At 62.0% G+C, this 57,058-nt stretch carries 48 protein-coding genes and 1 pseudogene (1 of these 49 cut by a window edge); 20 read left to right on the top strand and 29 right to left on the bottom strand.

The window, feature by feature from the left end:
• The 3 genes in view from atuC to EIY71_RS07340 are tightly spaced (at most 12 nt apart) and all read right to left on the bottom strand, a layout consistent with a single transcriptional unit that may run on beyond the window.
• A protein-coding gene (gene atuC / locus EIY71_RS07350) for a geranyl-CoA carboxylase subunit beta (protein WP_085744942.1) crosses the window boundary here: on the bottom strand, nt 1-1,167 show its 5' portion. It extends 450 nt beyond the left edge of the window; 1,167 of the gene's 1,617 nt are visible here — the first part of the coding sequence; it begins with the start codon at nt 1,165-1,167; its stop codon lies beyond the left edge, outside the window.
• 3 nt (nt 1,168-1,170) lie between these two features.
• Nucleotides 1,171-2,040 carry an SDR family oxidoreductase gene (locus EIY71_RS07345; protein ID WP_085744941.1) on the bottom strand — a complete coding sequence of 290 codons (870 nt, stop codon included), beginning with the start codon at nt 2,038-2,040 and terminating at the stop codon, nt 1,171-1,173.
• A gap of 12 nt (nt 2,041-2,052) precedes the next feature.
• A complete protein-coding gene (locus EIY71_RS07340; RefSeq protein WP_134021164.1) occupies nt 2,053-3,843 on the bottom strand; it encodes an acyclic terpene utilization AtuA family protein in 1,791 nt (596 codons plus the stop codon).
• Between the two features lie 193 nt (nt 3,844-4,036).
• On the opposite strand from EIY71_RS07340, the gene EIY71_RS07335 reads away from it, so the two are divergent.
• The 3 genes from EIY71_RS07335 (at nt 4,037) to EIY71_RS07325 (ending at nt 6,650) form a co-directional block, all read left to right on the top strand.
• Nucleotides 4,037-4,660: a TetR/AcrR family transcriptional regulator gene (locus EIY71_RS07335; RefSeq protein ID WP_007955773.1), complete on the top strand. Its 624-nt coding sequence runs from the start codon at nt 4,037-4,039 to the stop codon at nt 4,658-4,660.
• A gap of 91 nt (nt 4,661-4,751) precedes the next feature.
• On the top strand, nt 4,752-5,549 hold the full coding sequence (locus EIY71_RS07330) for an ABC transporter substrate-binding protein (RefSeq protein ID WP_134021161.1): 798 nt from the start codon (nt 4,752-4,754) through the stop codon (nt 5,547-5,549).
• An 87-nt stretch (nt 5,550-5,636) separates the two neighbouring features.
• Complete coding sequence (locus EIY71_RS07325) at nt 5,637-6,650, top strand: GNAT family N-acetyltransferase (protein ID WP_102686439.1); 1,014 nt, start codon at nt 5,637-5,639, stop codon at nt 6,648-6,650.
• A gap of 73 nt (nt 6,651-6,723) precedes the next feature.
• On the opposite strand, the gene EIY71_RS07320 is transcribed toward EIY71_RS07325, so the two are convergent.
• Nucleotides 6,724-7,278 carry an RNA polymerase factor sigma-70 gene (locus EIY71_RS07320; protein ID WP_007955779.1) on the bottom strand — a complete coding sequence of 185 codons (555 nt, stop codon included), beginning with the start codon at nt 7,276-7,278 and terminating at the stop codon, nt 6,724-6,726.
• 380 nt (nt 7,279-7,658) lie between these two features.
• Between EIY71_RS07320 and EIY71_RS07315 the strand changes: the two genes are divergently transcribed.
• Together EIY71_RS07315 and EIY71_RS07310 are read left to right on the top strand one after the other, a co-directional pair.
• The gene (locus tag EIY71_RS07315; RefSeq protein ID WP_134021158.1) at nt 7,659-20,660 is read left to right on the top strand and encodes a non-ribosomal peptide synthetase; all 13,002 of its coding nucleotides are present in this window, start codon (nt 7,659-7,661) and stop codon (nt 20,658-20,660) included.
• A gap of 120 nt (nt 20,661-20,780) precedes the next feature.
• Nucleotides 20,781-21,593, top strand: a complete 813-nt coding sequence (locus EIY71_RS07310; RefSeq protein ID WP_134021155.1) for an alpha/beta fold hydrolase — start codon at nt 20,781-20,783, stop codon at nt 21,591-21,593.
• Nucleotides 21,594-21,625: 32 nt separating this feature from the next.
• On the opposite strand, the gene dsbG is transcribed toward EIY71_RS07310, so the two are convergent.
• From dsbG to EIY71_RS07290, 4 genes are all read right to left on the bottom strand, one after another.
• Entirely contained in the window at nt 21,626-22,396 is a 771-nt protein-coding gene (gene dsbG, locus EIY71_RS07305) for a thiol:disulfide interchange protein DsbG (RefSeq protein WP_007955786.1), read from the bottom strand.
• The gene (locus EIY71_RS07300; protein ID WP_064378572.1) at nt 22,372-23,244 is read right to left on the bottom strand and encodes a TlpA disulfide reductase family protein; all 873 of its coding nucleotides are present in this window, start codon (nt 23,242-23,244) and stop codon (nt 22,372-22,374) included. Before EIY71_RS07300 ends, dsbG begins: the two co-directional genes overlap by 25 nt.
• Nucleotides 23,244-24,974 carry a protein-disulfide reductase DsbD gene (gene dsbD, locus EIY71_RS07295; RefSeq protein ID WP_085744933.1) on the bottom strand — a complete coding sequence of 577 codons (1,731 nt, stop codon included), beginning with the start codon at nt 24,972-24,974 and terminating at the stop codon, nt 23,244-23,246. Before dsbD ends, EIY71_RS07300 begins: the two co-directional genes overlap by 1 nt.
• A 124-nt stretch (nt 24,975-25,098) precedes the next feature.
• The gene (locus tag EIY71_RS07290) at nt 25,099-25,770 is read right to left on the bottom strand and encodes a hypothetical protein (RefSeq protein WP_085744932.1); all 672 of its coding nucleotides are present in this window, start codon (nt 25,768-25,770) and stop codon (nt 25,099-25,101) included.
• 312 nt (nt 25,771-26,082) lie between these two features.
• Here EIY71_RS07290 and EIY71_RS07285 point away from each other — a divergent pair, with 312 nt between their 5' ends.
• The 5 genes from EIY71_RS07285 to EIY71_RS07265 all read left to right on the top strand — a co-directional run bounded on the left by EIY71_RS07285 (nt 26,083) and on the right by EIY71_RS07265 (nt 30,541).
• A complete protein-coding gene (locus EIY71_RS07285; protein WP_064378569.1) occupies nt 26,083-26,763 on the top strand; it encodes a response regulator in 681 nt (226 codons plus the stop codon).
• Nucleotides 26,763-28,085 carry an ATP-binding protein gene (locus EIY71_RS07280; RefSeq protein ID WP_085744931.1) on the top strand — a complete coding sequence of 441 codons (1,323 nt, stop codon included), beginning with the start codon at nt 26,763-26,765 and terminating at the stop codon, nt 28,083-28,085. The genes EIY71_RS07285 and EIY71_RS07280 overlap by 1 nt, the downstream gene beginning before the upstream one ends.
• 107 nt (nt 28,086-28,192) lie before the next feature.
• Complete coding sequence (locus tag EIY71_RS07275; RefSeq protein ID WP_102686434.1) at nt 28,193-28,678, top strand: GNAT family N-acetyltransferase; 486 nt, start codon at nt 28,193-28,195, stop codon at nt 28,676-28,678.
• Nucleotides 28,679-28,820: 142 nt separating this feature from the next.
• Nucleotides 28,821-30,233: an aspartate aminotransferase family protein gene (locus tag EIY71_RS07270; RefSeq protein WP_085744929.1), complete on the top strand. Its 1,413-nt coding sequence runs from the start codon at nt 28,821-28,823 to the stop codon at nt 30,231-30,233.
• An 83-nt stretch (nt 30,234-30,316) separates the two neighbouring features.
• Nucleotides 30,317-30,541, top strand: a complete 225-nt coding sequence (locus EIY71_RS07265; RefSeq protein WP_007917715.1) for an MbtH family protein — start codon at nt 30,317-30,319, stop codon at nt 30,539-30,541.
• A gap of 208 nt (nt 30,542-30,749) precedes the next feature.
• Here EIY71_RS07265 and EIY71_RS07260 read toward each other — a convergent pair whose 3' ends face one another.
• The 10 genes from EIY71_RS07260 to EIY71_RS07215 all read right to left on the bottom strand — a co-directional run bounded on the left by EIY71_RS07260 (nt 30,750) and on the right by EIY71_RS07215 (nt 38,634).
• On the bottom strand, nt 30,750-31,649 hold the full coding sequence (locus tag EIY71_RS07260; RefSeq protein ID WP_134021152.1) for a metal ABC transporter solute-binding protein, Zn/Mn family: 900 nt from the start codon (nt 31,647-31,649) through the stop codon (nt 30,750-30,752).
• Nucleotides 31,650-32,549, bottom strand: a complete 900-nt coding sequence (locus tag EIY71_RS07255) for a metal ABC transporter permease (RefSeq protein ID WP_033059198.1) — start codon at nt 32,547-32,549, stop codon at nt 31,650-31,652. It abuts the gene before it with no gap.
• A complete protein-coding gene (locus EIY71_RS07250; RefSeq protein ID WP_134021149.1) occupies nt 32,549-33,292 on the bottom strand; it encodes a metal ABC transporter ATP-binding protein in 744 nt (247 codons plus the stop codon). The genes EIY71_RS07255 and EIY71_RS07250 overlap by 1 nt, the downstream gene beginning before the upstream one ends.
• A complete protein-coding gene (locus EIY71_RS07245) occupies nt 33,289-34,218 on the bottom strand; it encodes a metal ABC transporter substrate-binding protein (protein ID WP_134021147.1) in 930 nt (309 codons plus the stop codon). Before EIY71_RS07245 ends, EIY71_RS07250 begins: the two co-directional genes overlap by 4 nt.
• Before the next feature lie 35 nt (nt 34,219-34,253).
• Nucleotides 34,254-34,829 carry a DUF6162 family protein gene (locus EIY71_RS07240; RefSeq protein WP_085744925.1) on the bottom strand — a complete coding sequence of 192 codons (576 nt, stop codon included), beginning with the start codon at nt 34,827-34,829 and terminating at the stop codon, nt 34,254-34,256.
• Nucleotides 34,826-35,167 (bottom strand): hypothetical protein, encoded by a 342-nt coding sequence (locus EIY71_RS07235; protein ID WP_102686429.1) that lies wholly within the window; start codon nt 35,165-35,167, stop codon nt 34,826-34,828. Before EIY71_RS07235 ends, EIY71_RS07240 begins: the two co-directional genes overlap by 4 nt.
• Nucleotides 35,164-35,703, bottom strand: coding sequence for a thiamine pyrophosphate-binding protein (locus tag EIY71_RS07230; protein WP_102686428.1), 540 nt, complete (start codon nt 35,701-35,703; stop codon nt 35,164-35,166). The genes EIY71_RS07235 and EIY71_RS07230 overlap by 4 nt, the downstream gene beginning before the upstream one ends.
• Complete coding sequence (locus tag EIY71_RS07225; RefSeq protein WP_134021144.1) at nt 35,700-36,902, bottom strand: PepSY domain-containing protein; 1,203 nt, start codon at nt 36,900-36,902, stop codon at nt 35,700-35,702. The genes EIY71_RS07230 and EIY71_RS07225 overlap by 4 nt, the downstream gene beginning before the upstream one ends.
• Before the next feature lie 255 nt (nt 36,903-37,157).
• Entirely contained in the window at nt 37,158-38,033 is an 876-nt protein-coding gene (locus EIY71_RS07220; protein WP_134021141.1) for an alpha/beta fold hydrolase, read from the bottom strand.
• Between the two features lie 142 nt (nt 38,034-38,175).
• Entirely contained in the window at nt 38,176-38,634 is a 459-nt protein-coding gene (locus tag EIY71_RS07215; protein WP_085744920.1) for a VOC family protein, read from the bottom strand.
• Nucleotides 38,635-38,917: 283 nt separating this feature from the next.
• Between EIY71_RS07215 and EIY71_RS07210 the strand changes: the two genes are divergently transcribed.
• The 3 genes from EIY71_RS07210 (at nt 38,918) to EIY71_RS07200 (ending at nt 41,643) form a co-directional block, all read left to right on the top strand.
• Nucleotides 38,918-40,132: an SfnB family sulfur acquisition oxidoreductase gene (locus EIY71_RS07210; RefSeq protein ID WP_134021138.1), complete on the top strand. Its 1,215-nt coding sequence runs from the start codon at nt 38,918-38,920 to the stop codon at nt 40,130-40,132.
• 2 nt (nt 40,133-40,134) lie between these two features.
• Complete coding sequence (locus EIY71_RS07205; RefSeq protein WP_134021135.1) at nt 40,135-40,800, top strand: methionine ABC transporter permease; 666 nt, start codon at nt 40,135-40,137, stop codon at nt 40,798-40,800.
• A gap of 72 nt (nt 40,801-40,872) precedes the next feature.
• The gene (locus EIY71_RS07200) at nt 40,873-41,643 is read left to right on the top strand and encodes a MetQ/NlpA family ABC transporter substrate-binding protein (protein WP_085744917.1); all 771 of its coding nucleotides are present in this window, start codon (nt 40,873-40,875) and stop codon (nt 41,641-41,643) included.
• Between the two features lie 36 nt (nt 41,644-41,679).
• On the opposite strand, the gene soxR is transcribed toward EIY71_RS07200, so the two are convergent.
• Nucleotides 41,680-42,138 carry a redox-sensitive transcriptional activator SoxR gene (gene soxR, locus EIY71_RS07195; RefSeq protein WP_102686424.1) on the bottom strand — a complete coding sequence of 153 codons (459 nt, stop codon included), beginning with the start codon at nt 42,136-42,138 and terminating at the stop codon, nt 41,680-41,682.
• Nucleotides 42,139-42,228: 90 nt separating this feature from the next.
• Between soxR and EIY71_RS07190 the strand changes: the two genes are divergently transcribed.
• Nucleotides 42,229-42,594, top strand: coding sequence for an antibiotic biosynthesis monooxygenase (locus tag EIY71_RS07190; RefSeq protein ID WP_007955823.1), 366 nt, complete (start codon nt 42,229-42,231; stop codon nt 42,592-42,594).
• Here the strand turns inward: EIY71_RS07190 and EIY71_RS07185 are convergent.
• From EIY71_RS07185 to msuE, 4 genes are read right to left on the bottom strand one after another with little or no spacing between them, the layout of a single operon-like run.
• Nucleotides 42,591-43,694: a sigma-54-dependent Fis family transcriptional regulator gene (locus tag EIY71_RS07185; RefSeq protein WP_134021132.1), complete on the bottom strand. Its 1,104-nt coding sequence runs from the start codon at nt 43,692-43,694 to the stop codon at nt 42,591-42,593. The two genes, EIY71_RS07190 and EIY71_RS07185, sit on opposite strands and share 4 nt — an antisense overlap.
• Before the next feature lie 23 nt (nt 43,695-43,717).
• Nucleotides 43,718-44,905 carry an acyl-CoA dehydrogenase family protein gene (locus tag EIY71_RS07180; protein WP_007955826.1) on the bottom strand — a complete coding sequence of 396 codons (1,188 nt, stop codon included), beginning with the start codon at nt 44,903-44,905 and terminating at the stop codon, nt 43,718-43,720.
• Between the two features lie 10 nt (nt 44,906-44,915).
• The gene (gene ssuD, locus EIY71_RS07175) at nt 44,916-46,061 is read right to left on the bottom strand and encodes an FMNH2-dependent alkanesulfonate monooxygenase (RefSeq protein WP_007955828.1); all 1,146 of its coding nucleotides are present in this window, start codon (nt 46,059-46,061) and stop codon (nt 44,916-44,918) included.
• 10 nt (nt 46,062-46,071) lie between these two features.
• Nucleotides 46,072-46,635, bottom strand: a complete 564-nt coding sequence (msuE, locus tag EIY71_RS07170; protein WP_134021129.1) for an FMN reductase — start codon at nt 46,633-46,635, stop codon at nt 46,072-46,074.
• Between the two features lie 387 nt (nt 46,636-47,022).
• Here msuE and EIY71_RS07165 point away from each other — a divergent pair, with 387 nt between their 5' ends.
• From EIY71_RS07165 to EIY71_RS07150, 4 genes are all read left to right on the top strand, one after another.
• The gene (locus EIY71_RS07165; protein ID WP_085744911.1) at nt 47,023-47,292 is read left to right on the top strand and encodes a hypothetical protein; all 270 of its coding nucleotides are present in this window, start codon (nt 47,023-47,025) and stop codon (nt 47,290-47,292) included.
• A 101-nt stretch (nt 47,293-47,393) separates the two neighbouring features.
• Nucleotides 47,394-48,008 (top strand): LysE family translocator, encoded by a 615-nt coding sequence (locus EIY71_RS07160; protein WP_007955835.1) that lies wholly within the window; start codon nt 47,394-47,396, stop codon nt 48,006-48,008.
• A gap of 206 nt (nt 48,009-48,214) precedes the next feature.
• On the top strand, nt 48,215-49,381 hold the full coding sequence (locus EIY71_RS07155) for an aminotransferase class V-fold PLP-dependent enzyme (protein ID WP_134021126.1): 1,167 nt from the start codon (nt 48,215-48,217) through the stop codon (nt 49,379-49,381).
• A 57-nt stretch (nt 49,382-49,438) separates the two neighbouring features.
• Complete coding sequence (locus EIY71_RS07150; RefSeq protein WP_134021123.1) at nt 49,439-51,247, top strand: aminopeptidase P family protein; 1,809 nt, start codon at nt 49,439-49,441, stop codon at nt 51,245-51,247.
• On the opposite strand, the gene EIY71_RS07145 is transcribed toward EIY71_RS07150, so the two are convergent.
• Nucleotides 51,240-52,148 (bottom strand): LysR family transcriptional regulator, encoded by a 909-nt coding sequence (locus tag EIY71_RS07145; RefSeq protein ID WP_134021120.1) that lies wholly within the window; start codon nt 52,146-52,148, stop codon nt 51,240-51,242. The genes EIY71_RS07150 and EIY71_RS07145 overlap by 8 nt on opposite strands.
• A gap of 112 nt (nt 52,149-52,260) precedes the next feature.
• On the opposite strand from EIY71_RS07145, the gene EIY71_RS07140 reads away from it, so the two are divergent.
• Nucleotides 52,261-53,259, top strand: coding sequence for a zinc-dependent alcohol dehydrogenase family protein (locus tag EIY71_RS07140; protein ID WP_134021117.1), 999 nt, complete (start codon nt 52,261-52,263; stop codon nt 53,257-53,259).
• On the opposite strand, the gene EIY71_RS07135 is transcribed toward EIY71_RS07140, so the two are convergent.
• Both EIY71_RS07135 and EIY71_RS07130 read right to left on the bottom strand, forming a co-directional pair.
• Nucleotides 53,256-53,846, bottom strand: a complete 591-nt coding sequence (locus EIY71_RS07135) for a 2-hydroxychromene-2-carboxylate isomerase (RefSeq protein WP_102686416.1) — start codon at nt 53,844-53,846, stop codon at nt 53,256-53,258. The two genes, EIY71_RS07140 and EIY71_RS07135, sit on opposite strands and share 4 nt — an antisense overlap.
• A 33-nt stretch (nt 53,847-53,879) precedes the next feature.
• A complete protein-coding gene (locus EIY71_RS07130) occupies nt 53,880-54,608 on the bottom strand; it encodes an SDR family oxidoreductase (RefSeq protein WP_129973797.1) in 729 nt (242 codons plus the stop codon).
• A gap of 91 nt (nt 54,609-54,699) precedes the next feature.
• Here EIY71_RS07130 and EIY71_RS07125 point away from each other — a divergent pair, with 91 nt between their 5' ends.
• Nucleotides 54,700-55,269 carry a TetR/AcrR family transcriptional regulator gene (locus EIY71_RS07125; RefSeq protein ID WP_134021114.1) on the top strand — a complete coding sequence of 190 codons (570 nt, stop codon included), beginning with the start codon at nt 54,700-54,702 and terminating at the stop codon, nt 55,267-55,269.
• 10 nt (nt 55,270-55,279) lie between these two features.
• Here EIY71_RS07125 and EIY71_RS07120 read toward each other — a convergent pair whose 3' ends face one another.
• The 3 genes and pseudogenes from EIY71_RS07120 to EIY71_RS28675 form a co-directional block, all read right to left on the bottom strand.
• Nucleotides 55,280-55,561, bottom strand: coding sequence for a hypothetical protein (locus EIY71_RS07120; RefSeq protein WP_007955851.1), 282 nt, complete (start codon nt 55,559-55,561; stop codon nt 55,280-55,282).
• A gap of 168 nt (nt 55,562-55,729) precedes the next feature.
• Nucleotides 55,730-56,617, bottom strand: coding sequence for a threonine/homoserine exporter RhtA (gene rhtA / locus EIY71_RS07115; protein ID WP_085744902.1), 888 nt, complete (start codon nt 56,615-56,617; stop codon nt 55,730-55,732).
• A gap of 227 nt (nt 56,618-56,844) precedes the next feature.
• Nucleotides 56,845-57,058, bottom strand: a pseudogene (locus EIY71_RS28675) (hypothetical protein); the annotation flags it as partial.

Here is a 57,058-nt window from a genome sequence, read left to right as displayed (position 1 = left end):
GCCGTGCTGTTCCGATTCGGTGCCGACCATGAACCCGGTGGTGTTGTGGAAAAACAGCAGCGGTGTCTGGCTCTGATCGCAGAGTTGAATGAATTGCGCCGCTTTGCTCGCGCCGTTGGGCGTGATCGGGCCGTTGTTGCCGATGAAACCGCAGGCGCGCCCCTGGATTTTCAGGTGCCCGCAAACGGTCTGCTGATCGAACTCGCCCTTGAACTCCAGGAAGCGCGATTCGTCGGCGATCCGAGCGATGATTTCGCGCACGTCGTAGGGCTTTTTCGGGTCGTCCGGGATCAGGCCGAGCAGTTCGTCGATGGGGTACAGCGGCTCTTTGAATTGCGGCTCGGGCAGCCACGGTATTTGCTCGTTCCAGTTCAGCAGGCTGACGATTTCCCGCACCTGACGCACGCCGTCGGCATCGTTTTCGGCCAGGTATTCTGCGGTGCCGGCGACTTGCGCGTGCATCTCGGCGCCGCCCAGTTCTTCGTCGGTGGCGACTTCACCGGTCGCTGCTTTAAGCAACGGCGGGCCGGCAAGAAACAGCTTGGCCTTGCCGCGCACCACCACCACGTAATCCGACAGCCCCGGCTGATACGCGCCACCGGCGGTGGCCGAACCGTGCACCACGGTGATCTGCGGCAGCCCCATGGCCGACATCCGCGCCTGATTGGCAAAGCTGCGTGCGCCTTCGACGAAAATCTCCGCCGCGTAATTGAGGTTGGCGCCGCCGCTTTCGGCGAGGGTGATGACCGGCAGTTTGTTTTCCTGGGCGATCTGTTGCAGGCGCAGGGATTTTTTCAGACCCGACGGGGAAATCGTCCCGCCCTTGATCGCGCTGTTGTTCGCCACGATCAAGGCGCGCACGCCGGACACGTAACCGATGCCGGCGATCAAGCCGCCACCGGCCGAGCTGCCGTCCTTGTCGTCGTGGAGTTTGTAGCCGGCCAGGCTCGCCAGTTCGAGGAACGGCGCGCCGGGGTCGAGCAACAGATTCAGACGTTCACGGGGCAACAGTTGTCCACGTTTGTCGAATTTCGGCTTAGCCTCGGCCGCCTTGTTCAGCAGGTTCTGTTCGAGCTGCTGGACTTGCTCGATGGCGGCGAGCATGGCTGCGCGGTTGCGGGCGAAGGCTTCGCTGTGCGGGTCGAGTTGGGACTGGATCTGCGGCATGGCTTACTCCTTGTCCTTCAAAACGTCCGGCATATAGGCCCGGTGAAAACCGTTGAAGGATTCGCTGTGGGTCGCCTTGTGCAGCGGCCAGGCGCGACTGCCCAGGCTGGCCGCGCCGTCTATGCGCAAGGTGCTGCCGCTGATGAACGCGGCAGCCGGGCTGAGCAGAAACACGATCGCTGCGCTGACCTCCGATTCGGTGCCGATGCGCTTGAGCGGCACGTGTTCGCGCAAGGTCGGGATCACGGCCTTGAACGCGCCTTCGTAAGTGTCCATGCCGCTGGACGCGATCCAGCCCGGCGCCACCGCATTCACCCGAACGCCGGCATAACCCCATTCGAACGCCGCCGTTTTGGTGAAGTTGTCCATGCCCGAACGCGCAGCGCCGGAGTGGCCCATGCCGGGCATGCCGCCCCACATGTCGGCGAGCATGTTGACGATGTTGCCGCCGTGTTTGCTCATCGATTGATTGAACACTTCCCGGGCCATCAGGAAGCCGCCGACCAGATTGGTCCGCAGTACGGTTTCGAAACCTTTCTGATTGATCGAGGCCAGGGGCGACGGGTACTGGCCGCCGGCATTGTTGACCAGCCCGTGGATCGGCCCGTGTTCGCGGATCAGTTCGCTGACCAGCGCCTTCACCGCCTCTTCGTCACGGATATCGCAGGCCCTCCAGCTCGCCCGACCGCCGTCCTCGGCAATTTCGGCGGCGACGCTTTGCAGCTTTTCCGGCTTGCGCCCGACCAGCACCACGTTGGCCCCGAGCGCCGCCAGTTCATGGGCGGTGCAACGCCCGATGCCACTGCCGCCCCCGGTGACGATGACGGTCTGGCCGCTGAACAGATCAGCCCGGAAAATCGATTCGAACGCCATGGTGCCAATCCTCTAGTCGAACTGTTCGGCGATGCTCTGCGGCACCGGGATCTGGATTTCCAGCAATTGCTGGGCGAAGGCCTTGCCTTGCGGGTCGATGCGCAGGCTCGCCACGCCGCCGCCACCAAGGGCGTTTTCCAGCAGGAAGTTGAGGCTGTGGGTGCCCGGCAGATACCAGCGCTCGACCCGGCCGTGAATCGGGTCGAGGACATGGCTCATCCAGTCGACAATCACGGCCGGGGTCAGCGCTTCGGCGATCCACGGCAGGTATTCGGGACGGCGCGGCAGGACGCCGATGTTGCTGTGATTGCCCTTGTCGCCGGAGCGCGCCACGGCCAGTTTCACCAATGGCACGCTCGCGTCGGCGCGGCCCTGGGGTTTGGGCGTTTCGTGGGGCAGGGGCAGATCCTGACTGTCGAGTGTTGCAGGGGCGGGCAGGGTGAACGGGTGAGATTCGCCGGCGATGTCGATCTGCAATGTGCAGGCGCTTTTGTCGATCAGGAACGAGAACAGCCGGATCAACGGATATACCGTCGGCCGTCCGCCAACGATCCCGGTCAGCCCTGGCGCCATGCCGGTGGCGGCCTGGGCGATCTCCCGGGAGAACAGGATCAACGCTTGTTTGTTCGGGTGGCGTACGGCGAGTTTGATCACCACTTCGCGGCTGTCCCGGCGCTGGCCGTGAGGGCCGTAGGTGGCTTCGCTGCCGAGCAGTTCGACGTGGGTTTCGGTGTAGAGCCCGAGACCTTTCTGGTCGAGCATCTCCGAGGTTTTTTCGAGAATCGCCTGGCTGACGCGCCGGGCTTTCTCCACGGCATCGATGCCGGCGATCAGGCAACTGGCGGTGCAACGGAAACCGTCCGGATACGTTGCGCTGACCTTGTATTGGTCGCTGGGCGGCAAGCCTTTGGCGCCGTGGACCCGGACCGCGTTTTTGCCTTGTTGCTGGAGTTTGACCTGGCTGAAATCGCAGACCACATCGGGCAACAGATAGGCCTGCGGATCACCGATTTCGTAGAGCATCTGCTCGCCGACGGTCAGTGGCGTAACCAGTCCGCCGGAGCCTTCGGGTTTGCTGACGATGAACTGGCCGTCGGCGCTGACTTCGACGATCGGGAAACCGATGTGTTCGTAGTCCGGCACGTCGCGCCAGTCGGTGAAGTTGCCGCCGGTGCACTGCGCGCCGCATTCGATGATGTGCCCGGCCAAGGCGCCTTGCGCGAGTTTGTCGTAGTCGTGCCACGACCAGCTGAATTCGTGCACCAGCGCGGCACTGACCACTGCGCTGTCGACCACCCGGCCGGTGATCACGATGTCGGCGCCAAGGCGCAGGGCTTCGACGATGCCCGGCGCGCCGAGGTAGGCGTTGGTCGACACGCACATCGGCGGCAGCGGGGCGCCGCTGAACATTTCCGTGATGCCTTGGGTGGCCAGTTGTTTGAACTGGGGTTGCAGGTCATCGCCCGACAGCACGGCGATCTTCAGCGCCACGCCAGCCTTGTCGCAGGCCGCTTGCAGCGCGGCGGCGCAGGCCTTGGGATTGACCCCGCCGGCATTGCTGATGACGCGAATGTTCTGTTCGGCCAGTTGCGGCAACAGAGGCGCGAGGACTTCGATGAAATCGCCGGCGAACCCGGCCTGCGGATCCTTCATGCGTGCGCCGGCCATGATCGACATGGTGATTTCGGCGAGGTAGTCGAAGACCAGATAATCCAGCTGTCCTGCGGCCACAAGCTGCGCGGCGGCGGTCGAGGTGTCTCCCCAGAATGCGCTGGCGCATCCGATGCGAACCGTGGTGGGCATTTTGATCTCCGACTCAGCAACCTGTGACAGAAGTGCATCGAGACTACCAAGCAAGCGCTTGGTTTGTAAACGCTTGAAATTATCTTCAGCCCAAGCGCTTGCTTGGTCACCGCCGGCGGCTTAAATTGCCCGCGCAACCCCGCCGTTTCTGAGGCGTACGGCGCATTTGACTGACGACTGTAGGAGAGAACGGGTGGACGAGCAAAAAGCCCTGAGGGTCATGCGTGAACTGGTCGATGCCGGCCAGTTGACCGATCCGGACAGCGCTCGCGGCAAACTGCTGCAAGTGGCGGCCCACCTGTTCCGCAACAAAGGCTACGAGCGCACCACGGTGCGCGATCTGGCCGGCGCCGTGGGGATTCAGTCCGGCAGCATCTTTCATCACTTCAAGAGCAAGGATGAAATCCTGCGGGCGGTGATGGAAGAAACCATCCGCTACAACACTGCGCTGATGCGCGCAGCCCTGGCCGATGCCGCCGATGTGCGCGAGCGGGTGCTGGCGCTGATCCGCTGCGAATTGCAGTCGATCATGGGTGGCAGCGGCGAAGCGATGGCGGTGCTGGTGTATGAATGGCGCTCGCTGTCCGAAGACGGCCAGGCCAAAGTGCTGGCGCTGCGCGACATCTACGAAGACCTCTGGCTGCAAGTACTGGGCGAGGCCAAGGAGGCGGGGTTTATCCGTGGCGACGTGTTCATTACCCGACGTTTTCTCACGGGCGCGCTGTCCTGGACCACCACCTGGTTCCGTGCCGGCGGCAGCCTGAGCCTGGATCAACTGGCCGAAGAGGCGCTGATTCTGGTGCTCGAAGAGCGCTAGGCGCTTTCTATCAGGTCGGGAAACTGGCTAACTGGGCGAAACCGCCTAGCTTGAATGCAATGATCGGTACTTTTTCGGGGAGTGGGGTGTTTTGAAGTCTTCGCCAATTCGGACGGCCGCCGGGCTGATGCTCGCAGCGCTGGCTGCTTTATGGGTATTGCCTGCTCCGGCGGCGCAGGTGGTTCGGGTGGGCGCAGCGCATTTTCCGCCCTACACCATTCGCCCGGAAAATGGCGCCGACACCGGCCTGCTGCCCGAGTTGGTCGCGGCTTTGAACAGCGCTCAGAGCGACTATCGCTTCGAACTGGTGCCCACCTCGATTCCTCGCCGGTTCGGCGATTTCAAGGACAGCCGCACTGACATGGCGATCTTCGAAAACCCTGAGTGGGGCTGGAAAGACATTCCCCACATCACCGTCGACATGGGGCTTGAGGACGCAGAGATTTTCGTCGCGCAGAACAAGCCCGGTCGCCAACAGAACTACTTCGCGGATCTCAAGGGCAAAAGGCTGGCGCTGTACAGCGGCTATCACTACGAATTCGCCAACTTCAACGCCGATCCCAAGTACCTCGCCGAAACCTACAACGCCACGCTGACCTATTCCCACGACAGCAACCTGCTGATGGTCTTGCGCGGGCGCGCGGACATTGCGTTGGTGACCCGCTCGTACCTGTTCGATTACCTGCTGCGCAACGAAAAGGTGCGCGACGAGTTGCTGGTGTCCCAGCGCATCGACCAGATCTACCACCACTACGCGATTCTCAGTCCGAAGGCGCCGATCACCGGCGAAGCGTTCGGCAAGCTGCTGCAGGGCCTGCGCGACAACGGGCAGATGCTGAAGATCTTCGATCCGTACAAGATTGCGGTGGTGCCGGTACCGCATCAGTGACCGGCGGTTTTTGCCGAACGGCCTAAATTTCCCGCCCCGGCTCACGTCCCATCGTTGAACTGTCGACGATTATCGTGAGCCCGACCCATGTCCAATCTGAATGACCTGACTGCCCTGGCCCTGCCTTCGGGCAGCCAACTGGTAGCCGATGCCACCGAAAGCCGTCTGAGCCTGAGCCTGGACGGGCAACCGCTGATTCGCCTGCGTCTTGATCGTGAAGGCCAGGGGCCGATCCAGATCGATGAGCGCTATGCACTGCCGCCGGGCCAGGCGCTGTGGGCGGCCTGTTATTGGCTGTTTGCCCGGGATCCGGCGCGTCAGCAATTGATCTGGCAACTCGATCAGGCGCCGACCGAAGCCTTGCTCAGCGGTTTGCTGGTGGGCACTGAAGTGGCGGGTGAATACCGCTGCGAGCGCACGCTGTTCTGGCAACTGCCGCAACCGTGGCTCGGCACATCGCTGACCGGCAGCTATCCGCAGCAGATGGTCATCAGCAACGGCAAGCGTCATCCGCTGCGCCCGGTGAAACCGCGTGGGGAAGTCTATCGGCGTTTCGATGCGCGTCTCGGTGCCTGGATTTCCCTGCGAACGGTGGAGATCGAGCAGGATCTGGCGCGTTTCAATCGCTGGCAGAACAGCCCTCGAGTCGCCAGTTTCTGGCAGGAAGAGGGCAGCCTCGAACAGCACCGCGAGTACCTGAGCAAACTCGACGCCGATCCGCACACGCTGACCCTGATCGGTTGTTTCGATGATCAGCCGTTTGCCTATTTCGAAGCTTACTGGGCCAAGGAAGATCGCATCGCGCCGTTCTACGATGCCGACAATTACGATCGCGGCATTCACATGCTGGTCGGGGAAGAAGACCATCGCGGCCCGCACAAGGTGGCGAGCTGGCTGTCGGCGCTGGTGCATTATCTGTTCCTGGATGATCCGCGCACGCAGCGCGTCGTTGCCGAACCGCGTGCCGACAACGCGAAGATGATCGGCCACATGCACAACCAGTGCTTCCACTGCGAGAAAGAATTCGATTTCCCGCACAAGCGCGCGGCGCTGATGATCCTTGGGCGCGAGCGGTTCTTCGACCGGTGCACGCTGGTGTGACATTGCGCTGAAAACAAAAAAGATCGCAGCCCTTCAACGAAGGCTGCGATCTTTTTTTTGGCTCTGTTTCAGGTCAGCGACGGTTCGCGGACACCGCATCGGCGCGGCTGCCGGATACCTTGCGGCAGTGCACCAGCGCATCGCGAATCATGAAGTTGACCAGCGTTGGCGAAACGCCGAGTTCCTTGGCAATGTCCTTCTGCGGCACGCCGTGCAGACGGTACATCTCGAACGCATAGCGGGTGCGGACCGGCAGCTCGGTCAACGCGTCGGCGATGTGTTCAAGGGTCGAGAAGTTGATGTGCGAGGTTTCCGGCGAAGCGCCCTGAATGACCACGTTCAACCCTTCCTCCTCGGGGCCGGCGTACTTCTGCTCCAGCGCCTGTTTGCGGTAGTGATCGATCGCCAGATTACGCACGATCTGGAACAGATAACTCAGCTGGGCCTTGATCGACGACGTGATCGGCGGCGCCGACTGCAGTCGGAAGAACGCATCCTGGACCACATCTTCGGCGCGTGACCGGCAGCCGGTAATGCGGGCTGCAATCTTGACCAGAATCAGTCGATTGTCGACGAATGCCTGAAGTAGCGGTGAATCGCACCTGCTTGTGGATACTTGTTCCGTCATGGAAATCACCTTGCTGCCAATAGGTTAGTGGGACGCCTGGGGGACGGGGCCGTCCTACACATCGAGCGACAAATTATGTTGAATGATAATGATTGTCAATTGAGAAAGAGAACTAATGATCCATAACAGTGCGATCTGAGAACTGCGACACGCCGCCGCACTCGCCCAAGCGCCCAGCCCCGTTGGCGATCCAGCCTGCCGACTAATTATTTCAAGACGTCATCCGTTCTCATTGGTGAATGGATCCGGGTACGCAGCCCCGGACCTACCGCATTCCAATGCCTTGCACGGTCGGCAAAGACCGTGTCCCGCATGCCTTGCACGGGCATGCCGCAGCCAACCCGATTCCACCAGCAAGCCGAATTCAGGCAGGAAACCTCATGACCGACGCGTTCGAACTCCCCAGCACCCTGGTCCAAGCCCTCCAGCGCCGCGCGGCTCTGACGCCGGATCGGCTGGCCTTGCGCTTTCTCGCTGAAACCGAGGCGCAGGCTGTGGTGCTCAGTTATCGCGAACTCGATCAGCGTGCGCGCACCATCGCCGCGGCGTTGCAGGCCGAGGCCGGATTCGGTGATCGCGCGGTATTACTGTTCCCGAGCGGCCCGGATTACGTCGCGGCGTTCTTCGGTTGCCTGTACGCGGGCGTGATCGCGGTGCCGGCTTATCCGCCGGAATCGGCCAAGCGTCATCATCAGGAGCGCCTGCTGTCGATCATTGCCGACGCCGAGCCGCGTCTGCTGCTGACCAGCGCCGACCTGCGCGACGCCCTGCAGCAAATCGAAGGCGCGCCGCCGCTGCTGTGCGTCGACACCCTCGACGCTGCGCTGGCCGAGCGCTGGGTCGAACCGACCTTGCCGCAAGACCACATCGCTTTCCTGCAATACACCTCCGGTTCCACCGCGCTGCCCAAGGGGGTGCAGGTCAGCCACGGCAACCTGGTGGCCAACGAACTGCTGATCCGCCACGGCTTCGGCATCGACGTGAACCCGGACGACGTGATCGTCAGCTGGCTGCCGCTGTATCACGACATGGGCCTGATCGGCGGTCTGCTGCAACCGATCTTCAGCGGTGTGCCGTGCATCCTGATGTCGCCGGCGTACTTCCTCGGCCGGCCGTTGCGCTGGCTTGAAGCGATCAGCCAGTACGGCGGCACCATCAGCGGTGGGCCTGACTTCGCTTATCGTCTGTGCAGCGAGCGGGTCAGCGAATCGGCGCTGGAACGTCTCGACCTGAGCCGCTGGCGTGTGGCCTATTCCGGCTCCGAACCGATCCGTCTCGACACCCTTGAGCGTTTCGCCGAGAAGTTCACTGCGTGTGGTTTCAGCGAAAACAGCTTCATGGCGTCCTACGGTCTGGCGGAAGCGACCCTGTTCGTCGCCGGCACACCGCGGGGCACAGGGATTCCGGCGTTGCGCGTCGACGATCAAGCCTTGGCACAAAACCGCGCCGAGCCGGGCGAGGGCAGCCCGATCATGAGCTGCGGCATCAGTCAGCCCGATCATGCGGTGCTGATCGTCGAACCGAACACCCTTGAAGAGCTGGCCGACAATGCCGTCGGTGAAGTCTGGGCCGCCGGCCCGAGCATTGCCCCCGGTTACTGGCGCAACGCCGAGGCCAGCGCCAAGACTTTCGTCCAGCACGCCGGCCAGACCTGGCTGCGCACCGGAGACCTGGGTTTCATCCGCGAAGGTGAACTGTTCATCACCGGCCGCCTGAAAGACATGCTGATCGTGCGCGGCCACAACCTCTACCCGCAGGATCTCGAGAAAACGGTAGAGAACGAAGTCGAGGTGGTGCGCAAGGGTCGCGTCGCCGCGTTCGCGGTCAATCAGAATGGCGAAGAAGGCATCGGCATTGCGGCGGAAATCAGCCGCAGCGTGCAGAAAATCCTCCCGCCTGAAGCACTGATCAAAGCCATCCGTCAGGCCGTGGCCGAGGCGTATCAGGAAGCACCGAGCGTGGTGGTGCTGCTCAATCCGGGCGCGTTGCCGAAAACTTCCAGCGGCAAGTTGCAGCGTTCGGCCTGCCGCAATCGTCTGGCCGACGGCAGCCTCGACAGCTACGCGGTGTTCCCGTCGGCCACCGCTGAAACCGCTCATGAGTCGACCGCGTCCGCCTCCGAACTGGAAGCCCTGATCGGCAAGATCTGGGCCGAGCAACTCAACGTCAAACAGGTCAACGCCGACGATCACTTCTTCCTGCTCGGCGGCAACTCGATCGCCGCCGCCCAAGTGATTGCCAAGGTTCGCGAAGAGCTGAGCCTGGAGCTGAACCTGCGCCTGCTGTTCGAAGCCCCGACCCTGTCCGCATTCGCCGCCGCCGTGGCGCAACAGCAGCAGGACGGCGGCAGCGCCCAAGGCGAAATCACCGCACTGTCGCGCAACGAAGCGCTGCCGCAATCGCTGGCGCAAAACCGACTGTGGATCACCTGGCAGCTCGATCCGCAGAGCAGCGCCTACAACATTCCCGGCGCCCTGCGCTTGCGTGGCGAACTGGACGAGGACGCTCTGCGCATCAGTTTCCAGCATCTGATCGAACGCCACGAATCCCTGCGTACGCGCTTCTTCGAGCGCGATGGCGTGGCCCTGCAACAGGTCGAAGCGGCGGGCGAATTCAATCTGCAACTGATCGACATCAGCGACCTGCCGGCCAGCGAACGTGAAGCCCGCGCACAACGGATCCGCGAAGACGAAGCCCGCACCCAGTTCGATCTGGAGAAAGGTCCGCTGCTGTGGGTAACGCTGGTTCGCCTTGACGACGAAGATCACCAACTGCTGGTGACCCTGCACCACATCATCGCCGACGGCTGGTCGCTGAACGTGTTGATCGACGAGTTCTCGCGCCTGTACGCCGGCGCTTCCCAAGGCCAGCGCGCCGAACTCGCGCCGCTGCCCACCCAATACGCCGACTACGGCAGCTGGCAGCGCCAATGGCTGGCGCAAGGCGAGGGCGAACGGCAACTGGCGTACTGGAAGGCGCAGTTGGGTGACGAGCATCCGACCCTGGAACTGGCGACCGACCATCCGCGTTCTGCCAAACAAATTCACAGCGCCGCACGCCATAGCGTTCGTCTGGGGATCAGCCTCAGCGATGCCATTCGCCAGACGGCCCAAGCCTATCAATCCACGCCGTTCATGCTGCTGCTCTCGGCGTTCCAGAGCCTGTTGCATCGCTACAGCGGCCAGCGCGACATCCGCATCGGCGTACCCAACGCCAACCGTCCGCGCCTGGAAACCCAGGGCCTGATCGGCTTCTTCATCAACACTCAGGTGCTGCGCGCCGACGTCGATTCGCGTCTGCCGTTCACCGAACTGCTGGCGCAAACCCGACAAGCTGCACTCGGCGCCCAGGCGAATCAGGATCTGCCATTCGAACAACTGCTGGAAGCCTTCCCACAGGCGCGCGAGCAGGGCATGTTCCAGGTCATGTTCAACCACCAGCAGCGCGACCTGAGTGCGCTCAAACGCCTGCCGGGTCTGCTCGCCGAAGAACTGCCGTGGCACAGCCGCGAGGCCAAGTTCGATCTGCAACTGCACAGCGAAGAAGACCGAAACGGTCGCCTGACGCTGTCGTTCGACTACGCCGATGAACTGTTCGACGCCGCGACCATCGAGCGCCTTGCCGAGCATTTCAGCAACCTGCTGCGAGCGGTTTGCGAACGTCCGGAGCAAACCATCGGCGATCTGCAATTGCTGACCGCCGCCGAAAATACTCAGCAAAGCGAATGGAGCATTGCCCCGTGCACCCCGGCGCAACAATGGCTGCTGGAACTGCTCAACGAACAAGCGCGGCAAACCCCTGATCGCACCGCACTGGTGTGGGACGGCGGCAGCCTCGACTTCGCTGAACTGCACACCCAGGCCAACCGTCTGGCCCATTACCTGCGCGACAAGGGCGTCGGCCCGGACGTGTGCGTAGCCATCGCCGCCGAGCGTTCGCCGCAACTGCTGATCGGCCTGCTGGCGATCATCAAGGCCGGTGGCGCCTACGTGCCGCTGGACCCGGATTACCCGGCCGATCGTCTGGCCTACATGCTCAGCGACAGCGGCGTCGAACTGCTGCTGACCCAGACGTCATTGCTCGACCGCTTGCCGGCCAGCGAAGGCGTCAGCGTGATCGCCATGGACACCCTGCACCTGGAGAACTGGCCGAGCCAGGCACCGGGCCTGCAGCTGCACGGCGACAACCTCGCCTACGTGATTTACACCTCCGGCTCCACCGGCCAGCCGAAAGGCGTGGGCAACACTCACGCGGCGTTGGCTGAACGCCTGCAATGGATGCAGAACACCTATCGCCTGAACGACACCGACGTGCTGATGCAAAAGGCGACGATCAGTTTCGACGTGTCGGTGTGGGAGTGCTTCTGGCCGCTGATCACTGGCGCGCGCCTGCTGATCGCCGGCCCCGGTGAACACCGCGATCCGCATCGCATTGCGCAGCTGGTTCAGCAGTACGGTGTGACCACGCTGCACTTCGTACCGCCGCTGCTTTCGCTGTTCATCGACGAACCGTTGAGTGCCGAATGCACCAGCCTGCGCCGCGTATTCTCCGGCGGTGAAGCGCTGCCGGCAGAGCTGCGCAACCGCGTGCTGGCGCAACTGCCGGCGGTGCAACTGCACAACCGTTATGGCCCGACCGAAACCGCGATCAACGTCACTCACTGGCATTGCACCGTGGCGGATGGCGAGCGTTCGCCGATTGGCCGCCCGCTGGGCAACGTGGTCTGCCGGGTACTCGACAGCGATCTCAATCCAGTGCCGGCGGGTGTGCCGGGTGAACTGTGCATCAGCGGCATCGGCCTGGCCCGTGGTTACCTCGGCCGTCCGGCGCTGACCGCCGAACGTTTCGTGGTCGATCCGCTGGGCGAGCAGGGCGCGCGTCTGTACCGCACCGGTGACCGCGCACGCTGGACAAATGATGGCGTGATCGAATACCTCGGCCGTCTCGATCAGCAGGTCAAACTGCGTGGCTTCCGCGTCGAACCGGAAGAAATCGAAGCCCGTCTGCTGGCTCAGGACGGCGTGGCGCAGGCCGCCGTGCTGGTGCGTGAAACCGTCGCCGGCCCGCAACTGATCGGCTACTTCACCGCCACCGACACCAGTGAAAATCAGGATGGGCAAATCGCTCGCCTGAAAACCGCACTGGCTGCCGAGCTGCCGGAATACATGGTCCCGGCGCAACTGATGCGCCTGGACGCCATGCCCCTGAGCCCGAGCGGCAAACTCGACCGCCGCGCCTTGCCCGAGCCGCAATGGCAGGTGCGCGAACACGTCGAGCCGGTCACCGAGCTGGAACAGCAGATCGCTGCGATCTGGCGCGAAGTGCTGGGCCTGAAACAGATCGGCCTACGCGACGACTTCTTCGCCCTCGGCGGTCACTCGCTGCTGGCCACGCAAATCATCTCCCGCACCCGCCAGGCCTGCGACGTCGAGCTGCCGCTGCGTGCCTTGTTCGAGCACAGCGAACTGGGTGATTTCGCCGAGCAGATCCGCCAGATCCAGGCCAGCGGCCGCACCAACAAACAGCCGCCGATCGACAAGGTTGATCGCAGCAAACCGGTGCCGCTGTCCTATTCCCAGCAGCGCATGTGGTTCCTCTGGCAGATGGAACCGGACAGCCCGGCGTACAACGTCGGCGGCATGGCGCGCCTGCGTGGCGTGCTGGATGTCGGGCGTTTCGAGGCCGCGCTGCAAGCGCTGATCCTGCGTCACGAAACCCTGCGCACCACGTTCCCGAGCATCGACGGCGTGGCCCGTCAGCAGGTGCATGCCGAAACCGGCGTGCGCATGGACTGGAAGGATTTCTCGAAACTCGCCGCCGATGTGCGCGAGCAGAAAGTCCAGCAACTGGCCGACGACGAAGCACACCTGCCGTTTGATCTGGAAACCGGCCCGCTGCTGCGCGCCTGCCTGGTCAAGACCGCCGAGCAGGAGCATTACTTCGTTCTGACCCTGCACCACATCGTCACCGAAGGCTGGGCGATGGACATCTTCGCCCGTGAGCTCAGCGCACTGTACGAAGCGTTCGTCGATGACCGCGAATCGCCGCTGCAACCGCTGCCGGTGCAGTATCTCGACTACAGCGTGTGGCAGCGCAACTGGCTGGAGTCCGGCGAGCGTCAGCGTCAGCTCGACTACTGGACTGCGCAACTGGGCCGCGAACACCCGCTGTTGGAACTGCCGGGCGACCGTCCGCGTCCGCCGGTGCAAAGTCACCAGGGTGAACTGTTCCGTTTCGACCTCAGCGACGATCTGGCCGCGCGGGTTCGCGCGTTCAATGCGCAGAACGGTCTGACCCTGTTCATGACCATGACCGCCGCCCTTGCGACCTTGCTTTACCGCTACAGCGGCCAGACCGATCTGCGGATCGGCGCGCCGGTGGCCAACCGTATCCGCCCGGAAAGCGAAGGCCTGATCGGTGCGTTCCTCAACACCCAGGTGCTGCGTTGCCAGCTCGACGGCCAGATGTCGGTCGGCGAGTTGTTGGAGCAAGTGCGCCACACCGTGATCGAAGGTCAATCCCATCAGGATCTGCCGTTCGATCATCTGGTTGAAGCGCTGCAACCACCGCGCAGTGCCGCCTACAACCCGTTGTTCCAGGTGATGTGCAACGTGCAGCGCTGGGAATTCCAGCAGAGCCGCATGCTCGCCGGCATGACCGTCGAGTACCTGGCCAACGATGCGCGGGCGACCAAGTTCGACCTCAACCTGGAAGTCACCGACCTCGACCATCGCCTCGGTTGCTGCCTGACCTACAGCACCGACTTGTTCGATGAACCGACCATCGCGCGCATGGCCAGACATTGGCGCAACCTGCTGGAAGCGTTGATCGCCAACCCGCAGCAACGCCTCAGCGAGCTGCCGCTGCTCGATGCACCTGAGCAACAGCAATTGCTCGACAGCCTTGGCGTCGAGCCGGGCGAGCGTCGTCTCGACCAGTGCATTCATCACCTGTTCGCCGAGCAGGCACTGGCGCGCAAAGATGCGCCGGCCCTGACCTTCGCCGGGCAGACCCTGAGCTACGCCGAACTCGACGCCCGCGCCAACCGTCTGGCCTGGGCCCTGCGTGAACGCGGTGTCGGCCCGCAAGTGCGGGTCGGTCTGGCGCTGGAGCGTTCGCTGGAAATGGTCGTCGGCCTGCTGGCGATCCTCAAGGCCGGCGGCGCCTATGTGCCGCTGGACCCGGAATACCCGCTCGACCGCCTGCATTACATGATCGAAGACAGCGGCGTCGGCCTGCTGCTCAGCGACCGCGCGATGTTCAAGGCCCTCGGCGAGCTGCCGTCGAACGTGGCGCGCTGGTGCCTGGAAGACGACAGCGCGGCGCTGGCCGATTACCCGGCTACCGAGCTCCCATTTATCAGCCTGCCGCAGCATCAGGCGTACCTGATTTACACCTCGGGTTCCACCGGCAAGCCGAAAGGCGTGGTGGTGTCCCACGGTGAAATCGCCATGCACTGCCAGGCGGTGATCGAGCGCTTCGGCATGCGTGCGGACGACTGCGAACTGCATTTCTATTCGATCAACTTCGACGCCGCCACCGAACGTCTGCTGGTGCCGCTGCTCAGCGGCGCGCAGGTGGTGCTGCGTGCGCAGGGTCAGTGGGACGCGGAAGAAATCTGTGGCCTGATCCGTGAACATCGGATCAATATCCTTGGTTTCACCCCGAGCTACGGCAGCCAGTTGGCGCAGTTCCTTGCGACGCAAAACGACACTCTGCCGGTACGCATGATCATCACCGGTGGCGAGGCGCTGACCGGCGAGCACCTGCAGCGAATTCGCGCGGCGTTCAAACCGAGCCTGTTCTTCAACGCCTACGGCCCGACCGAAACCGTGGTCATGCCGCTGGCCAGTCTTGCGCCGGAAGTGCTGGAAGAGGGCGCCGGCAGTGTGCCGATCGGCAGCGTGATCGGTGATCGCGTGGCCTACATTCTCGACGCCGATCTGGCGCTGGTGCCGCAAGGTGCGACGGGTGAGTTGTTCGTCGGCGGTGCCGGTCTGGCGATGGGGTATCACGAGCGTGCGGGCATCACTGCCGAACGTTTCGTCGCCGACCCGTTTGCCGCCGATGGCGGGCGCATGTACCGCACCGGCGACCTGGTGCGCCAGCGCGCCGATGGCTTGGTGGAGTATCTGGGGCGGATCGACCATCAGGTGAAGATCCGTGGTTTCCGCATCGAGCTGGGCGAGATCGAAACCCGCCTGCTCGATCACGATTCGATCCGCGAAGCGGTGGTGCTGGCGCTGGATGCGCCGAGCGGCAAGCAACTGGTCGGCTATCTCGTGACCGAGGTCGCTTCGCGAAGCGAAGCCGAGCAGGCCGAACTGCGCGATGCGCTGAAGGCGCACCTCAAGACGCAACTGCCGGACTACATGGTGCCGACCCATCTGATCCTGCTGGCGAGCATGCCGCTGACCGCCAACGGCAAACTCGATCGCCGCGCGTTGCCGGCACCGGACCCGGAGCTCAATCGTCAGGATTACGTGGCGCCGAGCAACGAGCTGGAGCAGACCCTGGCGCAGATCTGGTGCGAGGTGCTCAACGTCGAGCAGGTGGGTCTGAACGACAACTTCTTCGAACTGGGCGGCGACTCGATCCTGTCGATTCAAGTGGTCAGCCGCGCGCGTCAGCAGGGCATTCACTTCAGCCCGCGTGATCTGTTCCAGCATCAGACTGTGCAGACCTTGGCCGCCGTTGCCAGCCGCAGTGAAACCGTGACCGCCGAGCAAGGTCTGGTGACGGGCGAATCGCGTCTGACACCGATCCAGCACTGGTTCTTCCACACCGAGATTCCCGAGCGTCAGCACTGGAACCAGGCGCTTCTGCTGGAACCGACGGTTGCGCTGGAACAGCACCGTCTGGAGCAAGCGCTGTTGGCGGTGATCGAGCAGCACGATGCCCTGCGTCTGCGCTTCACCGGGGTCAACGGCGCATGGCAAGCGACCCATCAACCGGTCACCGATGCCGCCGTGCTGTGGCAGGTTCGCGTGCCGTCGATGGACAAGTGCGCTGCACTGTTCGCCGACGCCCAGCGCAGTCTCGACCTTGCCCAGGGTCCGCTACTGCGCGCCGTGCTGGTCGATGGGCCGGAAGGTCAGCAACGGCTGTTCGTTGCGATCCATCACTTGGTGGTCGACGGTGTGTCGTGGCGGGTTCTGCTCGACGATCTGCAAACCGTGTATCGCCAGCTCGACGCCGATCAGTCGGTGAAACTGCCGTCGAAAACCAGCGCCTTCAAGGACTGGGCGGCGCGTTTGCAGGCTTACGCCGGCAGCGAATCCCTGCGTGAAGAACTGAGCTGGTGGCAAGCGCAACTGGCCGGTCCGACTGCCGATTTGCCGTGCGAACGTCCTGAGGGCGGTCGCGAGAATCGTCATGCGCAAACCGTCAGCGTGCGTCTGGATGCCGAACGCACCAGGCAACTGCTGCAACAGGCACCGAGCGCCTATCGCACGCAGGTCAACGATCTGCTGCTGACTGCGCTGGCCCGCGTGCTGTGCCGCTGGAGTGGTCAGCCCTCGGCGCTGATTCAACTGGAAGGCCACGGCCGCGAGACCCTGTTCGACGAGATCGACCTGACCCGCACCGTCGGCTGGTTCACCAGCGCCTATCCGCTGCGCCTGACCCCACACAACATCGAAGAGGCTGCCGGGCAGGGCGCTTCGATCAAGGCGATCAAGGAACAACTGCGCGCCGTGCCGCACAAAGGTCTGGGCTATGGCGTGCTGCGTTATCTCGCCGATGATGCCAGCCGTCAGAGCATGACGGCGTTGCCGAACGCACCGATCACCTTCAACTACCTCGGCCAGTTCGACCAGAGCTTCGGCAGCGATGCGCTGTTCCGTCCGCTGGATGAGTCGGTCGGCGCTGCCCACGATCCGCACGCACCGCTGCCGAACGAGTTGAGCGTCGACAGTCAGGTGTACGGCAGTGAGTTGCTGCTGCGCTGGACCTTCAGCGCCGAACGCTACGACGCGCAGACCATCAACGAGCTGGCCGATGCCTACGTCGGCGAGTTGCAGAGCCTGATCGAACATTGCCTGCAGGACGAGGCCGGTGGCCTGACGCCGTCGGACTTCCCGCTGGCAAAATTGACCCAGGCCCAACTCGACGCACTGCCGGTACCGGCGGCGCACATCGAAGACGTGTACCCGCTGACGCCGATGCAAGAAGGCATGCTGTTGCACACCTTGCTCGAACCGGGCACCGGTCTGTACTACATGCAGGATCGCTACCGCATCAACAGCGAACTTGACCCCGAACGTTTCGCCCAGGCGTGGCAAGCAGTAGTCGCCCGTCATGAAGCGTTGCGTGCGTCGTTCTGCTGGAACGTCGGCGAAGACATGCTGCAAGTGATCCACACACCGGGGCGCACGCCGATCGAGTATCTGGACTGGAGCGCCATCGCTGACGCCGAGCAAGAGCCGAAACTGCAAGCGCTGCTCAAGGCCGAGCGCGAAGCCGGGTTCGATCTGCTCAATCAGGCACCGTTCCACCTGCGCCTGATCAAGGTCGGCGCGGCGCGTTACTGGTTCATGATGAGCAACCACCACATCCTGATCGATGCATGGTGCCGTTCGCTGCTGATGAACGATTTCTTCGAGATCTACACCGCCCTCGGCGAAGGTCGCGAAGCGCAACTGGCAATGCCGCCGCGCTACCGCGATTACATCGGCTGGCTGCAACGCCAGAGCCTGGCCGAAGCGCGTCAGTGGTGGCAGCAGAACCTGCAAGGCTTCGAGCGCACCACGCCGATCCCGAGCGACCGTCCGTTTCTGCGTGAACACGCCGGCGAAAGCGGCGGCATGATCGTCGGCGACCGCTACACGCGACTGAATGTCGAGGACGGCGCCCGTCTGCGTGAACTGGCCCAGGCCCATCAACTGACCATCAACACCTTCGCCCAGGCGGCGTGGGCACTGGTGCTGCGCCGCATGAGCGGTGATCGCGACGTGCTGTTCGGCGTGACCGTGGCCGGGCGCCCGGTGGAGATGCCGGAGATGCAGCGCACCGTCGGCCTGTTCATCAACAGCATCGCGCTGCGGGTGCAGATCCCGGCGGACGATCAGCGCGCCAGCGTGCGTCAGTGGCTGAGCGGTCTGCTCGACAGCAACATGCAACTGCGCGAGTACGAATACCTGCCGCTGGTGAACATCCAGGAACAGAGCGAATTGCCGAAAGGCCAGCCGCTGTTCGACAGCCTGTTCGTGTTCGAAAACGCCCCGGTGGAAGTCTCGGTGCTGGACCGCGCGCAGAGCCTCAACGCGACCTCGGACTCGGGCCGTACCCACACCAACTTCCCGCTGACGGCGGTTTGCTATCCGGGCGACGACCTCGGTCTGCACCTGTCTTACGACCAGCGTTACTTCGACGAATCGACCATCGAGCGCATGCTCGGCGAGTTCAAGCGTCTGTTGCTGGCACTGGTCGACGGCTTCCATGGCGATATGGCCGACCTGCCGCTGTTGGGCCTCGAGGAACAGGACTTCTTGCTCCACGGCTGCAACCAGAGTGAGCACGACTATCCGCTGGAACAGAGCTACGTCGAGCTGTTCGAAGCCCAGGTCGCGCAACATCCGCAACGCATTGCCGCCAGTTGCCTTGATCAGCAACTGAGCTATGCCGAGTTGAACCAGAACGCCAACCGTCTCGGCCACGCACTGGTCGCAGCCGGGGTGCAGAGGGATCAACCGGTGGCGCTGCTGGCTGAACGGAATCTGGATCTGCTGGGCATGATCATCGGCAGCTTCAAGGCCGGTGCCGGTTACCTGCCGCTGGATCCGGGCCTGCCGAGCCAGCGTCTGCAACGCATCATTGAACTCAGCCGCACGCCGGTGCTTGTGTGCACCAAGGCTTGCCGTGAACAGGCGACGACCTTGCTGGATGAATTCAGCTGCGCCAACCGTCCACGCTTGCTGGTGTGGGAAGAGGTTCAGGCCGGCGCGGTGTCGTCGGCGAATCCGGGCATCTTCAGTGGCCCGGACAATCTGGCCTACGTGATCTACACCTCGGGCTCCACCGGGTTGCCGAAAGGCGTGATGGTCGAGCAGCGCGGCATGCTCAACAACCAGTTGAGCAAGGTGCCGTATCTGAACCTGAGTGACGCCGATGTGATCGCCCAGACCGCTTCGCAAAGCTTCGACATTTCGGTCTGGCAATTCCTCGCCGCGCCGTTGTTCGGTGCGCGGGTGGACATCGTGCCGAACACCATCGCCCACGATCCGCAAGGCTTGCTGGTGCATGTGCAACAGCAGGGCATCACCGTGCTGGAAAGCGTGCCGTCGCTGATCCAGGGCATGCTCGCTTCGGATCGCCTGAGCCTCGACGGTCTGCGCTGGATGCTGCCAACCGGTGAAGCGATGCCGCCGGAACTGGCGCACCAATGGCTTCTGCGTTACCCAGAGATCGGTCTGGTCAACGCCTATGGCCCGGCGGAGTGCTCGGACGACGTGGCGTTCTTCCGCGTCGACCTGGCCTCGACTCGCGGCAGTTACTTGCCGATCGGTACGCCGACTGACAACAATTTGTTGTACCTGCTCGATGGTGCGCTGGATCTGGTGCCGTTGGGTGCGGTGGGTGAGTTGTGCGTCGCCGGCACCGGTGTCGGTCGCGGTTATGTCAGCGATCCGCTGCGCACCGCGCCGGTGTTTGTGCCGAATCCATTCGGTGCGCCGGGCGAGCGGCTGTATCGCACCGGTGACCTGGCGCGCCGTCGCAGTGACGGTGTGCTGGAGTACGTCGGCCGGGTCGACCATCAGGTGAAAATTCGCGGTTACCGGATCGAGCTGGGTGAAATCGAGGCGCGTCTGCATGAGCAACCGGAAGTTCGCGATGGCGCGGTCGGCGTGCAGGAAGGCGTCAACGGCAAGCATCTGGTGGGCTACCTGGTGGCCGCAGATTCCGCACTGAATCAGAGCGAACGGCTGGAGCGGATCAAGCAGCGCCTGCGCGCCGAACTGCCGGAATACATGGTGCCGCTGCACTGGTTGTGGCTCGACCGGTTGCCGCTCAACGCCAACGGCAAACTCGACCGCAAGGCTTTGCCGGTGCTGGAGATCGGCCAGTTGCAAAGCCAGGATTACCTGGCGCCGCGCAGCGTGCTGGAACAGACTCTGGCCGATATCTGGGCCGAGGTGCTGAAGGTCGAGAAGGTCGGGCTACGCGACAACTTCTTCGAACTCGGCGGCCATTCGCTGCTCGCCACGCAGATCGCCTCGCGGGTGCAGAAAGCCCTGCAACGGGACGTTCCGCTGCGGGCGATGTTCGAATGCAGCACGGTGGAGGAACTGGCCGGGTACATCGAAGGGCTGGCGGCCAGCGACATTACCGAGGAGAAGGTTGATCGGTTGAATGACCTGATGGCGGAGCTGGAGGGGTTGTAGTCTTCAGCGTCTGTGAACTCAACATCGATCAACCGGAACATGGATGTACGTTTGTATAGTTGACGATCCCGAACCGGCAGCCCAGTCTGCCGGTTCTCTTTTTTGTCGCGGGGGTGATCGATGGCTTTCTTCGAAGTTGACGGACAGGCGCTTCACTACATTGATCAAGGCACAGGCCCGGCGGTGTTGCTGGCCGGCAGTTACCTGTGGGACCAGGCCATGTGGGCGCCGCAGATCGCTGCGCTGTCGCCGCACTATCGGGTGATTGCACTGGATCTGTGGGGGCACGGCGAATCCGGTCGCTTGCCTGAAGGCACCGCTTCGCTGGACGACATCGCCCGTCAGGCACTGGCGTTGCTCGATCATCTGGACATCGATCGGGTGACACTGGTCGGGCTGTCGGTCGGCGGCATGTGGGGCGTGCGTCTGGCGTTGTCGGCGCCGCAGCGGCTCAACGGTCTGGTGCTGATGGACACTTACGTAGGCGTCGAGCCGGAGCCGACTCGCCAGTACTATTTCTCGCTGTTCAAACAGATCGAGGAAAGCGGCGGGATCTCCGAGCAACTGCTGGATATCGTGGTGCCGATCTTTTTCCGCCCGGACATCGATCGAGAGTCGGCGCTGTATCAGGATTTCCGCGCCAAACTCGCCGGCTATTGCGCCGAACGCCTGCGCGAGAGCATCGTGCCGATGGGGCGCATCACTTTTGGCCGTGACGATCTGTTGCCGCGTCTGGGCGAGCTGAATGCGGCCACCACGCTGGTGGTCTGTGGCGATCAGGACAAGCCACGCCCGCCGTCGGAAGCACGGGAAATGGCTGAGCTGATTGGCTGTCCGTGTGTGCTGGTGCCGGAGGCAGGGCATATCTCCAATCTGGAGAATCCGGAGTTTGTGACCGACACGCTGCTGAAGTTTCTGGCTGAGCGGAAGTAACGAAAACGCCCACGCATTGCGTGGGCGTTTTTTTATTTCGGGCCGAGAATCTTCGCCAGTTTGTCCGGCGTCGGCGCGCCTTGCTGTTGTTGCAGCTCGCCCTTGTCGTCCATGTAGAAGATCGCCGGGGTGGCCTGCAAGTCCAGGTCTTCCATCAACTGCATGTTCGCCGCGAGTTTGGTCTGCACGGCGACCGGAATGTCCTTCAAGGCCTTGAGGGTGCTGGCCTTGCCGGCCTTCTCATGATCCTCCAGGGCCTTGCTCGGGTCTTTGGCGGCGAGCAGGGCGGCGGATTTGGCCGGGCTGTCTTCGCGGATGATGCCGACCATGATGTGCCGCAACTGCACCTTGCCGGCCTTGACCCATGGACGGGCCTGTTCCCAGAACATGTTGCAGTACGGGCAGTTCGGGTCGCTGAACAGATACACCGTGCGCGGCGCATCCTTGTTGCCGTCCTGAATCCAGTTGCTTGCTTCGAACTTGGCCCAGACTTCCTTGGCCATCGGCGCGTAGACCAGTTTTTGCAGCGGCGCGCTGCTCAGGTCATTGCCGTCGGCGTCGTACAGGTTGCCCAGCAGCACATGCTTGCCGTCCGGCGTCAGGTACAGCGCCATGCCGCGGTTCTGGTATTGCGCGGCGTAACCGCGCAAGCCGTCCGGCGCGTCGAACTGGCCGACGATTTTCGCGCCCTTGGCTTCGATCTTCTTGATCGCTTCAGGCAGTTCTTCGGCGGCCTGGACCGACGGCAAGTGCAGCAGGGCTGCGCTCATGGTCAGTGTCAGCAGGTGGCGGAGGCGGGGCATGGCAGTTTCCTTGAAGAAGAGGTGGCCGGGTTCGGACTGGAAGCCGGGGTATCGAAGTTTTCCAGGGCGCGGGCCAGGCTGGCGTTCGACAACTCGCCCAGATGGCTGCCCAGCAGGCGACCGTCCGGGCTATAGAACAGGGTAGTCGGCAGGGCCATGGAGCCCACGGCCTGGCCGAGACGTCCGCTGCGGTCGAACAGCACGTTGTTCAGGCTCAGGCCCTGGGTTTCGAGAAAAGTCGCAACGCTTTGCATGCTTTCGGCCTGGTTGACGAACAGGAACGTCAGGTCCGGGCGTTGTTGCTGGGCGTTTTCCAGCACCGGCATTTCCCGTCGGCACGGCGGGCACCAGGTGGCCCACAGATTGATCACCAGCGGCCCGCCCTGATAGTCGGTGAGTTTCACGGTTTCCCCGGCGGCGTTGCGCAGGGTGATGTCCGGCAGGCGTGTGCCTTGCTCGTAGATGTTCAGCGACAGGGTCGCCAGCACCCAGAACGCCACGCCGCTGACCACGCCGAAGCCCAGCGGTCGACGCAAACCCGGCCGGCGCCAGCCGCGATACAGCGCCGCCAGCAACAGCACGATCACCCCCGGCCAGGCGAGAAAACCGCCGTCGCGCAAGTCGATGATCTGCCAGAGATCGTTGCGATAGTGCCCCCAGTACATGGCGACAAACGCCATGCGCGCCGCCAGCATGCCGAGCAGAAACAGGCTGAACAGCGCCGACTCGGGGTTATCGCCACCGCGCTTGGCCACCCGCCAGCCGACGAAGGTTGCCAGCGCCAGAGCGCTGATCAGCAGCAGGTGATTGAGTGCAATGGCAAAGGTGCCGAGGGTGAAGGTCAGCATTAACGGGCGTCTCGGGTGGTGGTCCAGCGTTGCAGGAAAGTATCGGCATCGACCTCGCCGGTGATGCGCTGGCTGCGGCGCTCTTCGCCGTCGGCGCCGATCCACACGAAACTCGGTGGCCCCGGCACTTTATAACGGCCGAGCAGTTCGCGGCTGGCGGCATTGTCGGCGGTGACGTCGAGTCGGAGCAAGCGCACATCGCTCAGGGCCTGCATCACCCGTGCCTGGCCGAACACCTGTTTCTCCATGACTTTGCACGACGTGCACCAGTCGGCGTAGTAATCGAGCAGCACCCACTGGCCCTGCGCTTTGGCGGTGTCGAGCTCGCGTTGCAGGGCAGCGGGATCCTTGATCGTCGTGAAGGCTTCGTGGCCGCTGGGCGCCGCAGATCCGACACGGCCGGCGCTGTACACCTGCAACGGCTGATACGGATCGTCACTGCCACCCGCCGCACCGACCACCAGCAGACTGCCCCACAGACCCAGCAACAGCGAACCGGCACCGAACAACTGCGCCACGCGACCGAAGCCTTCTGACTGTTTCCAGGCACTGTAAGCGGCGATCAACAGCAGCGCGCCGCACAGACCCAGCCACAGCGACGGATCCAGCACCGGACGCAGCATCAGCAGCGCGGTGGCGAGGAACAGGAAACCGAACACGCCCTTGAGCAGGTTCATCCACGCGCCGGGTTTGGGCAGGAAGCGATTGCCGACGGTTACCAGCAACAATAGCGGTACGCCGATGCCGATCCCGAGGGCAAACAGAATCAGACCGCCGTGCAGCGCGTTGCCACTTTGCGCGATGTAAAGCAGGGCGCCCGCCAGCGGTGCGGTCATGCATGGGCCGACCAGCAGACCGGACAACGCGCCCAGTACGCCCGCGCCGACCAGACTGCCACCGCGTTGACTGCGCGAGGCATGTTCCAGTCGATCCCGCAGGGCCACCGGCAATTGCAGCTCGAAGAAGCCGAACATCGGCAGCGCCAGAACCACAAATACGGCCGCAAAAGTCCCGAGCAACCAAGGGTTCTGCAACCACGCCTGCAGGTTCGCCCCCAGCAGCGCAGCGATGACGCCCATCGCCGCATACACCAGCGCCATGCAAACCACATAACTGCCGGCCAGCGCGAAACCGCGACGCGGCGTGGCGCCGCTGCCGACTACCATGCCGGCCAGAATCGGCAGCATCGGCAATGAGCATGGAGCAAAGGCCAGCAGCAGACCGAGGCCGAAGAACACCAGCAGACTCCAGCCCAGCGAGTGCTGTTGCAGACCGCTGGCCAGTGCCTGATCCGGCGCTTCATCTGTCGTTGCTGCGGCTTTGCCGCCGAGGTCGATCACTCGGGTTTGTGGCGGATAGCAAAGGCCGGCGTCGGCGCAGCCCTGATAGCTGACCTTTATCTGGCCCGTGGCGGCTGCGGGAATCTTCAGTTCCAGACCCTGACGATAAACCGGCTGTTCGCCGAAATACTCGTCGCTGTGGGACTCGCCCTCCGGCAGGGCCGGGACGTTTTGTGTCGCCAGCCCATCGAACTTCAGACGCTTCTGGTACAGGTAATAACCGTCGGCGATTTGCCAGAACAGCTGGGTCTCACCGGAATCCAGACGCTCAGAGGTCAGTACGAATGCCTTGTCGACCGGCAGGAACTCCGGTTTTGACGCAAAGGGATCATTCCCTGCCTGAGCCAGACTCGAAATCAACAGTGCAAACAATAGAAAAAAATGACGCATGGAGGAGCCTTGTCCCTGTGCAATTGAGGGGCACAATGGGCGGCGGCGATTAACCGGTGATTAACCGGGTATATCCATGCGTCAAACCTGCGAGACGCTGCAGTATTGCAAACGAATGATGGAGTCAGAGACCCCGTGTCAGCCCGGCGAATGTACCGCTCACGTTGTGCACACCACCCTCGACTCGGCCTTTCTGCATGTTGTAAACCACGAACTGGTCATTGGTCAGGAAGATATACCAGAGGTTGTCGCTAAAGGTCGGATCAATCTGAGCCGCGGTAACAAGGCGATCTTTATAAAGTTCAAGTCCGGGCAGTACTGCTGTTGGATGGTGATTTACTTTTCGCGTTACAGTATCCAGCGTCAAGTGGGTCCCGTCATTCAACAAGAAGCGAAACAGATTTTTGTACCCGATGGCTTCCAGCCAAGTACCGGCAACGATTCTGTCGAAGTAGGGCAGGATCGGCGTCCACAGGGAGTTGGAAAGATTGTAAAAGGCATCAGCCTTTCCGGTGTCCTGGTTATAGGCGCAAACCATCGGGCGATCACCATTGTAAAAGAATAACCAGACAATATCCTTGTCGCCCGCCTGGGTCTGGGTGAAGCCGAACCGCAGATGCTTGGCATAGGCATCGAACCCTTCCCAGTGCCCCTTGATCGGTTTTGGATATTCGCCGGGTACTTCTTCGTCGCCATTGTTGTAGCAGGAAAAGGTTTCAGTATCTTTGAAGAAAAAGTAAATCCGGTCAGGGCCGGAGCGCCAGTCGATAGCAACAAAGTTGTTGAGTTTGGACATTTGATAGTTCCTTGGAATAGATAATTGGTTGTTCGGTGTTGTAGTAAGTGTGGTGTTTGTATGTTCTGCAGTTGAAGGTTAACGTGATAAATAACTTTTGCGCACTGATTATGTGATTGCCATTTGTGTCGCTTTGAACTTGATAAGTTATTGTCTGTTGGTTTTTAGTTGTCATCGCGATAATCGCTATTGAGAAAACCATTGCCCGCAGTCGTATACATCGGGATCATGCTTTTCCTTGGCGCGGGCAGTGTCCATAATTGCCGCTTAATCCTCTCCTGCTTGAATCGCGTTTTTTCTCATGGAGCTCCCATGCACGTACTGGTTTGCGAAGACGATGAGTTGATCGCCAGCGGGATCGTCGCCGGGCTGACGGCGCAAGGCCTGACGGTCGAGCACGTCAACACCGCCTCCAAGGCGCGGGCGATTCTCAAGGTTGCCGAGTTCGACGTGATGGTGCTCGATCTCGGCCTGCCGGACGAAGATGGCCTCAAACTGCTGCAGCAACTGCGCCAGCAGGGCCTGGAGATTCCGGTACTGATCCTTACCGCGCGGGACTCGGTCACCGACCGTGTCGACGGTTTGCAGTCCGGTGCCGATGACTATCTGCTTAAGCCTTTCGATCTGCGCGAATTGTTCGCGCGTCTGCAAACCCTGCTGCGCCGGGTAGCCGGGCGCAGTGTCAACCTGATCGAACACGGTGCGCTGACCTACGACCCGAGCAGTCGTGAAACCACGCTGGCGGGCCGTCCGGTGGACCTGTCCCGTCGTGAACAATCCCTGCTGCAAGCCTTGCTGCACAACCGTGGCCGGGTGCTGTCCACCGAGCAGTTGAAGGACAGCGTCTACGGTTTCAACGATGAACTGGAGAGCAATGCGCTCAACGTGCACATCCATCACCTGCGCAGCAAACTGGGCAAGGGCATCGTCGAAACCGTGCGCGGTCTGGGTTATCGCCTGGGCCCGGCCGATGGCGGAGAAACTGACAAGTGATGAGTCTGCGCCTGCGTCTGAGCCTGACTCTCGGCGCTGCGTTCGCGCTGATCTGGGCCCTGGCGGCCGCCTGGATGCTCAGCGACCTGCGCAACCAGATGATGTTTTCCCTCGACCAGCGCCTGGTGGCGTCGGCGCGGATGGTCGCCGGATTGCTGGAACAATTGCCGGCCATCCCGAGCAAAGGCGAAGGCACTCACTTCAGCGCCGAGCAACTGAACATTCCCGGCGGCATGGCCTGTCAGGTCAGCTCGTTGCGCGGGGAAATTCTTGCCCGCAGCCACAACAATCCGGAACAGGCGCTGGAAGCGCAGAAAATGGGTTTCCACGATCAGATGATCGATGGCGCGCCTTGGCGCAGCTTCACCCTGGCTCGGGGCGATGTGCGAATTACCACTGCCGACCGGGTCATCGAGCGCGAAGCCCTGAACATGTCGATCCTGCTGGCGGCCTCGGTGCCGGTGGGCGTGGCGCTGCTCGGCTGCCTGTGCCTGTTGTGGCTGGGGATCGGTCAGGGCCTGGCGCCGCTCAATCGCTTGCGTGAAGCCTTGATGCGTCGCAACGCGGATTCGCTCGAACCTTTGCAGTTGCAGTCATTCCCCAGCGAATTGAAACCGCTGCTCGAAACCCAGAATCAGTTGTTCCAGCGCATCGGCAAGACCATCGAACGCGAACGTCGCCTGACCGGCGATGCCGCCCATGAACTGCGCAGCCCGCTGACGGCGATCAAGACCCACCTGCAAGTGGCGCGCATGACCGAAGGCAGTGCCCGCGATCAGTCCCTGGCCCGGGCCGAGGAGGGCGCCGACCGCCTGCACCGGACCCTTGAGCAATTGCTGTTGCTGGCGCGGGTCGAGGGCAGTCTGTCGTTCGACGACGGTGTGCAGTGCAGCGCCGAACAGGTGGCGAAACTGGCGATTCAGGATTCGGCCAGTGACCAGCGCCAGCGCATCAAGCTGCACCTGCCTGAGCGATTGTCCGATGCGCCCCTGCAAATGCCGGCGGTGCTGTCGATCGCGGCTCTGCGTAATCTGTTGGACAACGCCCTGCGCCACACGCCGACCGACGGCGCGGTGGAGTTGAGCCTGGAAACCATCGCCAATCGTGTGCGTTTCGTGGTGCGCGATCATGGGCCGGGCATTGCCCCGGACGATCTGCAACACTTGACCCAGCGCTTCTGGCGCAACGGCCAGAGCACCGGCTGCGGACTGGGGCTGGCGATTGTCCAGGCCATCGTTCAGCGCTGCGCCTGCACCCTGCATTTCGACAGCCGCCCGGATGGTTTGCGGGTCGAGCTGACGATGCCGCTGCAACCGGTCTGAAAGGTTGCCAGGCACATCAAATGTAACCTCTCTCCATTAGTCATCCGCCGGCCGCGACGTTATTGTCGCCCCTGCCTTTGACTCAATGGATTGAGGGAAACAGCGCCATGGAAGCACCCATCCACATCTGTCCCGCCACATCCGCCGACGCCGGCATCATCAGCCGGATTCTCGAGCGCTCGATCCGTGTCGGTTGCGCGCTCGATCATCGCAACGATCCCCAACTGGTCGACCGCTGGGTTCGCCGACAATCGGCGGAACACATCAGCGGCTGGCTCGCCGATCCGCATCTCTATCTGAATATCGCGCTTCTTCACGATAAGCCGGTCGGGGTCGGCATGGCCGCCGCCAATGGCGAGATCACGTTTTGTCATGTGCAGCCGGAGTGGTTTCGTCGGGGCGCGGGCCGCGCGCTGGTGGGCGATCTCGAGGGTTGGCTGAGGATTCGCGGCCGGCCTTGCGTCACGCTCGCCAGCACGCGAACCGGCGAGGCGTTCTACCGGCGCCTGGGGTATCGCGAAGCGGCGTCTGCCTTCACGCATCACGGCGTTTTGAGCCTGCCGATGCACAAGCCGCTGGCATTGTCGGCCTGACATTCGATCAAGGGTGTAAATCCTCGACACGCTGGTGCGTTTCCAGAACAGGAAAACCTGCATGTGCGCCCCGCGACCGGAACGCGCACCTGCCCGGTGTGCAGTTTTGGTCACTATCCATAGCGTATTGAGGGGTCGAGAGATGTCAGTCGCCACCAGTCTTATTGAAGAGTCGTCGGCCCGGATCGCCTCCGCGCCGGCTGAAACGCTGTATCAGTTCAATGAATCACCGTTGCTGGCCCGGCAGAGCCAGCAGGAATCCAATGCCCGCAGCTACCCGCGCCGAATTCCGCTGGCACTGAAGCGCGCCAAGGGCCTGTACGTCGAAGACGTCGAAGGCCGTACCTTCATCGATTGCCTGGCCGGTGCCGGCACTCTGGCGCTGGGGCATAACCACCCGGTGGTGATCGAGGCGATCCAGCAGGTGCTGGCCGATGAGCTGCCGCTGCACACCCTGGACCTGACCACGCCGGTGAAAGACCAATTCGTTCAGGACCTGTTCGGCCTGCTGCCTCCAGCATTGGCCAAGGAAGCGAAAATCCAGTTCTGCGGCCCGACCGGCACCGACGCCGTGGAAGCTGCGCTGAAACTGGTGCGCACCGCCACCGGGCGCAGCACCGTACTGTCGTTTTCCGGCGGTTATCACGGCATGAGCCAGGGCGCCTTGAGTCTGATGGGCAGCCTCGGTCCGAAGAAACCGTTGGGCGCATTGCTCAGCACCGGCGTGCAATTCATGCCGTTCCCGTACGACTACCGCTGCCCGTTCGGCCTCGGTGGCGCGGCGGGTGTGAAGGCCAACCTGAGTTACCTGGAAAACCTGCTCAATGATCCCGAGGCCGGCGTGCAATTGCCGGCCGCAGTCATCGTTGAAGCGGTGCAGGGCGAGGGCGGTGTGATCCCGGCTGACATCGAGTGGCTGCGCGGTCTGCGCCGCATCACCGAGAAGGCCGGCGTCGCATTGATCATCGACGAAATCCAGAGCGGTTTCGCCCGTACCGGCAAGATGTTTGCCTTCGAGCACGCCGGCATCACCCCGGACGTGGTGGTGCTGTCCAAAGCCATCGGCGGCAGCCTGCCGCTGGCCGTGGTGGTTTATCGCGACTGGCTCGACACCTGGCAGCCGGGCGCCCACGCCGGTACGTTCCGTGGCAATCAGATGGCGATGGCCGCCGGCTCTGCCGTGATGCGTTACCTGGTCGAGCACAAGGTCTGCGAACACGCCGCCGCCATGGGCGAACGCCTGAGCGAGCATCTGCACATCCTGCAGCGTGACTTCCCGCAGCTGGGCGACATTCGCGGTCGTGGCCTGATGCTCGGTGTCGAACTGGTCGATCCGAACGGCACGCCGGACGCACTGGGCCATCCACCGGCGTTTGCGCGTCTGGCGCCGCTGGTTCAGCGCGAATGCCTCAAGCGCGGGCTGATTCTGGAGCTGGGCGGTCGGCATGGTGCGGTGGTGCGATTCCTGCCGCCGCTGGTGATCACCGCCGCGGAAATCGACCGCGTCGCCGAGATCTTCGGCCGTGCGTTGAGCGCCGCGACCGCCGGCCTGTAAATTTTTCGCCGCGTCGAACGTTCTTTCTACATACCCGGCTGCACCCGTCGTGCAGCCCACCCTTACAGCGATGGAGACACAGCATGACGTCAGTATTCGACCGCGAGGACATCCTCTTTCAAGTCGTGGTCAACCACGAAGAGCAGTATTCGATCTGGCCGGACTACAAGGCCGTGCCGGAAGGCTGGCGCACCGTCGGCAAGAGTGGCCTGAAAAAGGAATGCCTGGCCTACATCGAAGAAGTCTGGACCGACATGCGTCCGCTGAGCCTGCGCCAGAAGATGGAAGCGCAAGCGGCTGCACAGTAAGTCTTCAGGCAAAAAGAAACCCGCTGAACCGGGAACGGTCAGCGGGTTTTTTCATGTCGATCGTTCCCACCCAGACGGTGATCGTTCCCACGCTCTGCGTGGGAATGCCTCATTGGACGCTCCGCGTCCGCTTCGCAAGGGACGCGGAGCGTCCCGGGCTGCATTCCCACGCGGAGCGTGGGAACGATCAACGGGGGGGCAACTGGCCTTAGGCGCCGCTCAGGCCCTTGAGCAGGACATCCACATTGCCTTCCAGCTCTGCCACCGGATCCGCTGCATCGGTGCTCAGCACCAGCAGATGACTGCCCGATTCGGCAATCGCCGCTTTCACCGCGTCTGACGGCTGCCGATGGTGCAGCACCACTGCCACGTCATTGTCTTTCAGGGTGGCGGTGAGTTTTTTCAGATCCTCCGGCGTCCATTCGGCATCCGCGCGGGCATCCTGTCCGATCAATTCCAGATTGAGGCTGCCGATCAGGTAACCGAAGTGATCGCTCAGGCTCATCACGCTCAGGTTGTCGGCACTGGCCAGACGCGCCTCGCTGTCGGCACTGAGTTTCAGCAGGCGCTGTTTCAGTGCCGCCAGATTGGCCTCGATCTTCGGTTTGTCCTTCGGTGCCAGGCGCACCAGGTCCGCCGCCATCACGTCGGCCATGCGCCCCATGTTGTTGCTCGCCAGCCACGGCTGGCTGTTCAAACCGTCGACCTTGAGCCCCGGTTGCACGGCAATGCCGGGCAGGGCGCCGTCCACCGGGCGGGCAGCGTCGACTTCGACGATGCGGATGTTGCTGCGGCGGGCGATCGGATACAGCGGGTCATCGGCCCACAGCGAGCGCACGCCGATCACGGCATCGGCGCCAGTGGCCAGTTTGCTCAGCGCCGGGGCGCCGCGACCGGTGAAATAGGCGGTCTGGCGGCTGCCCGGCAGATTCGCTGGCGCCGCACGTTCGAGGCTGATGTCGGTGCCCTTGAGCAGGACTTCACCCAGACCATAAGTGATGGGCAACGAGGCCAGCACTCGCAACGGTTTCTCGGCAGCCAGCAGAGGGCTTGAAACTGCACCGCTGAGGGCGATGGCCAGAGTCAGTTTTCGTAATGAAAAAGCCATTTATCCAAGGTTCCCTTTCAGACTGGGGACGACGCCCCGGGCAATCGCGGCGAGGGCGAAGGCGATACCGGCGACCAGGATGATCGCGGCGCCGGACGGAATCGGCAGGTCGAACACGATCGGCGCGAGAATCCCGCACAGCGTGCTGATCGTGGCAATCAGCACCGAACACCAGAAAAAGCCTTTGAGCGACTGGCTGAGCAGACGTGCTGCCGCCGCCGGAATCACCAGCAGCGCACCGACCAGAATCGCACCGATGACTTTCACTGCAGCAACCGTAATCAGCGTCACCAGAATCACGAACAGGTAATCCAGGGTCTTCACCGCGACGCCGCGCACCGCCGCCAGTTGCGGATTGAAGCTGGCCAGCATGATCCGGTTGTACAGCGGCAGGGCCAGCGCCATGACCAGCGAGCCGACAATCGCCAGCACCAGCAGGTCGTTGCCGTTGACGGTCAGCACCGAGCCGAACAGCACGTTTTCCAGAATGTGCACGTTGATCTTGCCCGCCAGAATCAGCAGCAGGCTGGCGCCTAAAGCGAGAGACACGGATAGGAACACGCCAATCAATGTGTCGGGTGCCAGACCGGTGCGGTTGCGCAGGTAGTTGAGCAAAATGCCGAACAGCAGGCAGTAACCGAACAGGCTGCCGTACGGCCCGGTGTAGGGCTCGCCGAGCAGGATGCCGATGGCCACGCCGGTCAACGCCGCGTGACCCACCGCCTCTGAGAAAAACGCGAAGCGCTTGACCACCACCAGCGTGCCGAGGCCACCGAGCACCGGGCCGATCAGCAGACCGGCAAGCAAGGCGTTGACCACAAACCCATAGGCCAGGGCTTCCGGCAGGTAACCGGAAGAGGCCCAGCCTTGCACCATCAAACGAAAGGCTTCGTAACTCATCAGGCAGCGCTCCGTGGATGGGTCGAGAACAGGGTCAGCAGGCGTTCCGGGGTCAGGGCCTGTTGCGGTGTGGCGTCGAACAGCACGCGGCGGTTGAGGCCGGTGACGCGATTGGCCAGACGCCCGACCGCTTCCAGATCGTGCTCGATCCACAGCACCGTGATGCCTGCCGCACGCCAGTCGCCGAGCAGGCGTTCGAACACCTGGATCCCGGCTTCGTCGAGGGCTGACATCGGCTCATCCAGCACCAGCAATTGCGGTGTCGGAATCAGGCCCTGAGCAAGCAGTACCCGCTGGCGTTCGCCACCGGACAGCGCACCCATCCGGCGCTTGCGCTTGTCCTTCATGCCGACCCGCTCCAGCGCATCACCGATAGCGCCGGCGTAGCGTTTGCTCAAACCGAGAAAGGCCGGGCGACGCTGACACATGGCGGCCATAAAATCATCGACGGTCATCGGCAGACCCCGATCGAATTCCAGCGCCTGCGGCACGTAACCGATGGTGCCGGGTTCGCCGGGCCATTGCAGACTGAGCCGGCCGTGATGGGGCATCTGCCCGAGCAGGGTCTTGATCAGCGAACTCTTGCCACCGCCGTTGGGGCCGACCAGCGCATGCACGCTGCCGGGCTGCACCTGGAAGGTGACTTTGTCGAGGATCGTCGTGCGGCCGAGGGTCAGGCTGACGTCGGCGAAATCCAGGGTCGGGCCGCTGCTGGCTATCGACAGGTTTTCCTGAGCCGTCATGCGCCGGACTCCTGAATCGCCCGCACCACGGTGTTGAGGTTGCCGGTCATTTCCTTTTCGTACTTGTCGGCGGTGTATTCGCCATAGGAAATGTGCGACAGCGGGTACAGCCTCACACCGGATTCGCGCTGGATGGTTTCGACGTAGGTGGACGGGAAATCCATCTCGGAGAAGATCACCTTCACGTCCAGCTCGCGCAGTTGGTCGATGGTTTTCTTCAACTGGCTCGGGCTCGGCTCGATGCCGTGGGCCGGCTCGACCACGGCGGTGACTTCCAGACCGAATTCGCGCAGCAGGTAGTCATAAGCGGCGTGCACCGTGGCTACTCGCAGTTCGGCGTTCGGCGCCTGGGTCAGTTTGGCCAGGGCGTCGGCGCGCATCTGCCGCAGGCGTTTGCCGTAGGCGCGGGCGTTCTGGGTGTAGGTCTTGGCGTTATCCGGGTCGAGCTTGCCCAGTTCCCGGGCGATGTTGTTGACCTGGGCAATCGAGGCACTGATCGACAGGAACGTGTGCGGGTTCACCACTTTGCCGGCGCCGCGCGCAGCAACCCCGGTGGCGGCCAGCAACGGCACGTTTTCGTTGGCTTCGATGGTCTTGATGTTCGGCGTTTCGCTGGCGGCGATCATGCGGTCGGCGAAGTCGTCATGGCCGACGCCGTTGAGCACGATCACGTCCAGCCCGCTGATGCGCTTGATGTCTTCGGCGCGCGGCTCGTAGGCGTGCGGGTTGAAACCGGCGGGAATCAGTGGCACGACCTCGGCCTTGTCGCCGACGATGTTCGCCACATAGCTGTAATACGGATGCAGGGTGATGCCGATGCGCAGGCGCTTGGCCTGATCGGCGCTGGCCAGCGGGCTCAGCAGGCAGGCGCACAGACCGATCAGCAGCAGGCGCAGGAAAGGACGGCGTTGAGATGAACTAGGCATGGGCAAGCGGTCTTCTCTCGAATGAAGGCGAGGGTTCAATGACGATGTTCGCGGGTCACCCCGGCATCGAATTGCGCGACGATCTGTTTCCAGCCGGCGGCGGACAGCGCTGCGTCGGACAGGTCTGCTGGCGCTTGCAGGTCGGTGGCGCGGTTGAGCCAGATGTCCGGCGCAGCGTCGTCGGCTACGTTGAGGCGCATCAGAAACGAACCGGCCACGGCTGGTGCCTGGCTGTGGCCGAAGTAGGCGCGGTCGGCCAGCAACTGCCAGGCATGACCACCACGACTGACCGAACTGGCGTCCTGGGCAAACGGGGCGAAACCTTCGTCCGCCAGGTTCTGCGGGGTCGGCAGTGTTTGCTGTTCTTCGCGCAACAGGTGGATCTCGTCGAGGGTCACCCGCAGATCCGCATAGATGCCTTGCTCGCTGGCGCCTAGGTCGCGGCGGGCGTCCAGTTGATGGCTGGAAACCGGCTCCGGTTCGTGGGAAACGCCGCGCCATGCGACTACCGATCCGGCGACGGTGAGGATCAACAGACACATCAGCAGCACATTGAGGGTTTCGTGCCCGGCACCGGCCGGGCGTACAACCTGGGTGGTCGGCGTGGTCATGGGGCTTCGATATCCGCTTGGTCGATTTCGACCACGTGGCCGGGACCTGCGTCGAACAGCACGTAGAACTCGGCGCCGGGTTTCTTGAAGGTCAGGGTCGAGTCGGCGCCGAGCTTGCCCGGCACCAGAATGGTTTCGTCATAGCCGATCACGTCGAGGGTTACCCCCGGCGCGCCGCTGCCGTCGGAGAAGCCGCCGGTGCATTTGATCTGCTCGGCGTCGATGGCCTTGCACTCGCACATCGGGTTGTGGGCCAGGGCGCCTGTGCTGAAACCGGCAGACAGCACCACCAAGGCAGCGCTCAGCTGCAGGCGGAAGGGGCGTTGGGCATGACTCATGGTTTGGCTCCTTGTTTGTTCAGCCAGGCGAGGGTGGCAGGCGAGGCCTGGCGCAGCGGAATCGAGGCCTGGTGCATGCTGCCGTCCCAGCCTTCCATGGTGATCCACAGTTCGGCGTCGGCAGCGGTTTTTTCCGGCACCGGCAACTGGGTGCCCATGCGGTACGGCGTGCCGAAGAAAATCACCCCGGCCGCGCGCAGGCTGCGAGGTTTGCCGATGCGCAGGTACGTCGCCTTGACGTGGTCGACACAGGCGTCGCAGAGGGCGGCGCTGAAATCTTTCATGTAGCCGGCGGGGCCGGTCAGGATCGGGGCCTGATTGCGCAGTTCGGCCAGTCGCAGGCTCCAGGGGCCGACCTGGATTTCGCCGATCTCCCGTTCACCCAGTCCGCTGTCACCACGAAACAGCGAAGCATCGGCGAAGTATTTGGGCATGAAACCGAGCGGGATCAGCAGCAACAGGACGTTGAGGTGGAAACGCCATTTGTGCCAGAACCGGTTCAGGCGCGACGGTGGTGTTATTCCAATGTGGCTCACGGACGCACCTCCGAAGGTTCATGTCGGGACGTCGATCGCGGCGCGACCTTGCGGTTTCTCTTGTCTTCGCGTTTGAGTGCGTTGAGCGTGGCCAGGGCGGTGCGCTTGGTCCAGATCAGCAGGCCGCTGAGAACCATCATGCTCAGCAGCAGGCCGAAGAAGAACCAGATCAGCTTGATCCAGATTCCGCCGAAATCGCCGGTGTGCAGCGGACGCATCGATTCGGTGACGAACTCCAGGGCGGAGCGGTCGGACAGCAGGCGCGAGGCGGCAATGTCACCGTTGTAAGGATTGAGCGTGGCGGTCTGGAACATCAGTGGATACCAGCCACGACCACCGACACTCATGTGGCTGTAGGCGTTGCCGGGCAGGCTGACGAAACTGGCTTCCAGCCCCGGGATCTTTTGTTGAGCGATCTCGATGGCCGAGTCGAGACTGATCCGCGGTGGCGGTGTGCCGTCGGCGGAGATCGGCACACTTTCCCTGGACATCGCCGGGATGATCGGTTCGCTGGAAATGGAAATCTGGAAGTCGAACAGCAGGGCGCGGATCAGGAACCACACGCCGGTAATGGAAATCACCGCGATGAACCAGATCGACCAGATGCCGCTGAGGCGGTGAAAGTCGCCCCAGAAAATCCGCGCACCGTGGCGAATGCGCAGGGTCGGGCGGAAAAAGCCTTTCCAGAAGCGCTTGTACACCACCAGCCCGGTTACCAGCGAAGCGAGCATCGGCAGGCCGAGGAACGACACCAGATACCAGCCCCAGCTGAAGCCGTTGGTGAACGGCACCAGCCACCAGCCATGCAGTGCGCGGGTGAACGCCTTGAAGTTGAAGGTTGGCGCGGGGCCCTGGATGACCCCGGTGTACGGGTTGACGTAGACCGTCAGCGAACGCCCGTCGGGGTAGCTGACCTCGACGTCGAGGGCAAAGTGCGATTCGTCCGGACGACTGATGCTTTGCACCACGGTCTGCGGTTCGGCCTTCTTGATCGCGGCCAGGACCTGATCGTAGCTGAGCAACGGTGCTTCGTCCGATGGGGCACTGGCGCGCATTTGCGGGTTGGCCAGCCAGACGATTTCCTGGCTGACCACTGCCAGGGTGCCGGTGACGCAGACGATCAGAACGAAAAACCAGATCGGCAACGCTAGCCAGCTGTGTACCAGGAACCACAGTTTCGAGCGGGATTTCTTCGACATGATGACGGGTCTTGTTTCAGTGAGAGGGAGCGGTACTACGGGCTTCGCAGCACGGGAGTCCCCTGAAAGGCCGGTCGTGGCTTTTGCCTACGCGACCAGCCCGCATTTCTATAAGACGGATGACCGAAGCAAATCCCGATAAAACATATGAAAGTAAATGTTTCGCGATTGCAGGTGGCTGTCGCGTGGGCGGATTTTTTGCGGGGGAGGCGAAGCAGTCCGGCTGCGCATGCCGCCGGATTGAAGGAGGGGGAATCAGCGGAGAAATTCGAGTGCTTCGGCCAGCAACAATTCGGGCACTTCTTCGGCGAGGTAATGCCCGGCTGGCAGCGCGTTGCCCCGTACGTCGGTGGCAACCTGTTGCCATTCCTTGAGCGGATCGAAGCAGCGACCGACGGTGCCCCCGGCGCCCCACAGCACGAGTAACGGCAGGTTCAGATGACGGCCGACAGCAAGGTCGGCGCGGTCATGTTCCAGGTCGATGCCGGCACTGGCGCGGTAATCCTCGCAGATCCCCCGAGCACTGCCGGGACGTTCCAGGCAACGCCGGTATTCGCTGAATGCCTCGTCGGTAAAGGGTGCAAGCCCGGCGCTGCGGCTGCCCATGACACTGCGCAGATAACCTTCGGGATCGGCTTCGATCAAAGTTTCCGGCAACGGCGCCGGGCGGATCAGGAAGAACCAGTGCCAGTAGGCCCGGGCAAAGGCTTCGTTGGTCTGGCTGTACATTGCCAGGGTCGGCGCGATGTCGAGCAGGACCATGCGCTGTACAACCTCGGGATGATCGAGCGCCAGGCGATGGGCAACCCGCGCACCACGGTCATGGGCAAGGATCGAGAACTGCTCGAAGCCCAACGCCTTCATCAATTCCACGCCGTCGCGAGCCATCTCGCGTTTGGAATAGTTGAGGTGAGCCTCATCGGCCGGCGGGCGACTGCTGTCGCCATAACCGCGCAGGTCGGCGGCGATCACCGTGAAGTGCTCCGCCAGTTGCTCGGCGATCTTGTGCCAGATGACGTGGGTCTGCGGGTGCCCGTGCAACAGCAGCAGGCCCGGGCCGCTGCCTTTGAGGCGGTAGCTGATGTCCACACCGTTGACGTGGCGCTGGTCTTTGACGAATCCGGCAAACATCGGGTGATCCTTTATTCAGGCGAGTGGCCTGCATCCTGAAATCGCCGGGCGTTCATGACAAGAGGTGAAGCGTGGTTCGACGGTTCATGAATCGTGTTCGCCCATCCCCGCGCGCTGCGCGGGAATGGACAACCTGGCTTTGCTAACCCTGCTGGAACATCTCCTTCGCCCGCTGCTCGATTTGCGCCTGGGTCAGGTCTTCCTTGCGCGTGGCCAGGAACCACAGATGCCCGTACGGATCTTTCAACGTCCCGCTGCGGTCGCCGTAGAACTGATCCTTGACCTCGGACACCGAGGTGGCGCCGGCCTCCAGCGCACGCTGAAAGGATTTGTCGACATCGGTCACGTACAGATGCAGACCGACCGACACCGCTGTGTCCGGATTGCTCAACGGACCTTGATCGCATGGCGAGCCGAGCATGATCGCGCTGTCGCCGATGCGCAGTTCGGCGTGGCCGATGCCGCCGTCGGGCATGCTCAGGCGCATGACTTCGGTGGCACCGAACGCCTTTTTATAGAAGTCGATGGCTTCGGCAGCTTTGTGAATGCCGAGGTACGGGGTAATGCTGTGATACCCCTCGGGAATGGGTTTGACGCTCATGGCGGTACTCCCTGTTATTTGTTGCCTGGTTTTTATTAGAGGTTGAAGGTGTGCCTTCGCCGGGGTTGCCGGTCGCTCAACTATAGATCCGTGCCGCCGTCGTGACCGAGTAGCCGACGAGCAGGCCTCGCACTGTTCAGCCATCGACAGCGAAGCAACAGAATGCGCAAGTTTTCATCGCCAAACGCCCTGAAGTTCCGTTGCAGCCCCCGTAAAACAAGGCCTTTTCGTCAGGCACAGAAGCTGCAATGACCCGGTACAACACCGATACCGAGAGTCATCCATGTCTGAATCTGCCGTTTATCCGATCAACCCGCCGGCCGCCTACCGGATCGCCGACGACGCCGAAGCCTTGCGCGTGGCTGCACAGGTCGCCGCCGTCTTGCAGGAACACGCCGCCGAGCGTGACCGCAACCGCGAAGTGCCCGCCGAGATCGTCGATCTGTATTCCAACAGTGGCCTGTGGGGCATCACCGTGCCGAAGGAATACGGCGGCGCGCAGGTGTCCTGTGCGGTGCTGGCGCAGGTGATCGCGATCATTTCCGCCGCCGATCCGTCCCTCGGGCAGATCCCGCAAAACCATTACTGCCTGCTCGAAGACATCCGCCTGCAAGGCACCCTGGCGCAGCAGGCGCATTTCTTTGAGCTGGCGCTGCAAGGTCATCGTTTCGCCAACGCGTTGTCGGAAACCGGCGGCAAGAATGTGCAGGATATTCAGGCGACCCTCCGTCGTTATGGCGACGGCTTCGTGATCAACGGCCGCAAGGGCTACTGCACCGGTTCGCTCTACGCCCACTGGCTGGCGGTGCTGGCGCTGGATGAAGAACAGAAGGGCCAGTTGGCCTTCGTCGAGCGCGGCACGAAAGGGCTGGTGATCGTCGATGACTGGGACAGCATCGGCCAGCGCACTACCTCCAGCGGCACGGTGCTGGCGCAGGATTTACAAGTGGCACCGTTCAATCTGTTTCCGACGTACCGTTCCTACGAGAACCCGACCCTGGCCGGGCCGTTCGCCCAGTTGACCACCGCTGCCATCGACGCCGGCATTGCCCGTGCGGCGCTGCGCGATACGGTCGAATTTGTTCGCCAGTTCGCCCGGCCATGGATCGATGCGGGTGTGGACAAGGCCAGCGAAGATCCGCTGACCATCATTCAGATCGGCGCACTGGAAATCCGTCTGGAAGCCGCCGAGGCGTTGCTGGAACGCGCCGGTTGGGCGCTCGACGCCGCACGTCCGGCACCCGATGAAGACAACGTCGCACTGGCGTCACTCGCGGTAGCCAAGGCCAAAGTGCTGACCACCGAAATCGCCATCGAGGCCAGCAACAAGTTGTTCGAACTCGGTGGCACCCGTTCGACCTTGAAGAAGCACAACTTCGACCGCCACTGGCGCAACGCCCGGGTTCACACGCTGCATGATCCGGTGCGCTGGAAGTACCACGTGGTCGGCAACTGGCTGCTCAACGGCGTCAAACCGCCGCGCCACGACTGGTCCTGATCATGGCCGAGTGGTTCAAACACCTTTACTGGGCCGACATCGCCCAGGCCTGTCTCGACACCCTGAGCATGCTCGGCGCGGCGTTGCTGTTCACGGTGTTGCTGGGCTTGCCGCTGGGGCTGCTGTTGTTTCTCACCGGCAAGCGCCAGTTGCATGAAATGGTCGGCCTGTACCGGGTGCTGTCGGTGATCGTGAACATGCTGCGTTCGCTGCCTTTCATCATTTTGCTGATCGTGCTGATTCCACTCACCACGCTGCTGGTGGGTACGTCGCTGGGCGTGCCCGGGACCATTCCGCCGCTGGTGGTCGGCTGCACGCCGTTCTTTGCGCGGCTGGTGGAAACCGCGTTGCGCGAAGTCGATCGCGGCGTGGTCGAGGCGACCCAGGCGATGGGCGCCAACACCTGGCAAATCATTCGCCACACCTTGCTGCCGGAAGCCCGCGGCGGGTTGCTGGCGGCGGTGACGGTCACCGCCATCGTGCTGGTGGATTACACGGCGATGGCCGGCGTGATCGGTGGCGGCGGGCTCGGCGATCTGGCGATCCGCTACGGATATCAGCGCTTTCAGACTGACGTGATGGTAGTCACCGTGGTGTTGCTGCTGATTCTGGTGCAGGCCCTGCAAATGACCGGCGACCGCTTGGTGGCGCACTACAGCCGACGCTGAAAAAACAAGTTCACCCATAAAGGCCCCACGTTCACCCCACGACGGCCACTTAAATCTGCCTTGGAGCACAGCATGAAAAAGACCCTGGCCGTACTGGCTGCCGTTCTGTCGTTTGGCGCCCATGCCAACGAAAAACTGATCGTCGGTGCCACCCCGGTGCCGCACGCGGAAATCCTCGAATTCGTCAAACCGACCCTGGCCAAGGAAGGCGTGGATCTGGACATCAAGGTCTTCACCGACTTCATCCAGCCCAACCAGCAACTGGCGCTGAAAAACCTTGACGCCAACTACTACCAGTACCGGCCGTTTCTCGATGATTTCAACAAGACTCGCCACACCGATCTGGTGCCGGTGGTCGGGGTGCACATCGAACCGTTCGGTGCTTACTCGACCAAGATCAAGAACATCTCGGAGCTGAAGGACGGCGCCAGCGTGTCGATCCCCAATGACCCGGTAAACACCGGTCGCGCCTTGGTGCTGCTGCACGAGGCGGGGCTGATCAGGCTCAAGGATCCGAGCAACACCCTGGCCACCCAGCGCGACATCGTCGAAAACCCCAAGCACCTGAAAATCCGTGAACTGGAAGGCGCGTTGCTGGCTCGTTCAGTGAGTCAGGTGGACCTGGCGTTCGTGTTCGCCAACTACGCGCTGGAAGCCGGGATCGACACCAACAGCGCGCTGATCGTCGAGAAAGGCAAGAGCCTGTACATCGAGTTTCTGGTCGCGCGTCCCGACAACATCAACGACCCGGGCCTGCAGAAACTGGCCAAGGCGTTGAATTCCGATGAAGTGCGTCAGTTCATTCTGACCCGCTACAAAGGGCAGATTGCGCCGGGCTTCTGATGGATCGAATTGAGGGTTCCCACGGCATGGGAACCCTCACTTGGGTACGTCGAGAAAGTGCGCCCCCGGCCCTTGCTCGCCCAGCACATCGCCCTGATTGCGCAGTGGGCAGGCTTCCATCGACAGGCATCCGCAACCGATGCAACCGGTCAGCCGGTCCCGCAACAGCATCAACTGATTGATCCGCTCGTCCAGCTCCCGCCGCCACTGCTCCGACAACACTTTCCAGTCCGCCGCCGTCGGTGCGCGGTTGTCCGGTAGCTGTTTTAACGCCTCGCCGATTTCCGCCAGCGGAATGCCCAGGCGTTGCGCCACTTTGATCAACGCGACCCGCCGCAGCACTTCCCGTGGATAACGCCGCTGGTTGCCGGCATTGCGCTGACTTTTGATCAAGCCTTTCGATTCATAGAAATGTAGGGCGGTGACCGCCACGCCGCTGCGGGCCGCGACTTCGCCCACGGTCAATTGTTTGTGCACATTTTGCGCAGTGATCATTTGAAAAATGCCCCTTGACCTCTAGTTAACTCGAGGTTTTACCCTGCAGGCCTTCGAATCGCAAGATTCGCCTGACCGAGTGGGGATCTCATGCAAGCACCAGCGAAAAACCGCAGCTTTACCCAATTGATCGAATTTGAAATCGAACCTGGCCAGCAACCGGCGCTGGTCTCGGCGCTGGCGGTGCAGACCGAACGTCTGGCCCAGCGTTACGCCGGCTTCGTCAGCGCCAGCGTCCAGGCCAGCGACGACGGGCGGCGAGTGTTGAGCTTCCTGCAATGGCAGTCCCGCGAGGCGGGGGAGGCGGCGTTCCAGAGTTTCGAAACCGGCGAGCAGGACTTCTGGCAACTGATCCGCACCCATCAGGCGCGCACCGTGACCTTCGGTTCATTCCAGGTGCTGAGCAGTATCGCTCGCAGTCACGACGATGGCTTGCACTGTCAACTGGTTGGTTAGATCGACAGCTGGATCAAGCGCTCGCCTTGCAGGTTTTCCGTGGGCCGGCGCTTGTTCACCGCCAGTTCGCCGATTTTGATCAGTCGCGTGCGGGTGACGTTGCGGCTCAGGCCGAGCAAGGACGCGGTGTGCACTTGGTTGTAATGGCAGAAGCGATAGGCCGCGCGCAGCAACGCGTCTTCGACTTTTTCATGCAGGGCGCCGGCCTGTTGCTCGAACAGTTTCTGGAAGGCGCGTTCCAGCAGCGCTTCCGGTGAGTCGTCGGCGGCCGCGTGTTGATCGTCGGGACGGTCGATGCGCAGGTTGGATAGACGTAGATCGTCGCGTTCGATCACGCCGTTACGGCAGATCAGCAGCGTGTGATGGATGACGTTTTCCAGCTCGCGAATGTTGCCCGGCCAACTGTAGCCGCGCAGCTTGTGCTCGGCGCCGGGGCTGATGGTGATGCGCCCGTAACCCAGGCGCTGACTGTAGGCCTCGATGAAATGCCGGGTCAGCGGCAGGATGTCGCCGGGCCGCTCGCGCAACGGGCTCAGCTCCAGATTGACCACGTTCAGCCGGTAATACAGATCCTCGCGGAAATGCCCGGCGTTGATGGCTTTCTCCAGTTGCACGTTGGTTGCCGCCAGCACCCGCACATCGATGGGGATGCTCTTGCGCGAACCCAGGCGCACCACTTCACGCTCCTGCAAGACCCGCAGCAATTTGACCTGGATCGCCATCGGCAGATCGCCGATTTCATCGAGGAACAAAGTGCCGCCATCCGCCTCTTCGAACCAACCGGCCTTGGCGCTGAGGGCGCCGGTGAAGGCGCCTTTTTCGTGGCCGAACAGTTCGGCTTCCACCAGCGATTCGGAAAATGCCCCGCAGTTCACCGCAATGAACGGCCGATTGCGCCGGTTGCTCAGGTTGTGGATGTGCCGCGCTACCAACTCCTTGCCGGTGCCGGTTTCGCCGATGATCAGCACGCTGGCTTCGCTCGGTGCGACCTGTTGCAGATGCGCGAGCAGGGCCTGGGATTTCGGGTCTTCGAACACCTGGGCGGTGGCGCGGATTGAGGTGGCCAGGGCGGGTGAAGGCGGCAGGGTCAGCAGTTGCATGGGTCTCGCTCCACGAAAGGAAATCAGGAATAGAACGTCGGCACCGGCAGGGACTGGTTCAGCGCCCAGTCGCCCAGCTCGTGGAGTTTGTAATCCAGCGGGTCGTGCAGGGTTTGCGTGCGCAGGTTGCGCCAGTGTCGGTCGAGGCGCAGCGACGCGTGGGTCGAACGGGCGCCGGTGACTTCGAACAGTCGGCTGCAAATCTCCAGGCCCTGGCGACTGGCGGCGACCTTGGCGGTGGCAATCGCCGTGGCCAGGTGACCGCGTTCTTCGGCGCTGAGGTTCGGGCCTTTGGCCCAGGCCTCGTCGAGCAACGCAGCGGCGCGTTCCACCAGCAATCGGATGCCTTCGAGTGCGACCCAGAACTCACCGTAATGGGCCAGCACATACGGATCTTCACGCACCTCGCGCACCGAGGATTTGTGCCAGACACGGGTTTCACTCAGGGTGTATTGCCGCGCTTCTTCAAAGGCCCCTTCGGCGATGCCGAGAAACATATGGGTGAACGTCAGTTGTGCAATCAATGGGCGCAAACAGGCGAAGGGGGTGCTCAGCGGACCGGGATCCAGCAGCAGTTCCGATTCTTCTACCCGCACTCGTTCAAACGTGGCGCTGCCGCTGTCGGTCTGGCGCTGGCCGATGTTGTTCCAGTCGTTGTGCAGGGTGATGCCGCTGCGGCCGCTGGGGATCGCCGCGATCAGCAGTTTGCCGCCGTTGCTTTCGTCCACCGCCGAAGCGATCAGCATCTGCGAATCGCTGGCGCCGGAGCAGAAGCTTTTCTTGCCGGAAAACTCGCGCCAGCCGCCCAGGTCCTTGACCACGGTGCGGGTGTCCAGCGGATTGAGCGCGTTGCCCCAGAACCAGTTCTGCCGCGCGGTCTGTTCGAACCACGGTTGCCATTGTTCCGGGCGGGAAAACAGGCGCACGGTGGCAAGCATCAAATGATGAAAACCGAAGACGTGGGCGATCGAGCTGTCGACCTTGGCGAACTCGCGCACCACTTCCAGCGTTTCGCTCCAGCGCGCGCCGAGGCCGCCGTAACGGGTGGGAATGCTCAGGGCCAGCAGACCGCTGTCGCGCAGGGCATCACGTTCGGCTTTCGGCGTGCCGCCACGCTCGTCGCGCTCGACGGCGGTCAGGGCAAATTCGGCGGCCAGTTGGCGGGCGGTCTGCAATGGGGAGAGCAGGGTGCTTTGCGGTTTGGCAGTCACTCGGTCTTCCTCAGGCGTTGGCTTTGGCGGGCAAAACATCGTTGGCGATCATTTCGCCAAACGGCCCGGTGAGGTTGGTCACGCCGCGTCCGGCCAGGCTTGCATACGGCTCGGGCAACAACGGGAAGACCAGCTCGGCAAAGCGGTAGGCCTCTTCGAGATGCGGGTAGCCGGAGAAGATGAAGCTCTCGATGCCCAGATCCGCGTATTCCTTGATTCGCGCCGCCACCTGCTGCGGATCGCCGACCAATGCAGTACCGGCACCGCCGCGCACCAGGCCGACGCCGGCCCACAGGTTGGGGGCGATTTCCAGGTTGTCGCGGCGCCCGTCGTGCAGGGCGGCCATGCGCCGCTGGCCTTCGGAGTCGAAGCGCGAAAAGGATTTCTGCGCGGCCTCGATGGTTTCGTCGCTGATGTGCTCGATCAGTTTGTCGGCGGCTTTCCAGGCTTCTTCGGCGGTCTCGCGCACGATCACGTGCAGGCGGATGCCGAACTTCACTTTGCGCCCGTGACGCGCGGCGCGTTCGCGTACATCGGCGAGTTTTTCGGCGACGGCGGCCGGTGGTTCGCCCCAGGTCAGGTACACGTCAACCTGCTCGGCGGCCAGATCGTGGGCCGCGTCGGAGGAACCGCCGAAATACAGCGGTGGATAGGGTTTCTGCACCGGCGGATACAGGGCTTTGGCGTTCTGCACCTTCAGGTGTTTGCCTTCGAAATCCACCGCTTCGCCTTGCAACACCCGGCGCCAGATTTTCAGGAATTCGTCGGTAACTTCGTAGCGTTCGCTGTGGCTGAGGAAACTGCCGTCGCCACGGTTTTCGTCGGGGTCACCGCCGGTCACAACGTTGATCAGCAAGCGGCCATTGGACAGTCGATCCAGGGTCGCGGCCATGCGCGCCGAGACGGTCGGCGAGATGATTCCCGGACGGATCGCCACCAGATAACGCAGGCGTTCGGTCAGCGGCACCAGCGCCGAGGCGATCACCCACGAGTCTTCGCAGGAACGCCCTGTGGGAATCAGCACGCCGTGGTAACCGAGGCTGTCGGCGGCTTGCGCCACCTGTTTCAGGTAATTGAGGGTGACCGGGCGCGCGCCTTGGGTGGTGCCCAGATAGTGACCGTCGCCGTGGGTCGGCAGGAACCAGAAAACATCCATGAACTGCTCCTTAAGCGATCTTCAGTAACGGTTTGAGGTGAGTGCCGAACAGCGGCGCGGCGCGTTCGGCGGCCAGGCGGATGCGCGCTTTTAGCGGTTCGCTGGTGATCTGGTAGTCGGCGAAATCGGCTTCGGTGGCGTACACACCGATCGGCAGGGTCACGGCCTGGAAGAAGCTGAACAGCGGGCGCAACTGGTGATCGAGCACCAGCGCATGGCGTTCGCTGCCACCAGTGGCGGCGAGCAGCACAGGCGTGTCGATCAGCGCATTCAGGTCGATCAGGTCGAACAAATGCTTGAGCAGTCCCGGATAGGAGCCGCGATACACCGGCGCCGCCACGATCAGCAGATCAGCCTGCTCGATGGCCTGCAGCTCGGCTTCGATCTCGGCCGGCAGTTCCTGACGGGACAGTGCGGCGCCCAGCGGGCGGGCGATGTCACCGAGTTCGATCAGATGGCTCTCGACCGGCAGGTGCCCGGACAATTCGGTCAGCAGGGCTTGGGTCAGCACCAGGGTGCGGGACGGACGCCAGGTTCCGCCGGACAGGGCGACGACTTTCAGTGGACGCGACATGGTCAGTTCCTTTTCAACAGTTGCTCGGCGAGCAGTGAGTAGTCACTGGAGCACAGCAAGCGCTGTACCAATTCCTGTAAGGCCCGTATTCCGGGGCTTTGAGCGTTGTCGGTGACTGTGCTCATGTGACTTTCAGGCCGGTTTGTTGAACCACTGTTGCCTGGGAAACAGTTGCTGGAGCAACAGTGCCGAACGCGATGAGGGATTTATAAAGGCTGACTGTTATTCCGTAAAAGACTGTTAATTGATATTGATAGGTCTTTTTAGAATATAAAGGGGGATACTGTTCGAATTCTGATAGCCACTATTGAGAGCGTTGATTTCTGCCAAAGCGTGCCCGGGCGTAGCCTTTCTCCATCGACCCACACTGCTCGCCAGGACGCTCCCATGAATCGTTTACTGACTGTTTCGCTGATGCTCGCTGTCTCCGTTCTCGCCGGTTGCGCGAGCCACGTCTCCCCGGAACTGCGCCCTTACACGGCGGAAGAAACCCGTGAACTGGCCCTTGAAACCTTGAACCGTCGCGGTCTTTCCTTCGAGGAATATCATGCGAAAAAAGCCGAATTGCTCGGCCAGCCACAGAAGACTTTCGGGTTTGATAGCAAAGGTGAGATGAGCGCCGAGCGGGCCGTACAGCTGCACGGTCGTCCAAGCTGATTCATAACTGTACTGCTTGAAGTTTTACCCAACTGTCCGTGGGTTTGCACGGCGCCGTGGGATAGGGTCAACACCTGAATGACCCTGACGGACTGCCTGCCATGACCCTCTCGCTCGACCTGCTGCTGGGCTTCGCCCTGTTTGCCCTTGTCACCTCGATCACACCGGGGCCGAACAACACCATGTTGCTGGCATCGGGCGTGAACTTCGGCTTTAACCGCACCATCCCCCATATGCTCGGCATTACCTGCGGTTTCTTCGTGCTGGTGGTGGCGGTGGGTTTTGGCCTGGGCGCGGTGTTCCAGACTTATCCGCTGCTTTATACGGTTCTGCGTTACGTCGGCGCGGCGTACTTGCTGTACCTGGCGTGGAAAATCGCCCATTCCGGCCCCGTCGGCGACAGCGAGCAGGGCGAGGCAAAACCGATCAGCTATCTCGGTGCGGCAGCCTTCCAGTGGGTCAATCCCAAGGCGTGGATCATGGCCATCGGTGCCATCAGCACCTATACGCCGATGCAGGGTTATTTCACCAACGTGATCGTGATTGCGGCAGTGTTCGCCATCATCAACCTGCCGAGCGTCGGCGTCTGGGCCGCGTGCGGGACTCTGTTGCGCAACGTACTGAAGGATCGCCGCTGGTTGCGGGTGTTCAACTGGGGTATGGCGGCGCTGCTGGTGATTTCGCTGTATCCGTTACTCCTTGAAAGCTTTAGCTGACGCAGTGCTACAACCGCCGGCCTGATGCCTGTTAAAGTCGCGTTCAGGAGCGTTCCTACGCACTTTTAAATGAAGTTGTTCTTCTTTAACGGCATCCGATCAGGTATTGATGACGCTCTCGAACCCGGACGCAGCTCACAAGGCTGCGTCGTGCCGTTTGTAGACACGAGCTTCCTGATCCCGGAACACGCTCTGCGAGTCTTTTTATGAACACACGTCCGCTGTATTTCGATTACGCCGCCACCACTCCGGTGGACGAGCGGGTCATCCAGGTGATGATCGAGTGTCTGGGTTTCAACGGTAACTTCGGCAACCCGGCCTCCAGTTCCCACGCCTTCGGCCAGCAGGCCCGGCAAACGGTCGAGAACGCTCGCCGGCAAGTCGCCGAACTGGTCGGCGCCCAGGCGCAGCAGATCGTCTGGACCTCCGGCGCTACAGAATCCAACAACCTCGCCCTTAAAGGCGTGGCTCAGGCTCGTGGTGTGTCCGGCGGGCACATCATCACCAGTCAGATTGAACACAAGGCCATCCTCGACACCGCCCGGCAATTGCAGGACGCCGGTGTCGCCGTGACCTATCTGGTACCGGACGCCGAAGGCCTGATTACCCCGCAAGCGGTCAGCGAAGCGATGCGCGATGACACCTTTCTGGTGTCGCTGATGCTGGTCAACAACGAACTCGGCACCGTCAACGACATCCCGGCCATCGGCGAAGTGGTGCGCGGGCGTGGGGCCTTGTTTCACGTCGATGCGGCCCAGGGCGCCGGCAAGGTCGCGATCGATCTGGCGCAATGGCCGGTGGATCTCATGTCGTTCTCGGCGCACAAGCTCTATGGCCCCAAAGGCATCGGTGCGCTGTACGTCGGGCCCCGTGCGCAGCAGCGCTTGCAGGCACAGATTCACGGTGGTGGGCACGAGGGCGGCTTGCGTTCCGGTACGCTGGCGACTCACCAGATTGCTGCCATGGGCTCGGCATTCGCCTTGGCCGCCGAGGCGTTTGATGACGAGAAGAAAACCATCGTTGCGTTGCGCGAGCGACTACTCGAACAACTGTTGAGCCTGCCTGGCGTACGCCTCAATGGCAGTTCCACCCAACGTATCCCGCACACCTTGAGCCTGACCTTCAGCGAAGGCGAGTTCAATCCGGCGGCGCTGAACCATTCGATCGCGTTTTCCGCGACCTCGGCCTGCAATTCCGCCAGCAACACACCGTCCCACGTCTTGCTGGCACTGGGGCATGACGCCCACCTGGCGGGACGCACGATTCGTCTGAGCCTCGGCCGTTTCACCACCGCCGAAGACGTCGACAAGGCTGTAGATCTGATCAAGACCGCCTGCGCCAGTGCTCCGGCATTCTGGGCGACAGGGCTTTAACGAGCCGGCTTCGAACGGCACCGAACAATAACGATGAAGTGATTGGCAGGAGACATGATGAGTACCCAGACTTTGACCGAAGGAACGGTTCCCCAGCGCCTCGCGCACACCCGTGAACTGATGCGTCGCGAAGGTATCCACGCGTTGCTGGTGCCGTCCGCCGATCCGCACCTGTCGGAATATCTGCCGGGTTACTGGCAGGGCCGGCAATGGCTGTCGGGTTTCCATGGCTCGGTTGGCACATTGATTGTGACCACCGATTTCGCCGGGGTCTGGGCCGACAGTCGCTACTGGGAACAGGCGACCAAGGAACTCAAGGGCAGCGGCATTGAGCTGGTGAAACTGCAACCGGGTCAGCCGAGCCCGCTGGACTGGTTGGCCGAGCAGACACCGGAAGGCGGCGTGGTCGCGGTCGACGGCGCAGTGATGGCCGTCGCGTCGGCGCGTACGCTGGGCAGCAAGCTCGAAGCGCGGGGCGCCAGTCTGCGTACCGACATCGACTTGTTGAAAGAAGTCTGGAGTGATCGCCCGGCGTTGCCGAATGCGCCGATCTATCAGCACCTGCCACCGCAGGCGACTGTCAGCCGTGGCGAGAAACTCGCCAAGCTGCGCGAAACCCTGCAGGAGCGCGGTGCTGACTGGCACTTCATCGCCACCCTCGACGATATCGCCTGGCTGTTCAACCTGCGCGGCGGCGATGTGTCGTTCAATCCGGTATTCGTTTCCTTCGCGCTGATCAGCCAGCAACAAGCCACGCTGTTTGTGGCACTGAGCAAGGTCGATGCTGAGCTGCGTGCCGTGCTGGAAAAAGACGGCGTGACCCTGCGTGACTACAGCGAAGTCGCTGACGCCTTGCGTGCTATTCCGAGTGGCGCGAGCCTGCTGGTGGATCCGGCGCGGGTCACCAGCGGTCTGCTGGATAACCTCGACACTGGCGTGAAGCTGGTCGAAGGCCTGAACCCGACCACCCTGGCCAAGTCGCAGAAGAGTCTTGCGGACGCCGGGCATATTCGTCAGGCGATGGAGCAGGATGGCGCGGCGCTGTGCGAGTTTTTCACCTGGCTGGAATCGGCCTGGGGTCGTGAGCGCATTACCGAGCTGACCATCGACGAAAAACTTACTGCTGCTCGTGAGCGTCGTCCGGATTATGTGTCGCTGAGTTTCAACACCATCGCCGCATTCAACGCCAACGGCGCGATGCCGCATTACCACGCCACCCCGGAGGAGCACGCGGTGATCGAGGGTGATGGATTGTTGCTGATCGATTCCGGTGGTCAATACCTGGGCGGCACTACCGACATCACGCGCATGGTGGCTGTTGGTACGCCAACCGAAGAGCAGAAGCGCGATTGCACTCGTGTGCTGAAAGGCGTGATTGCCTTGTCCCGCGCACATTTCCCGAAAGGCATTCTGTCGCCGCTGCTGGATGCGATTGCCCGCGCGCCGATCTGGGCAGAGAACGTCGACTATGGTCATGGCACCGGCCACGGCGTGGGTTATTTCCTCAACGTTCACGAAGGTCCGCAGGTGATCGCCTATCAGGCGGCGCCGGCGCCGCAAACTGCCATGCAACCAGGGATGATCACTTCCATTGAACCGGGCACTTATCGTCCGGGCCGCTGGGGTGTGCGGATCGAGAACCTGGCGATGAACGTTGAAGCGGGAAGCAGCGAGTTCGGCGAGTTCCTCAAGTTCGAAACCCTGACCCTGTGCCCGATCGACACTCGCTGCCTGGAGCCGTCGTTGCTGACGCAGGAAGAGAAACAGTGGTTTAACGCCTATCACGCCGAAGTGCGCGAGCGCCTGAGTCCGCTGCTTGAAGGCGCGGCACTGCAATGGTTGAACACGCGTACTGCTGCTATTTAACAGGTTGAAGCTCGGGCGCTGCAGCCAGCGCCTGGGTCATGAAATCGACAAACGCGTTGACCCTGGCGGACTGGCGCCGGTTCGCCGGGGACACGGCGTGAATCGGCAATGATCGGGTCTGATAGTCCTGCAACAGGGCGACCACTCGACCCGCCTTCAAATCTTCGCTGAACAGCCAGACCGGTGACAGCGAAATCCCCAATCCTCCCAAGACCATTTCTCGGATCGCTTCCGAGTTGTTGCTCTGGGCGTTGCCCTGGATGCGTACGTCGTGGTGCTGGCCATCCCTCTCGTAGGTCCACAGGTTCTGAGTGCTGAGCAGGTTGAATTGCAGGCAGTTGTGCTGCGCAAGATCCTGAGGTGATTGTGGGTGACCGTTGCGTTGCAGGTAATCGGGCGTCGCCACCGTGAGTCGGTGGGTGGTGCCGATGCGCCGCGCGATCATGCCGCTGTCGTTCAACTCGCCAATGCGCAGGCTGACGTCCAGCCCTTCGCTGACCAGATCCAGATTCTGATCGCTGAGTTGCAGGTCGACCTGCACCTGCGGGAAGCGCTGCAGAAACTCCGCCAGCCGCGAAGCGATCTGCAAGCGGCCGAAACTGACGGAGGAGCCGATCCGCAAAGGTCCGGCCACGGTTTCCCTGCCGGACTGGAAGCTGTGCTCGGCGGCATCCACGGCGGCGAGGATATTTCGGCATTCGTTGTAGTACCGCTGACCTTCATCGGTCAGTGACAGCTTGCGTGTACTGCGGGCAATCAGCTTGCCGCCCAATTCATTCTCAAGGGCGCGCAGGACTTTGCTGATGGTCGGCTGGGTGGTGTGCAGTTCCCGGGCAACGGCGGAAAAACTGCCGCGTTCGACCACCCGGACGAAGATGGCCATTGCGTTGAGCTTGTCCATGAAGCGCCTCATTCATGCCGATTCGGCATGCTCACTATAGTCATTTGACGTCTTATCGGCATGGGTCTGCTGCGGGACCATGGCTTCACTTTCTCCCACAGGAATGACCGAAATGACTGACTCACTCAACATGAAAGCCCTGATAGTGGACACCGCGAACGGGCCGTTACGCTTGGTTTCCCTTGAGCGCCCCGTGGCAGAGGCCGGGCAGGTACTGGTGCGGATCAAGGCCAGCGGTGTGAATCCGCTGGATCTGAAAATCCGTGCGGGGCAGGCCGCCCATGCCCGGCAACCGTTGCCGGCGGTGTTGGGGCTGGATCTGGCGGGTGTGGTCGAAGCGGTGGGTGAGGGCGTGCAGAATTGGGCGCCGGGCGACGAGGTGTATGCGTTGGCCACAGGCATTGGTGGCGCGCAAGGTTCGTTGGCCGAGTTTGCAGTGGTGGACGCACGACTGCTGGCGCGTAAGCCTTTGAACCTGAGCCCGCGCGAGGCCGCGAGCCTGCCATTGATATTGGTCACGGCGTGGGAAGGCCTGGTGGATCGGGCTCGGATGAGTGCGGGGCATAAAGTATTGATTCACGGTGGAGCGGGCGGCGTCGGGCATGTGGCTGTACAACTGGCCCGTGCATTCGGTGCAGATGTTTATGCAACAGGTTCTGTGAGGCAGCGCTCGATCATCGAGGGTTACGGTGCGACGTTCATCGATTATCTAGAGAGCTCGGTGGAGAACTATGTCGCCGAGTTCACGGCGGGGGAGGGGTTCGACATTGTCTATGACACGGTCGGGGGCGATACACTGGACGCCTCGTTCAAGGCCGCACGGATCTACAGCGGGCATGTACTCAGTTGCCTCGGTTGGGGGCAGCACAGTCTTGCGCCGTTGTCGTTTCGTGGGGCGACGTATTCGGGCGTGTTCACCTTGTTGCCGTTACTGACCGGCAGGGGCTGTGAGCATCATGGCGAGATTTTGCGACAGGCTGCCGCGCTGATTGAGTCCGGTCAGCTGCGACCTATGCTCGATCCGCATCGGTTCACGCTGGAAACCGCCGGAGAAGCCCATGAGCTGCTGGCAGCGAAAGCAGCTCAGGGGCGTGTGGTCGTGGAGATTTAGCGAAGGGCTTCCACAACGAAGTCGAGCCGGTCCTGACCGAAGAACAACTGGTTGTCGATGAACATGCTCGGCGCACCGAAGACGCCACGCTTCACGGCGGTTTCGGTGTTGTCTTTGAGCGCAGCCTTGACTGCTTCATCGTTGGTCAATGCCAGTACTTCTTCAGGATTGAAGCCATGTTCGGTGAGCACGGCGGCAACTGTTGACGGTTCATCAAGGGCGCGGCCTTCAACCCACAGCGCTTTGAACAGGCAATCGATGAACGCCTGAAAGCGATCGGGATCACGCAGTTGAATGCCGGTGACCGCACGCATCAACATCAGGGTATTGATCGGGAAATGCGGGTTGAATTTCAGGGGCACGCCGTAGCGTTTGGCGTAACGGTCCAGGTCCTGAAACATGTAACGACCCTTGGCCGGGATCATTGCCGGCGACGCGTTGCCGGTGGCTTTGAAGACGCCGCCCAGCAACATCGGAATGTAGATCAACTGGCTGCCGGTTTCAGCGCAGATTTTCGGCAGTTGGGTATACGCCAGGTAGGTGGCGGGGCTGCCGAGATCGAAATAGAACTCCACGGTTTTGCTCATGTTCGCTGCACTCTGTTTTTGTTATTGGGGGGATTACCAGCGCTCGTTCCACGGACGCAGATCCAGTTCGAACGTCCAGGCGTCCCGTGGCTGGCTATGCAGATACCAGTAGTTCTCGGCGATGTGGTCGGGATTGAGAATACCGTCCTGATCCTTGGTGGCATATTTGTCAGGGAAATTGTCGCGGATGAAGTCGGTATCGATGGCGCCGTCGACCACGACGTGGGCGACATGGATGTTCATCGGGCCAAGCTCTCTGGCCATGCTCTGTGCCAGAGCCCGGATACCGTGCTTGGCTCCGGCGAATGCGGCAAAGCCTGAGGCGCCGCGCAATCCAGCAGTTGCGCCGGTGAACAGGATAGTGCCGCGGCTACGGGTCACCATCCGTTTGGCGACTTCCCGGGCATTAAGGAATCCGGAGAAGCAGGCCATTTCCCAGATCTTGAAATACTTGCGTGCGGTTTCTTCGAGGATGCTGCAGGGCACGTTGGCGCCGATGTTGAAGACGAATGCTTCAATCGGACCGAGGCGGGTTTCGATATCTTCGATCAGCGCAATGACGTCTTCTTCCTTGCGCGCGTCGCAGGCAAAACCGTGGGCTTCGCCACCGTTCGCTTGAATGGCTTCCACCAAGGGCTGCAATTTGTCGGCGCTGCGCCGCGTGACGCACGCGACGAAACCTTCCTTGGCGAACCGCTTGGCGATGGCGCCGCCCGTGGCATCACCTGCACCGACAACCAATACGACCTTCTTGTTATTCATGGGTGGATCCCTTTAGTAAACGATCGTTAAGTGAACGAACGTTATGCTAGGATTTGCTCAGCGTCAAGGCACTCAATGTGAGGACAAATACATGCGGTATTCCGCCGGTCACAAGCTGGAAACCAAAGAAAAGCTCCTGCAAAGCAGCTCGCTGTCTGCGAAAAAGACCGGGTTTTCATCAATGGGCGTCGATGGCCTGATGAAGGCGATCGGCTTGAGTGGGGCGGCGTTCTACAGCCATTTCTCGTCCAAGGACGCCCTGTTCGCGGCTATCGTCGAGCGCGAGTTGTGCCAGAGTCTTGAACGCTTGGGCGGGCAGGGTACGCAGGATCGCGAACGGCTGGAGCGGTGCCTGAAACTGTATCTGAACATGGCCCATGTCGAGCAGCCTGAGCTGGGCTGCGCATTGCCTGCACTGGGCGCCGAGATAGCGCGGTCGGATATTGTTGTGCGGGAGCAGGCCGAGCTGTGGATTTGTAAGCTTCAGGAAAGTTGGGCGCAGATTCTGGAAAGCGACAGCCTGGCCTGGGCGATTCTGTCGCAATGTGTCGGGGCACTGGTGGTGGCGCGTATGTTGGCGTCACCGAAGATTCAGCAACGGGTGCTGAAGTCCTGTCATGAGGAGATCGGACACCAGCTCGCCGCTTCGCGAACGCACTAGTGGCGATGGTTTATTTGCAGATGACGATCATGCTGCGGCTGGTATAGCCGGCGGGGTTGAGGCCGAAGGGGTAATCACCCGGTTCTTCCACGGTATCGCCTGATTTGGCGATTACCTTGTAGCCCTTCGGCGCGCAAGAGTTTGCAGCGCTGGCGTAGCACTTGTCCCAAGAAGAGGACAACCCCGAACAGTTGATGTGCAGCCCTTTCTTGCCATGCTTGACCTGGGTCTTCGACGTCGCCGCGCAGCCCGCAACGGCGAGTATGGCGATCAGTATCAAAATTCGTTTCATTACCGTCCTTATGGCGGCCTCGAGTCTGGCGCTCGGGTCTGCCTGTATGCGCTCTCGCTTGACGCGTTCCGATGTCCCTATCCGAAAAAATCCATGTCTGGCATTGGGTTGCGAGGCTAAACATGGCCTAAATGAGCGCCAAATGCCAGACCTTCGTTCAATCCCCTTTTAATCCGCGGCGATGGCGGGTTTGGCAGTGCTGCCCATGGTCATGGTTGCACCGACGGAGGCCAGAATAATGCACAGGATCGCCATCCATTGTGACAAAGAAAGGTATTCCTGAAGGAATAGCAGGCCCGACAGCGCGCCAAAGGCCGGTTCGATGCTCATCAGCGTGCCGAAAGTGCGGGCGGGCATGCGGGTGAGGGCGACCATTTCCAGTGTGTAGGGGAGGGCGGTAGACAGGATCGCGACGCCGATAGCGATCGGGATCAATGCCGGAGTCAGCAGTGCGCTGCCGGCATGGACGATGCCGATGGGGGCGACGAACAGGGCTGCGATCATCACGCCAAGCGCTGCGGTGGTCACGCCGTTATCTGCGCCGGCCTTTTGGCCGAACAGAATGTATAGCGCCCAGCAAACGCCGGCTCCCAGTGCATAACCTGCACCGACCAGATCGATGCCCGCGGACGTAGCGCCAGTCGGTATCAATAGCAACAAGCCGATTGCAGCCAGGGCAATCCAAACAAAGTCGATTGCGCGACGTGAGGCATAGATGGCGACCGCCAGCGGGCCGGTAAACTCCAAGGCAACTGCGATGCCGAGCGGAACGGTGCGTAGCGACATATAGAAGAGGAAGTTCATCCCCCCCAGCGCCATCCCGTAGACAATCACTGTGCGCAGCGACTTGGCTGTCAGCTTCGCCCTCCAGGGTTTGAGCAGTAACAGCATGATCACGCTGGCGAAAATCAAACGCAGCGTCGTTGTGCCTTGGGCGCCCACGATGGGGAACATGCTTTTAGCCAGCGAAGCGCCGGACTGGATTGATGCCATAGCTATTAATAGAAGGCCAACCGGGAACAGGGTTGAGGCAAGGCTGCGAGGTTGGTCGTTCATTGCGTGGCATCGTCCGAGGAAGTAGCTGGTGTGTTGGGCAATATAGTGCGCACTCACTGCGTTCGCGTCTATATAGGAGCAGCCTTTTTCCCTCTCTTGATAGAAAACGCAAATTAGGGGTTGACGGCAGATTCTGAGTCTCTATAATTCGCCCCACTTCCGGCGCAGTCGAAACGGAAAACTCCTTGAGATTCAATGAGTTAAGTAGGTTTCGAAGGCGGGTCGCTTCAGTTCATCGAGGTCTGGAAGGAGTTGGAAATGCCGGTTTGTCTGGCGCTTTCAACGGTTCGATCTTCTCGGTCGAAAGCGGAGAGAAAGAGGTGTTGACAGCAGCGTGTAACGCTGTAGAATTCGCCTCCCGCTAACGAGAGATCGGAAGCGCAAGTGGTTGAAGTTGTTGAAGAAATCTTCGAAAACTTCTGAAAATAATCACTTGACAGC

Source organism: Pseudomonas sp. CH235 (assembly GCF_004368175.1).
Classification (GTDB): Bacteria; Pseudomonadota; Gammaproteobacteria; order Pseudomonadales; family Pseudomonadaceae; genus Aquipseudomonas; species Aquipseudomonas paraglycinae.
The sequence above is the reverse complement of the archived record's forward strand: the minus strand, read 5'-3'. Positions and strand labels throughout refer to the sequence as shown.

Excerpts from the sequence above, each read along its gene's own strand:
- EIY71_RS07285 (WP_064378569.1), top strand. The coding sequence starts at position 26,083 with ATGCACGTACTGGTTTGCGAAGACGATGAGTTGATCGCCAGCGGGATC.
- dsbD (WP_085744933.1), bottom strand. The coding sequence starts at position 24,974 with ATGCGTCATTTTTTTCTATTGTTTGCACTGTTGATTTCGAGTCTGGCT.
- EIY71_RS07300 (WP_064378572.1), bottom strand. The coding sequence starts at position 23,244 with ATGCTGACCTTCACCCTCGGCACCTTTGCCATTGCACTCAATCACCTG.
- EIY71_RS07265 (WP_007917715.1), top strand. The coding sequence starts at position 30,317 with ATGACGTCAGTATTCGACCGCGAGGACATCCTCTTTCAAGTCGTGGTC.
- EIY71_RS07235 (WP_102686429.1), bottom strand. The coding sequence starts at position 35,167 with ATGAGTCATGCCCAACGCCCCTTCCGCCTGCAGCTGAGCGCTGCCTTG.
- EIY71_RS07290 (WP_085744932.1), bottom strand. The coding sequence starts at position 25,770 with ATGTCCAAACTCAACAACTTTGTTGCTATCGACTGGCGCTCCGGCCCT.
- EIY71_RS07340 (WP_134021164.1), bottom strand. The coding sequence starts at position 3,843 with ATGCCCACCACGGTTCGCATCGGATGCGCCAGCGCATTCTGGGGAGAC.
- EIY71_RS07315 (WP_134021158.1), top strand. The coding sequence starts at position 7,659 with ATGACCGACGCGTTCGAACTCCCCAGCACCCTGGTCCAAGCCCTCCAG.
- EIY71_RS07205 (WP_134021135.1), top strand. The coding sequence starts at position 40,135 with ATGGCCGAGTGGTTCAAACACCTTTACTGGGCCGACATCGCCCAGGCC.
- EIY71_RS07280 (WP_085744931.1), top strand. The coding sequence starts at position 26,763 with ATGAGTCTGCGCCTGCGTCTGAGCCTGACTCTCGGCGCTGCGTTCGCG.
- EIY71_RS07185 (WP_134021132.1), bottom strand. The coding sequence starts at position 43,694 with ATGCAACTGCTGACCCTGCCGCCTTCACCCGCCCTGGCCACCTCAATC.
- EIY71_RS07220 (WP_134021141.1), bottom strand. The coding sequence starts at position 38,033 with ATGTTTGCCGGATTCGTCAAAGACCAGCGCCACGTCAACGGTGTGGAC.
- EIY71_RS07245 (WP_134021147.1), bottom strand. The coding sequence starts at position 34,218 with ATGCCTAGTTCATCTCAACGCCGTCCTTTCCTGCGCCTGCTGCTGATC.
- EIY71_RS07130 (WP_129973797.1), bottom strand. The coding sequence starts at position 54,608 with ATGAATAACAAGAAGGTCGTATTGGTTGTCGGTGCAGGTGATGCCACG.
- EIY71_RS07160 (WP_007955835.1), top strand. The coding sequence starts at position 47,394 with ATGACCCTCTCGCTCGACCTGCTGCTGGGCTTCGCCCTGTTTGCCCTT.
- EIY71_RS07345 (WP_085744941.1), bottom strand. The coding sequence starts at position 2,040 with ATGGCGTTCGAATCGATTTTCCGGGCTGATCTGTTCAGCGGCCAGACC.
- EIY71_RS07270 (WP_085744929.1), top strand. The coding sequence starts at position 28,821 with ATGTCAGTCGCCACCAGTCTTATTGAAGAGTCGTCGGCCCGGATCGCC.
- EIY71_RS07260 (WP_134021152.1), bottom strand. The coding sequence starts at position 31,649 with ATGGCTTTTTCATTACGAAAACTGACTCTGGCCATCGCCCTCAGCGGT.
- EIY71_RS07190 (WP_007955823.1), top strand. The coding sequence starts at position 42,229 with ATGCAAGCACCAGCGAAAAACCGCAGCTTTACCCAATTGATCGAATTT.
- EIY71_RS07135 (WP_102686416.1), bottom strand. The coding sequence starts at position 53,846 with ATGAGCAAAACCGTGGAGTTCTATTTCGATCTCGGCAGCCCCGCCACC.
- EIY71_RS07310 (WP_134021155.1), top strand. The coding sequence starts at position 20,781 with ATGGCTTTCTTCGAAGTTGACGGACAGGCGCTTCACTACATTGATCAA.
- EIY71_RS07145 (WP_134021120.1), bottom strand. The coding sequence starts at position 52,148 with ATGGACAAGCTCAACGCAATGGCCATCTTCGTCCGGGTGGTCGAACGC.
- msuE (WP_134021129.1), bottom strand. The coding sequence starts at position 46,635 with ATGTCGCGTCCACTGAAAGTCGTCGCCCTGTCCGGCGGAACCTGGCGT.
- EIY71_RS07140 (WP_134021117.1), top strand. The coding sequence starts at position 52,261 with ATGACTGACTCACTCAACATGAAAGCCCTGATAGTGGACACCGCGAAC.
- EIY71_RS07320 (WP_007955779.1), bottom strand. The coding sequence starts at position 7,278 with ATGACGGAACAAGTATCCACAAGCAGGTGCGATTCACCGCTACTTCAG.
- EIY71_RS07200 (WP_085744917.1), top strand. The coding sequence starts at position 40,873 with ATGAAAAAGACCCTGGCCGTACTGGCTGCCGTTCTGTCGTTTGGCGCC.
- soxR (WP_102686424.1), bottom strand. The coding sequence starts at position 42,138 with ATGATCACTGCGCAAAATGTGCACAAACAATTGACCGTGGGCGAAGTC.
- EIY71_RS07275 (WP_102686434.1), top strand. The coding sequence starts at position 28,193 with ATGGAAGCACCCATCCACATCTGTCCCGCCACATCCGCCGACGCCGGC.
- rhtA (WP_085744902.1), bottom strand. The coding sequence starts at position 56,617 with ATGAACGACCAACCTCGCAGCCTTGCCTCAACCCTGTTCCCGGTTGGC.
- EIY71_RS07155 (WP_134021126.1), top strand. The coding sequence starts at position 48,215 with ATGAACACACGTCCGCTGTATTTCGATTACGCCGCCACCACTCCGGTG.
- EIY71_RS07325 (WP_102686439.1), top strand. The coding sequence starts at position 5,637 with ATGTCCAATCTGAATGACCTGACTGCCCTGGCCCTGCCTTCGGGCAGC.
- EIY71_RS07210 (WP_134021138.1), top strand. The coding sequence starts at position 38,918 with ATGTCTGAATCTGCCGTTTATCCGATCAACCCGCCGGCCGCCTACCGG.
- EIY71_RS07165 (WP_085744911.1), top strand. The coding sequence starts at position 47,023 with ATGAATCGTTTACTGACTGTTTCGCTGATGCTCGCTGTCTCCGTTCTC.
- EIY71_RS07255 (WP_033059198.1), bottom strand. The coding sequence starts at position 32,549 with ATGAGTTACGAAGCCTTTCGTTTGATGGTGCAAGGCTGGGCCTCTTCC.
- EIY71_RS07125 (WP_134021114.1), top strand. The coding sequence starts at position 54,700 with ATGCGGTATTCCGCCGGTCACAAGCTGGAAACCAAAGAAAAGCTCCTG.
- EIY71_RS07215 (WP_085744920.1), bottom strand. The coding sequence starts at position 38,634 with ATGAGCGTCAAACCCATTCCCGAGGGGTATCACAGCATTACCCCGTAC.
- EIY71_RS07225 (WP_134021144.1), bottom strand. The coding sequence starts at position 36,902 with ATGTCGAAGAAATCCCGCTCGAAACTGTGGTTCCTGGTACACAGCTGG.
- EIY71_RS07250 (WP_134021149.1), bottom strand. The coding sequence starts at position 33,292 with ATGACGGCTCAGGAAAACCTGTCGATAGCCAGCAGCGGCCCGACCCTG.
- EIY71_RS07240 (WP_085744925.1), bottom strand. The coding sequence starts at position 34,829 with ATGACCACGCCGACCACCCAGGTTGTACGCCCGGCCGGTGCCGGGCAC.
- EIY71_RS07150 (WP_134021123.1), top strand. The coding sequence starts at position 49,439 with ATGAGTACCCAGACTTTGACCGAAGGAACGGTTCCCCAGCGCCTCGCG.
- ssuD (WP_007955828.1), bottom strand. The coding sequence starts at position 46,061 with ATGGATGTTTTCTGGTTCCTGCCGACCCACGGCGACGGTCACTATCTG.
- EIY71_RS07120 (WP_007955851.1), bottom strand. The coding sequence starts at position 55,561 with ATGAAACGAATTTTGATACTGATCGCCATACTCGCCGTTGCGGGCTGC.
- dsbG (WP_007955786.1), bottom strand. The coding sequence starts at position 22,396 with ATGCCCCGCCTCCGCCACCTGCTGACACTGACCATGAGCGCAGCCCTG.